This is a genomic window from Nostoc sp., assembly GCF_036916575.1.
In the GTDB taxonomy this organism is placed as follows: domain Bacteria; phylum Cyanobacteriota; class Cyanobacteriia; order Cyanobacteriales; family Nostocaceae; genus Nostoc.
Map to the genome: position 1 here is coordinate 1 of NZ_JBALGC010000087.1, position 57,031 is coordinate 57,031.

The window sequence follows — 57,031 nt, forward strand, 5'->3', positions numbered from 1 at the left end:
GTGCCATCAACATCAACACCACCGGGGATGGATACCGAATGAATATCAGGTTCGCCGTCAAAAGTAAAATAATCGCGGAAATAAGCAAATTGTCTGTCTAACCGGGGTATGTCAAATACAACTCCCCCAGGCACAACACTTACCATTGGTGCAACTTTCAAGTTTAACTCTTCACCAAGCTGCTGCACTAAGTCATTACCGATGTCTTCTACTTTCTTGTAACTAACACCCCGTCCCAGTTTTACCCTAATACGGTTAAAGGTAGGGCCATTTTTGGCATCAACATACTTAGCATTAATACTAAATTCTTCTAAGGTATTAACTAATAGTTTTCCTGCCTGTTCCATAGTTAAGTTCTGTGAAGTAGCAATCTCATTTGCACCACTATTTATATCTAAATATTTAGGATTTTTTAAAAGAATTAAACCATTACCTGTCAGTTTTAAATCTAATGGCTTACCTGTGGCACGCGCAACAAGCACTGCCGTTCGGCAGCAATAGTTTTTAATGAAGTTATCTCTAGATTTATTAGCTAAATCAGTAAAATAACCAGTTTCCTTATTGATCAAAAATAAATTATAAAGATTCTCCTGAACTACTTTATAACCAATCTGCTTGAGATAAATATTTTTGATTGATTCAATGTATTCAAATAAAGATTCAATGGGTGAGCTGCTAAGTATCTCAATCATTTTTTGATATACGTTATTTTGCTCCCACTGTGATGGCATTCGATTGAGATGAATATACTCAAGTGCATAACGTACAAATTCATATTGGTTTAAAGTACAGTGTTCTGCACATATTGATAATATTTCTTCATCGTTTGTACCTGCAATTACTGATTCGTATATTACCTGAAATAAAAATTCTAAATTAAATTCTATAACTTGACGTGATAATTTTGCTCTAAAGTCAATCTGCTTTAAAACAGTTTCAGCATAATAAACCATTACGTCAGGTAAAGCTTCCCGTATATTATCTATAATCTCTTCATTGCCCAAACCATCTTGTTTTGCCTGCACAATTGCAGTCAAAAGCTTTTGTTTTTGAACTTCAATATTACCATTAGTGTTATTGTATGGTAATAACATCACTGATTTTTACCTCCTAGAAATTTCAAATTTTTGTAATTGCTGCTGATAGTAAATTCTCAACTGCGCTAAAGATTTTGGGTTTTGATTGTACGAGTTGCAAATAAGACTGGCCCATACCCTACCTACTTTACATATCGCAGTATCAAACCTTCCTGCTTCAACATCGCTTAAGGCATTATTACGACGAATATATTCAATTGCCATCTTGTCCTGAGAAGCGGGGCTAAAATCCTTTAAGTTTAACTTTGGCTGAATATCATACCAACTTTTATCCAACATTTGATAAGCACCAGCCGCAGTTGAACAAATATTTTTACCATTGATAGGAGCGCACTGTTTCTTTAACGGGTGTGTAGAAAAATTATTAAAAGTTCTGTTAAATACTAACTTTCGATAACTTTCTGTCTCACTAGTTCCTGTTTCTGCCCAACGAATTGTTGCTAAAAAAGCACTCAATCTTGGTGAATAAGGATGTGGTGAGTAAGAACTTGTACTAACTCTGCCTCTGAAACTATTTAATGATGCTGAAAAAACACTAGTACTTTGAGAAATTGAAAAATAAATTCCCAAAGTAATTAAAGAAGCAGTTGACAAATGAATGGGTTGAAACCGGGATATAAATTGACGGTGAGGACTCAAAATCAACCCACCTAAACCACCAATAATAAACCCAAATTTCCAACTATCAAGTGCCTTACCAAAACTACGCACTTGACAGACAGTATCTGCACTCTTTGATACCAATCCACATGGCAGTGAAGCCACTCCATAAGAAAATGCAACAGAGCAAGTTGCACCAACCAAACCTGATATAAAAATCGGTACAATTTGCATTTCTCTTGCCAATAGCTAAATAACTTCAACGGTTAGCTAAATACTCGTGTAAATAAGGACGGGGATTCTGCGCTACACCATGAGAGCGAACTTCAAAATGCAAATGTGGCCCCGTTGAAAAACCAGTACTACCGACTGCTGCAATCATTTGCCCACGCACAACTTGTTGTCCCTGCTGTACATACAGCTGACTAGCATGACCGTAGAGAGTAGATAAACTTCCCTGATGCTGAATAACAACCGCTTTGCCATAACCACCCTTGTCGCCTGCAAAAACCACTCGACCACCATCAACCGCATAAATTAGTGTCCCCTTTGCTGCACCAAAATCAATCCCCGTGTGAAACCTGCGTTCGCCTGTAATGGGGTGTGTTCGCCAACCAAACTCTGAGGTAATAGGTGTACCAGGCGCAGTTGGAAAGGCAATTCGACCGTTATTTAAAACCTGATTACTACCAATAATTTTAGGTAGTATTAGACTTTGGAGAGATTTAACTAAAAACTGAGATTCAACCCACCCAGAAATTTGGGGAATGACCATAGCTGCAATTAAAACTGAGGTTGGGATCGCATATCTCCAATTTCCACTCGAGTTAGTATCGACCGTCTCATCCAAATTAGTTACAGTCGAATTACTAACCTCCTTGCCACCGTCAGTTTCAAAGATTATTCGCATTATCTCAACGCCTTTTTGCATTAGCAGGAGAAACCTGCCAACAACCAATCCTTGCAGTACTCAATACTTCCTCAAAATCATTCCTAGCCACACGGCAATCAGGAGAATTTAGGCCATCCCCAGATGTTGCAGGTTCCCTTACTTGAGGAGAATAGCGTTTAGGAACAGGAGTAGAAGATATATTCACGCCAGGTGCAGCAGTGGGTACAACAGCCGACGATGAAAACTGAAGCTTTTGTACCAATGCCACAGCATTACGCCAGTTATAAAACTGCAAATATCCCGGTTGTAAAATATCTGCAATCCATACCAGCAGTACGAACCCAAAAATTGCCTTTACCGTCATTATTCCAATTGCTTAACCACAGGCAGGGCAAAAGAGGGAACTTCCTTGGGTACAACTTCAATCTTCTTCCCAGACGCATACCCCGGCCCGGTATAACTGCCATTTAGGAAAAAATTCAACAGCATTATTAACAACCACACTCCCACACCAGCTACACCCACAGGAGATTTAATTACATCAGATAAAAAATATACTGGATACCAGCCAAACCTCCAGGGGTTTTGCGGGTGCAACCGATGTGCTTTCCAAGTCTCAATATAGGGAATCTCTATCTGAGGAACCCTCGGCTTATAGGCAGTAGGCGCATTAATATACCTAACTTCTACTGGCTGAGTATCATAACTAGTTATGGGAGAAACGTTAGGTTGCTGATTTACTATTCCTCCTTGTTGCTGTACCTGCTGCAACATGTTTTGCAAGCGGTTTGCAGGCACAATTGCTCCACCTTCAGAATAATCAACATCAAAGTTGCGGCGCTGATTTCTGCTCATAATATGACCTCAAATTAAGTAACTAGCTGGCAGGTTTATCATTTACCTGGGAGTTAGTATCTTCCCAGAAATCTTCATCCTGAAGTTGGGCGTAAAACTCCTCTGGAGATAACATTCCAGGTTGATTTTGCACTCCATCTTCAACAAACTGGGTACTATGTATTCGCCCTAACCCAGAAACACTAGAACGAGGAGAAAATTGGACTACATTCTTGGCAGAGAATTCGCTATTGAATCTCATCCCAGAAGAAGGTGATACCGGGGGCATTAAAGAAGGCTGAATATCAGTATTAGAAACACCAAGATGAAGTTGTTGATTGCCGGGATTAGGCAAGTTATCAGACAATTCATCTATCTCTTCAACTGCATTGTTATAGTTAGAAATTCCCCAGCCCGAAAAACAAGCAAATCCAGCCAGAAATATAACTGCACTCATCCAATGCACTCCTGAATTCGGAGATGGCATCATCTCGACCGTCGTGCGAGTTGAACCTTCAAGGGTAGTACGAATAGGGGTACGTTTGACTGCCGCTACAACATTGAGCGAACACAAAGCTATGCAAATTATCGCAGCAGCAAACTTGACATACATGACATCACCCCCTCGATTTATTAACAGGTTGTTTATTAGGAACTGGCTGAGGTAATTGCTTCTTCATTTGTTGGATATACATCCGCCTTTGCTCCTCCCGTTGGTGTATTCTCTCGCGGATGTCTGCCACCTGTGCCATCTGCTCTACTGGATCTAAATACCCCCGCGCTCGTAACAGCTGCGCCTGTGCAAGAGAATATGGTTCTTGAGCATTCTTAATCTGAATTAGCATTTGATTTAGATCAACCGATGGTTGAGATTCCAAGTTTTGAGCGTAATCAATTGCCTCTAATTTACCCAAAATCAAAACAGCAGCCGCTCCAGTTGGTATCTTCTCCTCAACTTTCGTACCATCGGTTTTGCGGTATCCCCAGTAAAAAGTATTATTTCCAGAAGCCGCTTCTAGTAACACATCCAGCGAGTTGAATTTAACTATCTCCAGTGCCGGCATATAGTGAAGGCGGTAAAACCCAGATTTCTCATTAGCCTGCATTCTGGATATTTCACTCCGCAATTGCTGTCCCCACAATGCCGCCGCCAACTGTCGCCAGCCCGTAAGAGTAGGCGCACCCTCGACTGAGGAGTAACTGGAAAGATGGTCTATATTGTAGTCAGTACGAGAAAGCTTTTCTAAGTACACTTCCCGAATTTGGGAAACTTGCGTCTTTACCTGTTGTACCTCCGATATTTGATTACCTGGAACCTGTTGCTTCCATCCAACCATCAATGCAACCGCCCCGATAACAGACAGCGCACTAACAGTTGAACAAACCGTCCACAGGGTAACATTTACCTTTTTCTTTCTGCGACTTGGTTGTTTATTTCGCACAGGTGTAGGAGTAAACATAATTTACCCCTCATGTATTATCAATAACCAACTGCAACTGAGGGCGCTTGTTTAACTCGCGTGCGATCGCCTCTTGGCGGGCGCTCCGCGCCATCGCAATTCCCGCACCACCCACAACTATCCCAGTAAGTAGCAACAAAGGATGCAAGGCAAGGGTCGCCCCCACTCCCAATAATTGTCCCACCATCCCAGAAACACCCAGGTTCATCAACAAACCACCTGCCGTGTTAACCAAAAAGTCAAATGCTGCACTCATACTTGCTCCCTGGCAATAATGCGATTAAAATGAGTAATTGCCTTGATTTTGAAAGGTTGACTAGGTTTTTTGTTCGTCCCTGGTAAACCAAATTATTACTAGTGCCAAAATTAAACCAACTAATTCACCTATACCCACACCAATCAAAATTGGCTGAATACTCAGAATTTCCTGTCTCTCTTGAGTTGGGGGAACTGCTACCCACGTCCCAATAACAGTACCAGCTACTACCGAAAGTAAATTTATACCAACTGCCTGGGTAGATGTCTTTCTCAAGTTGAGTAAACTCTCATCCCGTATTTGATAGCAGATGGGTAGCATTTGAGCTACTATTTCTTCGGAGATTGCCCGGTTTTCGGCTGCGAGGACTTCAACTGTCTCGGCTGCGGTGTCGATGTACCGACCAACAGTGGATGAGTCTCTTCCCCCCAGTTCACTTTGCCGAAAAAATCGTTATCGATGCGCGAGTTAATTCGCTCTTGCGCTTCATCGTAACCAGGTGGAACGGAAGTATCACCTTCACCAAGTAAACTGCTGCCATGAAAAACAAATTCTTCTAGAGCAAGTGTGGAAGATTCAAGCACCACCTTATGGCGTAATTCCCCTAACTGAATACCCCTATCTGCATCTCGGTAAAGTATTCCTACAAAGCTGTCGGGCAAAGCTTGCTCTGGGTCTACGCCAAATCGCTGTTTGATGTACTCGCGCTTGTCGAACTTATGTTCGCCTACTTCTGATTTGCGATCGCGCATTGCAATCAAGTGCTGGCCAGCTTCTTCAAGGGACATACCTTCACGGGAGGCTGTCTCTTTAAGTTGAACTAATTGCTGTTCAATTGTTTCATCAAGCGTATCATTTGGCTGCAAAGCTAAATCTAACAACCGACAGCAGGTACGTACTACATCAGGCGACACCTGCAAAGTCTCTGCCACTTTGTTGATATGCTTCATTTCGCTCAATTCTCCTAATTACTGCTTGCACAATTGGGTTATTTTTTTCTTCATCAGATATATGCTTAGTCAAAAAATCATAAAGGCTTACGTCATTGACTTTTTGCAAATAAGCATCTAAGCCACCAGCAGGAATCACTTGCTGTAAATATTCCTCACAAGTCAACCGCCGAATCTTGATAGCAACGTAGAAAACATCTGCAATTTCGACTGTTGTTGCATCAAAATATCCTCCCCGCTTTCGGGGTTTAACTATACCAGCATAGGGATACCACCGTTGTAAAGCGGCAATGGAAATCCCGTATCTTTCGGCAAGTGTTTTCTGGGTGTAGATAACGTTCTCACATATCATCAAACTCTATTCCAACTGAAAGACTTCATCAATTGAAAGCGAATTAAACTAGCACCTTACCAAACTGCTTGTAAATTAAAAAATAATTTACAATTTATGTCACTTTAGTACAGGTATAGCTCAACTCAGATACAACTAAACTTCAGTTACTCTCCTACTAAACTGCACACTTGCCAAGTTACATACTGCCTATTGATAATGCAAGCATGTTTGTATATATGAGTAAAAAAATAGAAAAATAACTCTTTTGGTAAGAAACTGCTCTAACAGAAATATATAACGCGATGTGCTACTTAATAGTCTGTGACAAGTTCATTGAACTTTTACCCATTTATCTTGCCATATCGTGTTATGAAAATACTTGCCTTCACAATCTGATAACTACAAAGCTTATTCTTATTGAGAAATAGCCTGTTGCTGTTTCTTTATCGCACGCGCTATCAAAGGAGCTTTTTTTTCTAATCCTTGTAGAGTCAAATCCCCATCCAAATAAAGTTGATACCATTGTTGACGCTGGCGCAAGACTCTTTCATCATCCCGTAACCGCAACCGTTCCAAAGCAAATTCTGCCTTTTGACGTTGTTGTGGAGGAACTTTATCTGTTAATACTAATTGTAGGGAAGGAAGTAAAATTTCAAACCAATCTTCTCCCAAATCCAAAGGGTCAAGTACCTGGTCATCAAGCGTACCTTTACTACTGTTTATCCAGGCAGAAGCAAAGCGTAAATTGCTCCATTCATAAGCTAAATTGCGATAATTTTCACGGCTGCGATAATGATCTACTGTACCAACTGGTTCATACATAACGCTATAGCCACACAGATTACTAAATCCATCAGCTAAATAACTTTTGAAAGGCGACCAATAATCTCTAGTTCCTTTTTTAGGGTTTGGATTTTTTGCCAACCAAGCATTTCCTGGTTGTCGCACTTTTTTATCAAAATCAGGCGGTTCTGGAGGAGGATTAAATGGCATCATCTGTGTTATACCCCTGATAGCCCAGAATTTCTTTTCTCCGTTGTAACTATCCAACGGGGCCAAAATGGGTCATGTCCTGGTAAAACTCTTTGAAGTTCCTGATGAATTTGTGTTGGTATTCTCAGATTTTCTGGAAACGCATTCATATCATCAGCACGCATCCAAGCCTCTGCTGCTTCAATTGCGATTTCTGCTTCTTTGGAACGGGCTTGTTTGAGTCCGAAAATGTCTGAGGTTAACCATCCAACTATGTCCCCTTGTTTTGACCAAGGTACTTCGTCAAGGCTAACCTCTCTATCTTGTAATTTAAATAAAAATAGTTGATCTTCTTGCTCATTAAAATTTGGCTCTAAGAGGATGTTTGAAAAGTGGTTAGCTGTGATTTTAATTACGTTATTACCCCCCTTAGTCCCCCCTTGTAAAGGGGGGAAACAAGATAAATCCGATTCCCTCCCCTTTATAAGGGGAGGGTTAGGGTGGGGTAAAAAAATATTTGATACATCAGCCATGACTTTTCAAACAACCTCTAAGGAAGCAAGAATAAGTGGAGAATGAGTAGTTACTAAAGCCTGTATCTTCATCCTGGGTTGTAATTCTGTCACCACAGATAAAATAGCTGGTAAAATCACCCTCTGCCAACGAGGATGCAAATGAGATTCAATTTCATCAATTAGTAAAATTATCTGATTTACTGGCTTTTGTTGTCGCAGTTCTGAAGCTTTTTTGTGTTCGTACCAAGTCCACACTAGTAAATAAGCTAGTCCCAAAATACGCTTCATTCCGGCTGATGTTTGAGTAACAGGAACATTCCCGTAAGGTAGGTTAACTGTAGGAATATCGCGCACGTCTTCAATAGAAACTCGCGTTGGTTCTCCTACTTCTATCCATTCGGAAGGGTGAGGTGCAAGTTTGTTAATGACATTAGAAAAGAGTTCAAATGGATATTTATTAGGTTGATTCTGCCATGTAACCCAATCTTGAATTAGACCATTACAAATAACTTTACTTTTTGACTTTAATCCATTCCAAAGTGTATTTGGATTAAAATTATAAGCAATATCGCGTTGGCGAGCAGGGTCAAAAACAGAAAAACTACCATCAACCCGCACATAAATAACTACTTCTTTTAATAAAGGCGGCATTTGTAAATTACGCCATTGCTGTTCAGAAAAATCAAACTGGCTCTGATACTCTCTTATATTTTTTTTATTGCTAACTACGGCTGTAATTTGCGGATTTTCACCTCTGACTCGCTGTGGGTACGCTGGTTGCTCTGCCCAATTTGTAGTCATCACCCACCATGCAATATCGAGTAAAAAACTTTTACCTAAACCATTATCACCCGTAAATATATTGAGCCTATCGGCAAATGCGACATCAAAATGGGCAGCAGGACCAACTTGTTGGAGGTGAAGTTCTTTTAAGATTTGGCTCTCATACACAAATTTATATTGATCAACTTACTTCTTGTAAATTAAAATTGGATAGCTCAATAGCAGTTAATCATTTTTAATGAATCCCTACAATATCCTTAATCAGACTGAACTTCAGTGTGTTAGTGATAGCATAATCCAACCCCTACTAGAAAATTGCGAGACTGCCTCACATATCCTGATTTTAGTCTGGCCACAACTTGGGGATTTTGATAGCCTTGAATATGCATGGTGGTTACAGCGCAAAGCTAACAAATTGCCTCCTGAAAAAGTCGCTATTCGTGCAGTGGGAATTGGCTCACGCACCTCTGGAACAAGATTCTGTCAATATACAGGATTTTCACCGGAAAATTTATTTGTTGAACCCAATGCAGAATTACATCACCAACTTAAACTTTATTCAGGTCTGAATCTGACTCTACCTGGACTTTCTGTGTCTCATCAAGCTTGGCTAAATCTAATGTTAATGTGTGCAGGGTTTGGAAGTCCAGGAACGCTAAGAGAAGTTTTTCGGGGATACAGGGGAGATCGTCAAGCCCCTCAACTCATTGAAGATGATGAAATTATTCAAGGTACTCCTCTACCTACTTTTAAAGGCTCGTTTTTCCGATTAGCTGGCGGAAATGGTTTTCAACGTCCCTTTGAATTAGCAACTCTACGGCTAGGTAATATGGTGGAAGTTCTGAGCAATTGGCACACTTATGTACCAAATTCTGCCTACTTAACTCAGCGTGGTGGAACTTTTTTGTTTGATAGTAAAGGCCAGTTACTTTACTCTCATCGAGATCCAGGAATTCTGGGCTTTGCTGCTAATATGAGTCAGCCTTTATCATTTTTATCCTTTATCGAAGCAAATAGCTTTACGATGGGTGATGCGTAAAGGCCCCGAATGCGCTTTGCTAAATTCGGGGGATATAAGCAAACTTTCCTGAATTTATTCATCAGTGTTCAATTGTTTGGCGTGATTCATTAATCTATGCAATGATCCTGTTGATTGCTACTTGGGACTAAATTCAATTGATTTTAATAATCCGTGAGCCTGCTAGTCGTGAAGAAATAGACGAAATGGTGAAAACTTGGGATGTATTCATTAAAATAGCAGTAGACATCGAACGCAAAATTCTTGCAGGTGGTGGCGTTCGCCATTACGAATGTGAACAAGAGTTACTTAAAGACGGTAGCAGACAACGAGATATTTGGGGTGTGGATTGGTCTCCTTTGACTCAGGAAATCGTGTTTGAGTCAATCATCAACATTCGCCCAAGCCAGAATAACCGTAGTATGATAATACAGTCTAACCAAATTCGAGAACAAGTTAGCCAAATTACCAAGCAATTGCTAGGAGGATTGTAATGCCTAACTGGAGTGCAATTGAAGCGAGTTTTTTACGTCAATCCCACGCGCAACAATTAGGAGAATTGGCAGCTAGTTTGGCACGCCTTAACTCTTGGTCACAAAAGAGTGCAATTCGTGAATTAGTTCCAATATTGTTGTCAGAAAGTTTGTTGTACGTGTCTTTAATACAACAAAAAAGTGAAATAAATAATGTTGAATTAAATCAACTCCAAGACTTATTACAAAACTGGATTAATGTTTGGGACAAATCAATGGAAATTACAGATATTGCATCTGTTGCGTCTACTTGGTCACAGCGAGTATTGGAGATGTCGGGTTTGCTCGCTTCTTAAATCGTTGAGTGCATAGTCTCAAGTAATGCACTTGACCACTTGACCACTGCGATCAGCTACGCTGGGCGGTTACGCCATCGCTTCTCGGTAAATACTGCTGTATCAAGAGTTTGCAGTTGCCTCATCATCAGTAGTAAAGTATTTAGAGGTATAGCAATAAAATAATTATTTTTGCTTAGTAATTAATTATATTTTCCTACGGGATTATGAGAATACTACACAGCAATTTGCTCCCAGCTAGAATTCTCCTCAAAAATATCTATTTCATCTTGAGATAGTATTTTAGGTTGCATTTGTTGTAGGTCACGCAGTACCATTTCGGTATCCTCAGCATTAAATTTATAGTACTCAGTTAAACTCCCTATGGGATGATTAAAGCTTTGATAACGGTGTTTGAAATATAATTCAATATTTCCCCTGTGTTCCCAAGTTCCTAATACTTTAATAGCAGCACTCGAATAATGAGCAAGCAAATTAATTTTTACTTCTGCTACTCGCTTGAGAACGGATCTAGTGGTTACTCCTATTTTGTAGATAATTCCAATATTAGTTTCAATCTCTAAAAAATATAGGCTAGAGGATAGAATGCGTTGAAGTTGAGCGCGATACAGCTTCAAATCAGTAAATCGATATACTAAATCTGGAGCATTTTTGTATTCGGCGTGTTTAAAAGCTAGCTGAAGTTTCAGCAGTTTTTTAAGTAATAGTGGCTCCTGTACATCATTGAACCGCGCAAACTCTAGCGCTCCAACGGGAATTTTACCCAAATCACTAAATTTATATTCTGTTGGGGTTAAGTATAGGTTTTTTCTTAACACTCCTGCTTTGAGTAAACCAGAAGTAATTAAGTAGGAACTAATAGGGTAATTTTTGGCTCCGTACTCCTGCCAAAGCAGCTTTAACTGTGCCAAATCCTTGCCAGATAATTGAACGTTGAAATTGTCATAGAGTGGCAGAGTAGGGAATTCTCGGTTAGCTATGGGGCGGCAGGTTTCTTCATTATGAGCAAAATGATGCTCTTTAACCTTGCCTTTTTTAGCAGTTAGACTACTATTACAGTAAGGACACTGAAGTGAAGTCTTCCCCCTATTGATATCTTCAATACATATCAAGATACCTTCTTCATTTACACCATATTTTAGCCACATTGCCACACCATTACTGAATAGTTAAAGTTACTCTTACTAGTGTGCTTTAACTTTTCCAATATGTCTCTATCTTCTGGATTAATATAATGTTGATTTGAAGAATTAATGCACTAACTACCCCCCCAAGGTTAGAGAGTTAAGGTAGCTTTTTAAAGGCTTTACTGAAACTATGCTTTATTCAAAGTTGCCAAGACCCATCATGTGATAAGCAATAACAGCAGTATCAAAGGGTTCCAGGTAAATGATATTTATGGGATTACTGGGTAAAGTAATTGATGTTTCACTCTTGTTAGAAGTAGCTGTTTGATTATTAGCGATTCTAGGTAGTAAAATAGAACCAACAAGATTTGCCAAATTGAGCGGTTTAGCGAGTTTCATAGGTGATTCTGTGTTGGTTATTGAGAGCTAATTTGTAAACTCAAGTAAAGTACTTGTCTAATAAGGGTTTCAGGAATTTAAGTCAATACAGTACTTATTCTCTGAAACTCAGACCTAGCAATGAGTTGAGTACCCTTAAGATTTTCTTTACGAATCAGCTCTGAATATATATATTTAACTGAAATAATCTAACAACTTATGCATCACAGTTAATCATTTGTAGGTGCGATCGCCTGACTACAAAACTAAAGAGATGGGGGCGACACCGAATAGCCCGCCGCAGGCATCGCTTGAAAGCAGACTACTTTTGATGTGCGATGGCGTACCCGCCCGCCGGAGGCATCGCTCTTTTTTCCTCTCTACGAGACGCTGAACGCGAGCGCTTGAATGATATGATGTCTGGCAAATTGTCCATAATTAAGCAGCCAGTTCAGGCCACCAGTGAAAATTGGTTAAGCCATGTACAAAATCAGGCTTGTCAATAATTTGACGACAACGTTGAAATAATATCTCCTCAACCTCGTCAAGACTTTCAAAACTTCGATTAGCAATCGGTTCATTCGTGAGTGGCCACAAACGCTCTGCTGGTTGTAATTCTGGAGAGTGAGAAGGTAAAAACTCTCCTGTATACCTTGTGGAATCTTGACCTTGGTGCTGGAATACCAGCCTGCTTTGTCAACAACCAAAACTACCTGTTTTTTCTCACCAATGCCAAAATGTTGCGCGAAATCTGCAAGTACTTTATTAAATAATTGAATATTTACGTAGGGCAGTATCCACCAATATGTTTGGCCTGAATTACGTGCTGGAAGACGCGATTTTAACAGAATTAGTGGGGCGATGAGCAGGAGCCAGCAGTACATTTATTATCGTTGATTACTTAAGCAAACCGCACCTAAGTGCGATCGCTTCTAGACGCAATCATTGTCTAGCAAAAGTCAAGTCACTTCAACGATATAATCAAAGCTGTCAATCTCCTGAACAGTCTTCTTCATCTACCCAATCTTCATCCCAGAGAAGTTCATTGTAAACCTTAGTTGCTTGAGATATTTTTAGGTTGTGAGCTGCCGTCACACAATTTCTTGGTTGCCAGGCAATGAGGGCATATCTCCTATGTAAATGTCTGACAGCATCCTTGCAGTCATTAATTACTGGAATATCTTCTTTGATGTATTTCCGCAATTGGACTCCTAAACGAATTGCCTCCATTTCATAATTTTGAAAGTAGGGTTCTTCAACATCAGGTGTAGAAATCAGTAATCCTCTCACCCAGGCATAACTTTTATAGATAGCCTTCGCTACAACTAAATTGACTTGTTTTGGTGTCCAGTTGCTCCTTTGTAAAAAGTTATCTATTGCTGATTCATCATCTAAATCTATATCTACGTTAGATTCTGAAAGTATTTCCGAGATATCTGTATTTTCTAGGAACAGTTCGTACCATTCTTGAAATGTTTCGGGACTAAATAGTTTTCTCGCTTCTTCAAATTAAATTTTATCCCATCCAGCATCTGTAACTATTTCGTTACCAGTCTTTGTAATGAACAGATTTTCTTCTTCTACCATCCAAGGGAAGGATGTCTTTTGATGTTTTCTCTTTCGTTTAGCCATTGAGCCATTGCAATGTCTATCGCCTTGCCGCCAAAACGTCTACGCACTCAACTTTAATGCTATCGTCGATTATTTGGTAGGTTTCTTTACCAAATAGCAACTCCTGTTTGTGACAGTACGTACACCATAGAAGCAATGTACTTTTTTTACCTATATTTCTCAGGAGTATCACTCACAAAAATCATCCACCCGGATATCCCGCCAAATGTCAGAAATCTGCCAGCCAGAGTTGCCAACAGACTGTACTGGAGGATTGTCAAAGAATGGAATATAGTCAGGAACTTTAGCCACTGGAATTGCTGCTGGTTGCTCATCAACCACAGGGGCTGAAGAATTGACGGTATCAGCTTGAAGATTTTGGTCTTCAGCGTGTTGGATTTCCATCATTTTCATCAGAGTCAGCTTGTCGGATTTTTTGATGATCTTCATATCTATGTATTGAAAGTTTTCATTCACTGCTCTCCAAAAGCATTGGCTCAAAATTTGGACAACAGCAAAATTGGGAGAAATTGGGTGTTAATAATTGCACGAAACAAACAAGATACAGCAAATCTATGAAAAATACGAGTCCCTTGCTGAAGAATTTATCAATTGGATACAAATTTCTTCTTCGTGCAGATGTCACAATATTTTACACAGATGTTTTGGGCACTCCTTAGTCTCATAGGAACCATTAATTCTCAAAATCAAACTGGCATATATCAGTTCAGTAGGAGCTATTCAGTTTCATATCTATGTTTGTATTACCTAACCTGCACACTTACCAAGTTACAAACGCACTTGTTGAGAATGCAAGCACGTTTGTATATATGAGTAGAAGAAATAGAAAAATAACTCTTTAGGTAAAAAAACTGCTCTAACAGAAATGTATAGCCAAAAAGGAGTCACCTACTGAATACTTATGCCTACAGCGAGTTTAAAGATACGAGAAACTCTTCTTGAATTAAACGGTCGATATGTTCTGCCACTTGATGAGCAATATCTTCACCATGAACTAGTAGTCCCATTTCCATATTTAATGTCAGAGCGTACTCAGTGAGGTTAGCACTGGAAATAAACAGGTGCTTTCTATCGGCGATCGCACATTTAACGTGTAAGGAACCATACCTTCCTTCTGAATCTGTAAGCCGCTTATTTCGTGGCCAAATAAAAATGTGTGCTTGTTGGGCAATTTCCAGTCCCAATGCTGCACTGACTCCAAAAGGTATTTTACCCTTGCTAGATTCGGGGGTTTCAGCAATAATTCGCACAGTGACTTCTCGTTTCATTGCTGTTAATAATGCTTTTGCAATCTCTGGAATCTTATAAACAGCAAAACTGACAAGAATTATTTCCCGTTGCGCTTCGTGAATTAATTGTAGTAACACTTGTTCTGTTCTACGAAGTGGTATTCCCTCACTTGTGGGGCCAGTCCAAACTAACTCAACAGACAACTCATTCTTTGCTGCCACCTCACAGTAAATTGCTGTGGCTAATGCAGACGCGATCGCACTACTGTCCAAATAAATAGCTTCCCGACACCAAGTTTCTAACAATTCCCCTACTAATCGGCGAAAGTTAGCATTGGGCAATTGTTTCAAGATAGATGCTTTCAATTCAAAATTACAATATTTTGCTGGACTGTTTCTCAACAAATCAATCACAGCTTCCAAAACAGGAGATGGAAGTTGTTTGGCACAAGTGCGAATTTGAGCTAATAAAAGCGGCGGCAAGAAACTCACACTTTTACCTCTGGGAAGAATGCCAAATCTGTAGTTAAGACAGTGGAAATCAAGACTGCGCGATCAAGATATTTATTACCGCGTTCACAAGAGGTTTCTGGGCTAAACAGACAAGCATGGCAAGCTGCCCAATGCAGAGATGTAGCTCCTTTAAATGGGGTATGTTCTGCACATAATGGGTCAGAAGCACATAAGCGCATTTGTTCTAAAGCTTGGTCTATATGATATCCAAGTGTTTTAGGCTCTCCCAAACTGACTAAACCACCCAAAGTACCTTCGCTATCAGGTGCGGCAGTATAAATTAGTATGCCTGCCATTGGCCCACCTTCATCCTCTGGACGTTTGGAATAGATTCGCTCTTTTAAACTGGCAGCATTGTAACCACACTCAAGAGCCATTTGCCGCATTAGGGCATGAGCGAAGGAGTGAAGTAAAATGTAGCGTATACCAGGAAAGTGAATTTTGTCTGGATCAAGAGAACGGACTCTACACCAGTTTCTATAAGCATCGACAGCTTGAAGCTTATAATCTTGTAACTTTGGATTTTTTTCCCATTGATGAAGTGTCGTTTCTTGGAACTGGATAAAAATACCTTCGCCTTTGACTTCACTGGCTGGTACCCATTTAGGATTGCTGCGACTTAAAGCTACGCGATGTTCTGTAAGAATTTCGCCAGAGTCAATAAAGTCGCCAGGGGATTGAATACGTGTAAAACCAATTAAGGCACGCACTTCTCGCAATCTTTCTACTAACACTACCTGCGAAAAGTAATTTTCATATCCGGATGGTGGTTTTACAGGGCGTAGCTGAAAATCTGGAGTGTTAAGATTTGGGTCAGCAGATGAAAAAACCTGCCATTCAGGTGTTTTCAAATCTCTGGCACTTTCATCATCAATGTTGCTCTGCTGCTGATGCTGAAGTTGTTTTTGTTGAATGACTGACCAAATTCTATCAGTTTTGTACTTAGATAATTCCTGAAGTTGTCCTATAGCGGAGAACGCTTGTAATAATACTTCTAAGGCGTTTAGGTTATTAGTTTTTCCTAAAACAGTCCAGTTTTGTTCAACCAACTGCTCTAATTGATTTGAAGTTATGGGAATTGATAAAGCTGAGAGTGTAATTGGAAACCAGCTATTGGATGCTCCCAACAAGATAGTTTTCATTTGTTCATCACAGCTTTCATCAAAATTGCGTAAATGCGGATGACGACCGCGACAACGCGGCATATTTTTCTTGGCTAGTTCACCAAACGCATCAGACAATCGACGTTCGCTGTTGCAGCCATTGCATTTAACTACGATATCTGAAGGGGAACCAGATACACCGTATTCCTCTAACCTTATTGACCCCTTGCAGGCTGTATTGCCACGATGAACAAAATATAACCAAGGAAAGTCATCTAAATGTCCGCGATCACAGGAGACGAGGAAACGCGATGGTATTGCTGTTGGGTCTTTTTTTTGACTTTTGGAACAGTTGAGATGAACATAACGGGTTTGGTCTGGACGATAAGGATTTTCCTTAAGTTGGAAATAAGGATATAAGGGTGCTAGTAAACGACATTTTGGGCATACCATCCATCCAGGAAAGGGCGCAACGGGAATTCCTGTTCTGGCATATTCATCAAATGGACTTCCGGAGGAGGCATCCTCAGCAGGTATTGGAGGCGCGAGTAGTTTTTTAACTTGTTGACCCAATTCGCGGCGAATGGCTGCAAGGAGACGTTGTTCCCCCAATTCGACTACTCCCTGTTGAGTGTTCCAGTCTTCCAAACCCATAACCATAACTGAAAGATTGGGCAAGTCGAGTACAGCACCTACACCAAAGGAAAATAAAATTTGGCTGGGTCGCAATTCACCTACTCTATATTTATAGTTAGATTGGCTCATTTTGGTAATGGGTAATTGGTGATTAGTAATTTAATCAGGGATTAGGGTTTGCTGATTAGTGATTGATAATTGGTAATTGAAAGTTTACCCATTACCCATTACCTCTTCTTTCATTGGTTGAGGTAAGCGACTAAAGTCATCATCGGGTACTTGATCTTGAAAAATTAACCCTACTGTCGGTTCGACGTTTCGCAGGGAGTTCAAACAAGTAAATTCTTGCCAAATTCCTTGACCTGCTGATTCTAATAGTTCAATGGTTAAACCATCACGCTTGTCTGTCTGATATTTGAGAGTACCGCCTCCAATCAAGTTTTGTGCTTTACTCAACCAGATATCTAATTTGGCTTCCAGTGCTTGTTTAACGAGTTTTTGAGCTTCTGTACCCGCAACTAAATTAGCGCGATCGCAAATTGTATTAATGGCAGATTGTATATAAGGATGGTTGCGTTCAATTCGTCCTGCTTGGTTGTTACCGTTAAATTCTCTACCCGCCAACCGCACAAGGGATATAAACAACGCGGCTAAACCCCTGTCAATCGCACGGGGCGCAAAGGGAGTTAAAGATAGCGCTTCTACGTGTTGATAAAATGTAGCGTGGTAATGCTCAAATCTTTCGTAGTGGGATAAATCTCTAGGACGCGCCCAATTATAAACTGTAAATACGATACCAGGGAATGTCCGCCCGACACGGCTGGTAGCTTGAATATACTCGGCAGTATTTTTTGGTTGACCTGTAACAGCCATCACACCCAAGCGTTTCACGTCTACACCCACGGAAATCATATTAGTAGCAAGTAAAACATCCAGTGGTTCAAGCTGATCGACTTTTTCCCCAGCTTTGCGTTTGGCTTTGATTTGTGCTTCTCGGACTGGATCGAAGGATGTTTCTAGCCTATCTAAAACTACGGGAATATCTGTAGAATCCTTACGGGATGTAAGTTCCTCCAAGTTAATCCGCAGACGTTTTGCTAGTCCCCGGCTATCCATTTTCGCAAGGCGGATGCGAATATCATCATCCACTAAGCGTCGCATACCCCCTAATTCCCGCATTGAGTTGAAGTAACCGACCAACGTCATCCAGGGGTCAGCACGATTTCCGTATTGTTTGTTTTCATACAGGTCTTGAGAAGCAGCAAGAATAGCAACATAAACTCGAATTAATGCAGCTTTTAGCCGTCGCCCTGTGGCACAAATACCGACATAGCGCCGCCCTGGATTAGTCTCATTTGGTTCTCGCTGGCGTGAGAAGAAATTATCCCCTACATCCAAGCCTTGCGGTGGAAACACTTGTACTTTCCGCAGAAATAGGTTATGCATCTGAGTTTCTGCTTGACGTATTGTTGCAGTAGAAGCTATGACTTTGGGGCGAACCTTTTTACCATCCACTTCCCAAGAGGAGAGTTGGTCTACTGCGGTTTCATAAAGTCCTACTAACGTACCGAGGGGGCCGCTAATCAAGTGCAACTCATCTTGGATGATTAAGTCAGGTGGACGTAAAGGGTTGCTGTGAATTGTTTTAGCACCGGGTAAATACGCAGTTTTTTTATGGGAATTAGTATCTTCAATATCTGATGTCCGAAAACCATGCCGTTCACAGTAACCATCTACTTGCCCAAATAGCATTTGAATTTCCCCTTTCCAAGGCATTTGGGCAAATTTATCTACGGTAGCAATCAACAGCGTGGGTAAACGACGGTAGATTTCTTCATCAACTACAAGGATGGGTAAACCTTCGGTTGAAGATTGTTTTTTACTAAACAGACAACGCCCCAAAGAGTCGCCGCAGTAAATTAGAGTACGGGCACGACCTTTACTAAAAGATTCGACTTCAATGTTTTTACCTGGGTCGATTTTAGAACCACACCACGGGCAATTTGTGAGTTGGTGAGGGGAACCGCTAGCACTTTGCTGGTACTGCCCTCGCGCTTGTTTGCAAAATTCTTCGCTTTGGTCGGTGTGGTTGGGGGTAGTGCGCTGACCTACCCACAACCCAATACGGAATGGTTCGTTTCCCCATTTGGCTGGGTTGTCTCGACGAATAGATTCGCAAGCACAAATTAAGGCAGTGGCGCGTTGAAATTGTTGTAGCGTAAGCAGGCGTAGGGTGTAGCGCATAAGGACTGCAACGCCATATTCTCCAGAACGCCCCGCAATTACCCCTTGTAACCTCCGCAAGCCGATGGTGTAGGCGGTTAATCCCAGGTAAGCTTCGGTTTTACCACCACCAGTGGGGAACCAGAGTAAGTCTGCAATAGCATCGGTTTCGTGACTACGATCGCAATGGTGTAAGTCGGTTATGCTGGGTAAATTCAGCAAAATAAACGCTAATTGAAAGGGAAACCAGGTCGGATTAGGGATTTCGTCTTCTGGTTCAGGCGTTTTACCTTGGCGTACTTGTTCTGAGGAAATAGAATGAACACGCTGCAAGTGCATGGCTTGATTCATAAATCGGAAAGCTTCGGCTGCTTCAGGGTTGGTTTGCAGCAGCGTTAAACCTGACTGAATGCGTTGAAGAGTGCGATCGCAATTTTTAATCGCTTCTTGGGCAACATCTTGATAATCTGCTAATCCTTCATTAGGGTCACAGATGCGTTGTGCTTGTTGTTGAATCCAGACTGTGTAAGCTGTAACCAGGGGATTTAGTTTACTGGTTAAATCTGGGGTTGCAGTCTCCCCCAATTCCTTCATATCCAAAACCAATCCCGCTAATTCAGGGATTTCATCTGCTTGAGGTGGAGAGGTTTTGGGAACTTCGTAGACAGGTACAACGTTGGTAGATAATTTAACAGCACATTCTTTAGTATTTTGTGCTGTTTCGGCGTGGACGCTTACCCCATGACCAATGGCGAACTCTACCTGTTTGCGATAAAGCATTGCCATTGCTTTTTCTTCAGCATAAATTACCGGGTCAAGCTTACCAGCCTGACGCGGTTTGTGTCGCTTGAGAAAAATATCAAGATGTTGGAAATCTGCTGATTGTACGCTTAATTCTGGTTGAAATAACCACGCTTCATCACGTAACTTGGCGGGTTCTTTTTGCCCATTAATTAAAAACAAGCTAACAATCCAATCCCCGTTACTTTGTTGGCGAATTTTGCCTTGTACTTGCACTTGGGGATATTCTGAATGCACCGTCCATTTAGTAATTTCTCCCTCAATTAGAGGAATGGGAGGTGAATTTCCTAGAATTTGTTGGCGCTTCCACACCATTTTTGGTGTATCATCTTTTTTGGTAATAGTTTCGCTTTTAGTGCGTTTATATTGTCCCCAACCTGCATTAATTTGCAATACTTTGGCTGCACCACTAACGCAAAAAGTCATACCAAAAGATGAGGGAAACATCGTTTCAGCCGGTGGTACACTAACCTCAGTAGTGCCTTCCTCGACAGTACCTTTACCAACTACAGCCAATTCATCAAGAAGTTCTGGTTGTTGATAGTCAACTTCTCTAAATAATTCGTCTTGCACTTCGTCAGCCACAACCGATTTATTTACAGTCTCAGCACTGATGCGGCGTTGTTGCGGTGCGAGTAACCCTACAAGATAGCGATCGCTTACACTATCCTCATCTACTTCTTCTTCCTCACCACCCGCAGGCCCAAGTAAATCTGCCAATACTGCTTTTTCTAATTCATCACGGATTTTATAAGGTGTGGGTAACTGCGATTCCAGAATTTTACTAGTTTCATCTGCTTTTACTTCTAGCTTTTCCTCAATAAGCGGATCAATCGCAAGTATAATTTTCTCTTCTAATAATTGACCTTCGTTTGTTGAAGGTATAAATTGCGTTTCTAATAGTTTCCTCTGTTCCCAAAGTTGAGGAGTTACTTTAGCTTCTAGCGGCTTTTTCTTAGAACGCGATTTTTTAGCTTTAGGTTTCTGCTTGTTAAAGAAATTGATGATATCAGTAGCAATCTTCTCTGCAATATCTCCATTTATTAACCAATCAGCATCTTCTACTTGATCAATTCCGTCCAGCAAAACCACAAGCTGAGACTCTGGTGCAGACACAACCGCACTCCAATCAAGCTGAATTTGATGTTCCCGAAGTTGTTTATTGATATTTAGTAAATCTAATTCACCTGGAAGTACAGAAGGAAGCTTAATAATTTCCATATTGCTGATAAAAGTAATAACCCACTAAATATTAATAATCATTCCATTCCCCATCCCCCATTCCCTATTCCCTATTCCCAAGATTCCACAATTGAAAATCAAATTTTTCCAAAAGGAGAGAAGAGTTGCTTGCAGGAACAATAACCAACAATGCCCGCATAGCGCGAGTCATACCAACAAATAGAGTACGGCGATCGCGTGCTAAAATTTCTGTAATTTCATCCTCCGGTGTACCTTTGGGAATTGTTGGATAGGTTGCATCCAAAAATCCTGCGATCGCTACAATGGGAAATTCTAACCCCTTCGCAGCTTTAAGCGTAATAACTTTAACACCTTGTTTATTTAAGTCCAAGTCTTTGCTAGACATGAAATGCGCTTCTAAACCTAAGTATGAAAGTTGACCAGCTATTTTTGTACCAGCACTTTCTGTCGGCACAATTACGGCACAAGCGTTAATACCCAACCGAAATTCACGGGCAGCACTTTTGCAAAATCGTACCAGTAGTTCTGCTTCATCTCCTGGATTATTTACGGTACGGACAGCCGGTGGTGGGCCATTGTGGATATAGTCTCTAGTTGGAGAACGGGAAATTTCTCCGATTCCCAATTCCCCATTCCCAATTCCCAATTCCCAATTCCCCATTCCCTCATCATCTAAAATCGAACTTGCCAAGTAAGATATTGCAGCTTCGTTAATTTCGCGGGTGGTGCGGTGATTAACGCGCAGTACTCCTGTGCGTCCGACAAATTTCAAGTCTTGGCTAACGTCACTCCATCGAAAGCTACTACCATATATGGATTGATTGGCATCGGCGGTAATGAACAGGCGGTTAGGGTGACGGCAGACTTGAGTCAAAATACGTAAAGTATTGGGGTCTAAATCTTGGGCTTCGTCAATTACCACTGCATCATAAATCGGCGGGTTATCCATCTGCCGTAATGTTTCCAAGGCACGGGTACGGACTTGCTGCCAAGTTTCGAGTTCTTGTTTTTCTAGCAGCTGGTAAAATTGTTGACGCAAGTGCCAGATTGCTTGACGTTGCGTTTTGTTAAGGGAAATTGCCCTACCGCTTCGTGGCGTTGCTTGATATGCTTCGAGAGTTTTGATTTCGCGTGCTTCGATAACTGTAGCAATTTCATCAATGAGATAATCAATACTCAGACGTTTTAACGTTTGTTCTTGCGCTTGACGTTGTAGTAGGTTGCCTTCTAGAGAATCAATTACGTAGATTAGCGCTTGCTTGATGGTTTTTCGCAGGACATCACCAGAAGCAATATTGGGTTTTCCGGTACTTTGGGAAATGACTGACGCAATTATTGCATCGGCAGTTTTGACATTAACATACTGTATATCTTCGCCCAAGAGACTTGCTAAAAGTTGTTGAGAAAACGCAACCAGTGCATTTGTATAGGTTGTAAATAGGATTTTAGGTTTTTCGATTCCGTTGGCTTGGAGGATTTCTACCAACGCACGAACACGGTAAAGTGCAACAGTACTTTTTCCCGTTCCGGGGCCACCTTTTAGCAGTGTAGGGCCAGAAGCGTTGATTGCCCAACTGACGAACTTTTCTTGTTCGGGATTGAGTTTGAGTAAAAATCCCAGCAACTCACCTTCAGTGAAGCGCAATAAATCATCAGTGCTACCCGTAACAAAGCTGGGTTGGTTCAGAACTTGGTCAAAATTGGGTTCAGCGATACAATCAAAAATGCGATCGCACCACTTACCTGGTAAGTTGACTGCCATTAAATCATCTAATGTCCGACACGCAGTTAATGTTGTCCAATATTCTTCCGGTAGTCGCAACCTGTGAAGTAAATCTTCGGTAATTTCCACGGGTAGCGGGCTTTCTGTGTTGGAGGTATCAGGCAAAACCAAGCTTGGGGTATAAGTTGGTTTTACAGCCAGCAATGCTTCTACATCTGGGAGAGTGCTGATATCGATATCAGTTGTTTCAGCAACTAGCTTATCGCCTTTGTATACATCTTTACGGGCATCTACACCCAGCAAGATTACCCATTGATCACCAAAAGTATAAATTATGCGATAGTCCCCTGAACGCAAGCGATACACATCACCCTTGTAGCCATGTAATTTCTTCTTTAAATTACCGTGGGGTTTGGGATCATCGCGCAATACTTCGATTTTTTCTAAAATTTGCACTACGTACTCTTTAGGAATAGCCAAGAGTTGGTTAGTGAAGGTAGGTTTATGGATAATCTCGAAGGTCATTATGGATAAGTATCTATACGTAGAAAATATAAGTGTGTTTAAATACTATTAAAAATTATACTCAATCTTCAACGAGGAATGGGAAATTGGTAATGGGTAATGGGATAAAAAACCTTTTATCTGCTTTCTGCAAATGATTTAAATGCCAGCAAGTTAAACTTTTACTCATTTTTTAAATGTAATATTTAGTTGATAACTATAGTAATTTATTATTATAAAACTTTTATTTATTAGCCAGAAAATTATAAAATTGTATTGGATTAAATTTGGGTGTGATTAGTGTCTTTTGATAATGTTTGTAAAATATTAGCAGAGAAATATCCAACGGATTTTGCCCGGTGGTTGCTCCCTCATGAACCGCGACAAATCAAAGTATTAAAAACTGAATTAAGCATCGAACCAATTCGAGCCGATTCTGTCACTTTTTTACAAACAGAGAATCGTATTTTGCATTTGGAATTTCAAACAAGAGCAAAATCTGAAACTCCCATTCCTTTACGAATGTTGGATTACTTTGTCAGGTTAGTGCGACAGTATGATGTTCCAATAACGCAAGTAGTAATTTTCTTACAAGAGACAAGTAACGAAATTGCTTTTACTGAAGAATATGTAAATGAAATGACACATCACCGCTATCGTGTTGTGAGAATGTGGGAACAAGATTCGGCATTATTTCTAGATAATCCTGCATTATTACCGTTAGCACCTTTAACACAGACAGATTCACCCCAAAGGTTATTATCGCAAGTTGCCCAGAGTGTTGCTAGAATCTCAGATAGGGAAACTCGGCAAAATATCGCAGCTTACACAGAAATATTAGCAGGTTTGAAGTTTAAGAAGGATTTAATTCAGCAATTTTTAGGAGAGGAAATTATGCAAGAATCTGTAATTTATCAGGATATTTTGCAGAAAGGAGATAAGCAAGGTGAAGAACGTACAATTATACGCCAGCTTAATAGACGGTTTGGTGAAATAGATTCATCATTGATTGATAGAATTAGAGTGCTATCTGTTGAAAAGCTAGATGATTTAGCAGAAGCATTACTAGACTTTTCAGAAGTATCTGATTTAGTAGCTTGGTTAAATGAACAAGAAAGAAATTAATTTCAGGTGTTGATAAACTATAAAGTCGGAGTTAAAAACTCCGACTTTTTATATAATCCGTATTCATATAAATTAAAGTAAATCTAAATTACTTAATATTTTTACAACAATAGGCTATTTATTTTATAGTAGAAATGTACTATATTAATATCCGATCAATTATGGAGTGAGGATTTTATGCAAGAGTCAGTAAATGATAAAGATATTTTATATCCAGGTGCGTACCATTTGTTTAATTGTTTAGTTCGTAGTCGTTTTTGTGATATTAGTGAACTTGAGGAAGAAGCGCCTGGAATTTCTGAACGCATTCGCAGATTGAATCTTCAACAGTTAGAAGGATTTGCAATAGCTTTTATTGAATTTACAGACGCAATTGATTTAGAGGTTTGGTTAGACGAATATGAACATGAAAAAGATTGGGAAAATCGCTTTATAAAAAAGGTAGTAAATAATTATTAACCCAAGTTGCGGGTTATCAAAATCCGGGTGTTTTTCATCCGGAAATTAGTGCGATCGCTAATGACAAATTCGCGGTGGCGCGTAGCACTACCGCGATTTCGACCCAATGATCACGAGCAGTGTACTAGATCGGGTTAAGGTATTAATAATTTCTTGCTAGAGAAATGCTTGTTTTAGGGTAAATGCAAAAATAAATGCTTCTAGCTTCAGTAGAAACCCCTCATACGTGACTGCATGAATCGATTTGGGAAATAGACTTGTAATCGCGCTAAACACAGTCTCAACGTAATGACGAGTTGATTGTTTCACGTATTGATTCCAAGGCTCGTCTTGACGCTTAGAGTTCTTTTTCCTCATCACTTTCAACGCGATTTGACTCGTCTCGAAGAGATCATCTTCCGCAGTGTAATCAGTGTATGCGGAATCACCATAAACTTCACTCCCTGGGAATAAATTTAACGGCAATGCATTTAGCGCCCGGACATCATTCGCATTACCAGGCAAGAATATAAACTCAACAGGGATGCCACTTTTAGTCGTTAATAACTGAACTCTAACTCCATAAAAATAGCGTTTTTTTGAGGCAATATAACCCCTGTAATCAGCTGAAGTGATTAACTTGATATTGAAAATACGGATGTTGTCGCACATTGCTACAGGGAATGAATCTAATAGATCCTCAGTACAATTACTACTCTCTTTTAGTATCATCCCTATTTGATGAAATAAATCATTCATCAGCATCGAGATACCGTGTAATCGCCGATTAAAACGTGATTTTTCCAACATTTTAGGAATCAGATTATGGTCTTTCATATAGTTGCAAGCCTCGCTCTGATTACCACTGAAAAACATTGCCGCAATCAGAGCCGTTGTCATAATTTCTGCATCACTCATCTCTCTGCGAGCATCTTCATAATGTCCAATCGCTTTCAATAAGTCATCAGTGATAGCATAAACAGTAATTATTTCGTTTAACATCTTCCCCTCCGTTTTTGTTCCTGGAGGGGATTTTATGATGGATACTGACCCCATATACCAGCCCGAAGCCCTGGCGATCGCATAACTAGCAACTTGGGTTATTAGTTTATCCTCTGATTCCCAATTCCCAATTCCCAATTCCCAATTCCCTAAAATAAACTCATCTGCCCATTATCATTATCTTGCTTTTTAGATTCCGCTTGCGCCTTTTTCTTACCTCCAGATTTACTTTTTTTGTTACCTTTATCATGTAAACCCTGTGCTACCTCTTCAGCATAGCGTTGGTGATTTAATTCTAATAATCTATCTAGCACTTCTCGCCGTGCAGTTTCGCTGATGGTGAAGCGTAAGCCTTGTTTAGTTTGGTGGAAACCATGAGATAATTCTAAATCTTGCCAACCGTAAGCAGCAGCTACAGCATTATCCATCTCTATGTGCAATTCGCGCAATTGTTGAATATCGGCGGCGGTTTCGTCGGGATTGTGGAAGCGGTTGTAGGTTTTGGTTAATCCTTCTTGGCGTGTTTGCATGATATTTTGACGATGGTTGTAGTAGCGATCGCCTATTTCTTCTAGGTTTGCGGTTGATATGGGGAAGGAGAAGGTTTCAAAGCAGTCTGAAGGGGTATACTGCATATCAGTTCTCAGACTCGAACTATATTCACGCGCCCAACATTCATGAATATTTGATTGAAGAATTGTTAAAGAGCAACCTGAAAACACTACTACCTTTTCGTTGTAAACCCATCCATTAGATACATAAGTTACTGAATGCATATTAGCAATTCTTGCTCTGATTAACACTTGTCTTATATTTGCGATCGCATTATAAAGTGCAGGACATCTTTCAGCATATTGCCACCATCTTTCACGTCTTTCTTTGCGATTGTTTTTATCTCTTTCCGGCTTAACCTTCTCTTCAAGAATGACTAAACAATCTGGATAGTTACTAGCATAAGGTTTACCTTTAGGATTTTCTTTATCATCATGTTCAGCACCCAAAGGATAATCCTTAAAATTTATCACCCAACGACTCGGTGATTGGTCAGGACGAGAATTCAAATCTTCACCATTTAAATAAGGAAATAGAACATCTTTATTTTTTTTGTCTTTTTCAATTAGTACTTGCGCTTCCTCTGGAGTCAACACAAAACCCATACCAAGCACAATCGAACCTTGAAAAGATTTACCTCGATTAGCTGCTAACTGGTAAAGTTTACCTACTGCTTTACCTGGCGTTTTCAGAAAATTCGTAATTCTTTCAACAGACTTTTCATCTAAAATAAAAGTACCTAACCAATTACCTTGTCGTAACCAAACATAAGCAACTTCTAAACTTGCAATACCTGGCCATTTTCTACTAGGTACTGCACGAGTAATTACACCACCATCAGCAACTAATTGGTCTAATCCTACTTCTCGCGTATCACCTTGTGCTATCGTATTCGTAGCAATTAATCCAAACCCACCATTTACATTTAATAACTGCTTGGCGCGTAAGAAAAAATAAGCACAAAGATCAGCACTACCGCGTTTATCATGAGCAATCCATTGAACTAAAAAATCTCGATAAGCTGTACCCAATGCACCTGTAATTTTTTGTCCACCCATAAACGGCGGATTTCCGACAATCGCATTAAATCCTAACTTTTGATTTTCGTTTGTAGTAAACATTTTACTGCTTTTCTTGCTACCCTTATCATTATTAAGCGATAAATCGCTCACTACAAACACCTCTGGAAATTCTAACTCCCAATGAAACGGACGCAACTTTTCAAAATCAGGTAAAGCCTTACCCATCCCATCAGGAATATCTGCACCATCCCGAAAAGTAGTTAACAAAGTCTTCCTTAAACCTTCCCTTTCCTTCTCCGACCAATCATTAAAATAACTCCCAACCAATAAATCGCAACCTCTGCGTAAATCAAAACTTCTCGCATTCGCTTGCGCTAACAAATACACCTTGCGATTTTGGTCTTCCCTTGTCAACACCGGAAGCGATGCAATCTCTCGCCGTAACTCAATCACCTTATCAACTTCCCGCCGAATCTCCTCAGCAAATAACTCCGGTGTGCCAGTTGTGTCTAAATTCCAATAACGCAACTGTTCCAAACTCACCCCAATCAGCGAATCCCCACACTTCAGGGCATGATCCACAAAGGTAAACGGACGATTCTTTTGCAACGTTATCAACCACAGCGATAACTTTGCCATTTCCACCGCCAAGCGGTTTTTATCCACCCCATACAAACACCTGTCCGCAATTATCCGCCGCGCCACCATCAACCGTTCATCCGCATCCTTGGGAATTACACACTCCTCTGGACGCGACTTAGATAAAGTTCCCTCCGGTGCTGTCACCACCTTCCCCGGATTCGCCTTTTCCGCATTTTCCCACGCTTCCACCAACCGTTCCGCCAAATAGCGACAAGTCTGCACCAAAAACGCCCCCGAACCCATCGCCATATCGCAGATTTTCAACTTTAATAATTCTGCTGCTGACTTGAGTTTCCACTGTTCCTTCGGCTTCCCCTCAGCCACACCCTCATACACCAACGGTTCCAAAGTGTACTGCACAATTTCTTCCGTCAAACTGCGCGGCGTGTAGTGTGTCCCCGTCTCCCGGCGATCGCTTCCCTGCGTCACATACACGCTTCCGGTGGGAATCACCACCGGATAACCTAAAGTATCTAATCTTACTAACCCAGCAAAAGGCAAGACGCGGTTAAATAATTCCCGGTCATTATTACACGCCGTCAACAAACGTTGTTCCTCATACGCCGTCAACTCTTGCTTTAAAGCCTTCTGCAAAGCAGACTGCGATCGCCCCGTTTCCCCTTTCAAAAACCTAACCAATCCCCCATTCCCCATTCCCAATTCCCCATCCCCAATTCCCTCCAACCTCTCCAAAGAAACTTCCGGTTCCTGATACCGCGTTCCTATCAACCCCAAAACAGGCGCAGTTGCCCTTACTGCTGTATGGTCGAGTAAACCTTCATAAACATGACCAATTTGTTCAATATCCAACGCCCGAAAGGATAGCCTACGTGGTTCTACAGTACCAGCCACCTTTACTTGTAATATTTGTAAAGCTTCTAGTAGGTGCAGCACAATCCGGTTATTCACTGGAATCGGGTCAGCAGAAATTTCTTCCCAGCGTGTCCCCGACATTCGACCTTCTAAAAATGGGAACCTGTCAGGGTCAAATAAACTACCACCATAGGCGGGAAGCTGCAAAGTATCATGCTGAACACCGCCATAAACTGCCCGAAATGTCGCCAACAGCCGACACCAAGCATCATAACGCCGTTCTAATACTTCCTCACCTTCTTTATCAGCCCGTTGCTGCAACTGTTCTCGCAGAGTGGAAACAGCATAATACTGGTCGTAAAGGGGATCGCCCAGTAGCAACAAACCCCGTTCTTCCGCCGAAAACAAAAACACCAGCCGCATCATCACCGTCAACGCAGCTTCGTAAAGGTCTGTTTCAGAAATACCTTGAAGGAGAGTGCGGTTTCTATCTTGGTCGATGTGGTCTAACGCCTCTACCAACACCTCCACCGCCTTGCGGACTTGATAGCCAAGTTGGTCGGTAACTTCTTGCTGTTCGGTAACACTTGCTTGCAGCAAAGCCTCCAAGCTTTCCGAGTCATCTACCCCAAAAAAGCGCTGTACACCCAGCAAACTCCGAAATGCCCGCAGTGTGATGTGTTCTTCCAGCCACAGCGCCCCATACCAGGAAATAAAACCAGTCGTTTCCCCGCGTGGGGCGTTTACCAGCAGCCAATGTTCTCCATTCGTCACCAATCCCAACCGCACATTACAAGCGTGCAGCAACTCCATCATCCGCGTCGCTGGACTTGCTTTCCAACGGCGGTCTTTGAGGGGTTTTTCTAAATTCTGCTCAGGCGATACAATTTGCACTAATAAGCGAGGTTTGTTCCCATCCGGTTCAACTACCACCCAGTCGGGACGCAAAGTTTCACCCTGTTCAGCAATTGTGGCAGCCAGCCCCGTGGGGATGCGCTGACCTGTTAATAAAACTTCATCCGGCAATTCTAAAGTCTGCCGCAGCACAAAATCTACCCACGCCCGATGAATTGCTGGTTCAGGTTTTGCCCCTAATTGATTATCTTGCCATTCTTCGTATGCTAATCTTAACAGCTTTAAGTGTTCTGGATCGTGGGCATCTAAGCCATTAGGAAATACTTTGAGGAGTACAGGTAGACTGAGAAAGGGGCCAGAAGCTTCAACTAGCGATAACCATTCGGCGTGGTGACGGGCTGTAGACATGGGAATTGGGAATGGGGAATGGGGGATTGGGGATTGGGGATTGGGGATTGGGAATTGGGTTAAGTTTTGAAAGTTAAAATTTAGCTAATAGAGATTTATTGTTTAGGTAAGAAAATAAAATAATTCAAAAAATTAACACACCAATCATTGAAACTTTCCCATAAGTCATCATCATCTTCTAAATACACAAGAATATAATTTGCTTTTGATATTTTTAATCTTTTTATCATTTCTTCTGGTGTGATAACTTCGTAGTCTTCCATACTAGCGCAACAAAAACAATCTCCCGGTTCAGGGATTTCAAAAGCTTCATTGCTAGCAGGTAAATCCACTCCCGGTTTTTCTACATTTCCTGGATAACCTCTATCTTCCCATTCTTGTGCTGTTGCAATTGATGATGAGAAAGTTACGTATCTGTATTGACAAGCTTCGTAAGCAACAGCCATTAAAGCTAAATCCCGATCTTCTGTTTCAACATAAACAGGAAGATAAGCTAAATTCTCATCTTCATCTGCTTTTAAAAAATCTTCATCGTCTTTATTCGTTTCTAAAAAATCTTCATTTTCAGGACTTACGCAGTTGGTGGAAGAGTTAGCCAAGGATCTGCTAAGTAGGAGCGCACAGCCTGACGAACAATGCTGACTGTAGACTCATACCAACTGATACCAGTATTAAACCAATGCATCTCCAAGCGCAAAAACGCTCGAAGAGCCAAGCCAATGTGATTGCGTTGAGCGCGAGCAGAACGCACTTGAGCTTTTTCAACCCCACAGCACTGCTTTAGACCTCGGTGGTATTCCTCGAGCGACCACTCAAACTCCGACCATTGCTGACGTTGCAGGGGACTCATCGTCAAATCATTGGTTGCCCAGTAGTCAATGTCACCGTCTGGGGCAACAATCTTGAATACTCGGATGAACCCATAACCTTTGAGATGAACCACTGTTCCAGAGTCAGCGATTGCTACCTCACCAATCGGTCGATTTCCTGTTCGGTCGGAATTTACCAACCGATTGCGTTTAAGTCGAGTCAGCCAGATCCAGCCATAGCTGGCAATCAACTTCAAATTGGTTAAGGCACTAAACCAACTATCAAAGGCCACGCACCTGGGGTTGAAGCCTCTCTCCTTTGCCGTTGTAAGCATTGCTCGAAAATGGTCATTTTTGGTCGCCCCGTCCACCACCTTCTCATAAAGTCGATAGTCGCAGGGGATGTGTTTATCCCCATCCGACCACAGTAGGCTTGTGAGATTGATGCCTTGAATGATCCGCTTATGCTTACCTGACCATTGCCGACTGACTAACTCCATCTGCTTGGCATACCACTTGTCGAGCATCGTATCGTCGATGACTAGAATTCCTTGCTCTAAACTGACATAGCTCTTTGCCTCAAGCCAAAGCTCATTCGGGTCTGGGTCAAGTCGATGGAGCAAACGGTTGATGGCATCGTGCGCCGCCCCCGCTCCTGTTGTTGGTTGAACACGTTCTGCTTCGCTACAGCTATATGCTTTTTGCGTCGCAATCAAGAAGTTGATGTATTCAATAGCGGTATATTTCGGTGGATTCATTCCCTCTTTCTACTACATTTGAAGTTCAACTGCGTAACTCCTGATTTTCTTCATCGTCTCCATTTTCATAATCATATTCATATTCGGAGTAAAATTCTTGTCCTGTCTTGTAAGGTACTAAAACAATAAGTCCATTTTTGCTCATGTTTTTATTCTTTTTAAGATTATGTCTTAGGAATTTGAGATGAACTATTAATAAATATTTATCTAGTTAAAAAAATCTCAGGGATATTCAATTAACAATGGCCCTTCAGGAATAAAGCGAGAATTATAACAAGACTTTTTACCTAAACCTTTCAAAAAGCCAATTTTTCTAGGAGAAGTTAATGGTTTCAAATCTTGCACTTCCCAAAAACTAGCCCAAGTCGGCTTATCAGTAGCAGTAGATGGCGGACGAAATTGAGCTTTACCTGGATATCTGCCATTGCGAGAATTGACATGACCAATGTATAAACCATGCCAAGATGCTTCTGAGTCTAAAGGTTGATCTGCATCTGAATGGGAAGCATAAATTAATACTTCCACACTTTTATCTCCCCGCAACTCATCAACTTTACGAAATAGCTCAAAATCCATACTTCCGAAAGCTGTTTTAACCGTTTCATCACTTAATTCATGCTCTAAGTTGGCTATTGTCTCCATCGCTGAAAGCAAGTGCATTTCTGGAACAGGTGCAAGAATTGCAAACGAATGTGTTTTAACCATATTTCCGCAAGTTAACTTTGTAATTATATTTACAGTTATACTCACCGTGCTAGCTTTTGGGGAATTAAGTAAGTAACCGCTAAGGGAAACAGTCGCGGTGTCGGATTTGCAAACCTAGCTTGAATTGCAGCCACTTCGCGCTCAATTTCTGCGGGAATTTGCTCTACTCTCACCTTAAGACTGTTGACATTGCGCTCGAATTGTTCCTTCTCTGCGGTATTAAACAATTCCAACTGCTTAAACTCAGGTTCATCCAGTTCATTGAGAATGCTTTGGCGCAATTCCGTTAAAACTGCTGTAATATCAGCCGCTTCTTTTTGAGCGCGATCGCCTAAGTCTCGTTGTAAACTTTTACTACGGTCTTGAAGCCGTGCCTCCAAAGCTTGCATCAAAGCTGATGCGTGACTATCCCATAACTGGGCTAATTTCTCTGTGAGATTTTCTGGTGCTAATTCTGGTAAAGCCACTGAAACAGCTTCTTGAATTTTCATCACACCCAAACGGCTAAATTTTCCTTCTTTAAGTAACCCACCCGCCATGATTACTTCCTCATGTAACCGTTGTTGGTCGCTTCCTAAAATCACCAATCGACCGTAAGCTATAACCGCAGGTGTATCCAAAACCGAATTAGGAACCAAACGCGCCGTCACCCGATGCAAAGCTTTTCTACCTTCCTTTGACCAAACTTCAGCGCGTAACAACCGCAAGCACATCTGCACTAAACGATGATTCAAGTGGGCTAAGACTACATCATCTCTACCATGCGCCAATTCCGGGTCAAAAACAATCGGACGAATTTCTTTGGTGTGGGGATGGGCTAAACCTTCGCTGCAAACTGCCCAACTGCTTTTTAATGGTGGTAGGTAAAACACCTTCTCAGCAACTCCCTCTACTTTCCCTGCAATCAAAAGTGGTTGTTGGGCTAATTCCAAACCAATTTTGACCACCGCCTCAATATTATCCGGTGTCAATCGCAAATGCTGGCGCGTCTCATTCAGCTGTTCTCGCAGCTTTTCAATTTGCTCCCGCACCTGGCGCTCAAATTTCAACATTCGCCGCACAACTTCAGACTCCCTCTCTGCGACTGAAGTATCCAAAACGCTGCGATACCCCATCATCGCTTCTTCCACCTGCGCCGCAATCACTGGCCCCACCTTACCCAAATCTTCGCGGATGTTGTTGATTTTCAACGCCGCCCGCATGAGAAATTCTAAATCGCCTTCTAACTCACCGGGACGTAGCCCAGTTGTATTATGTTGATAATCTTTGCCAACAAAGTGGTAAATCCTCACTAGGGAGGCTTTTTGCCCATGACGGTCAATTCTACCGTTACGCTGTTCCATCCGGTTCGGGTTCCAGGGAATTTCATAGTGGATAAGGCGCGAACAAAAATTCTGCAAATCCAAACCCTCACTCGCCGCATCCGTCGCCAGCAAAATCCGCACTGGGGATATATCAGGAGATGCTTGAAACGCCGCTTTTACCTGTTCTCGGTCTTCTGACTTCATCCCGCCGTAAAGTGTCATTAGGCGATCGCCTTCTACTAACCCCTCTGTGGCAAATAAGTTATATAACCATTTCTGGGTAGCTCGATACTCTGTAAAAATTATCACCCTTTCATTTGACCATTTACCATCCGGTTTAATGTGAGTATGAATCCAGTTAAGTAGTTCTTTGGCTTTGGCATCAGATACTCTCGATGTCGTCTCTGCCCATTCCCGCATCTGTCGCAGCAAAGCCTGTTCTTTTGTACTCAGTTCTCGAAATAACCTAGTTGTATTAGTAATTGCCTCATCTGTCGATTCTTCATAAACTTCATCATCTGCAAAATCTTCTTCAATTTGTGCCAATTGGCGGCGCAAAATACCTTCTGTCGGTCGAGATAAACTGCTATAAGTGCGGCGACGGGCATTTTTTAGCGATTCTTCATGCTGTGCCAAAGTAGTTGCAAACGCTTGAGGAGACGAAAATAACCGTTTTTTTAACAACTTGAGGACAAATTCAGTCGCATATTTTTCTGTATTATCTGCCACCCCTTTGCAGCGCAATTCAGTATATCTTTTTAGGTTGGTGTGTGCTTGTCGTTCTGCTTCAGGATAGTCTACAGGTATAGCTTCTAACTGGCGCTGTGGAAATAAGTCAGAACCATCCCAACCTTTCATTTCCGATTTGAGACGGCGAACCATGATTACTTGTAACTGCTTGCGATCGGGTGATACCCCCCGTGCAAACCGTTGGCTATCAAGTAATTCCAACAGGGCTGTAAAACTTTCGGGGTAACCGTTGTGTGGTGTCGCTGTCAAGAATAGTTTGTGTTCAAAATGCGGTACTAAAAGCCGAATAGCAGCAGTCCTCAAAGAATCAACAGCATAGTTTCCACCGCCAGAGGGAGCAACATTGTGTGCTTCATCCACAATCAGCAAATCAAACCGCCGGGGATACATCGGTTCCCCTTCACCTGGTAACATTTCTCGCAGAAGACGAAGAGGGCGATCGCGTTTGAGAAAATCTATTGAAGTAATCAACCTGGGGAAATGCTGCCAAGGGTTGACATGGATTCCCCGCTTCCGTCGTAGTTCCTTCATTAAGGTACTGTCCACGACGCGGAAATCTAAACCAAACTTATCGCGCATTTGGTCTCGCCACTGAATTTGCAGTGAAGATGGACAAACTATCAAGATGCGTCGGCAGCGATGACGGATAATTAATTCTTGGGCAACTAACCCCGCCTCAATGGTTTTACCTAATCCGACATCATCTGCAATCAGCAAATTAACGCGAGGCATTTGAATTGCTCGCACTACTGGATCAAGCTGATAATCTTCAATATCGATGCCACTGCGAAAGGGGGATTGTAAAGTGCGAATATCAGCTGTTGATGCTGCTCCCCAACGCACAGCATTGAGAAATGCATCTAACCTCGCGGGTGCGTCAAAGCCTGTAGGTTTGGGCAACTCCATCTTTTCATAAACTAATGCCCCAGGCTCTAATTCCCAAATTACTTGTAGTTCTTCACCCAAACCATCATCTTCAACAGAGGATAGACTGACCAAATGCTGTGTTTTCTCCACTGCACTCAACATTGGGTTGGTGGGTAAAGTCGTATTACGCACATCCGTGACGACGAATTGCCGGGAGCGAACGTTAACCAGTTGACCTTGTTCTGGGATAGCTCTGACTATAGCCATGATTTGGGGAATGGGGAATTATCAAAAACAGGTTTGTGTTGTTATTATTGTTACTTCTCTTTTCCTATACAGTCAAAATTCTCAGTGATGTGTTCTCAAGATAGTGGTGCAAAGCATCTGTCGTGAGAACACACTCAGTAACTCAAACTGTGAAATGTATGATAAATTCTTTATTTCATTGGAATTTTTGTAGTTTGCGTAGGCGCAGCGCCTACGCAAATGTTTTGCTTGAAAAATCAAGAATCAGGTAGTAAATTCCACCTTTGATTACGGTTATCACTACCAATCTAAGTATTTGAGGATAATTGACAATACACTATACTACATCAGCAATTGGCTGTAACATCTTCAGCAGTAAATTTTGACTGGGTTCTTGCGAACTCAGTATAGGTATAGTATCTAGCAATTATTTATTTCAAAAGTAAATAGCGGTAAATAGCGGCGATCGCGTAACTCAAGTACGGCTTATGGACACCGAAAAACTTAGAAAAATAGTTAGTCAACCACGCGAAACTGCCAAGCTTGATTTCAAAATTGAACTGTACAAAATTTATGAGCCAAAACCGACAGTTCCATCTGAAGTTCAGAAGTGGACTGATGCTAAAGAGCAGCAATGGGGAGAACTAGTTAAAGATGTACTATCATTAACTAACGGAAACGTTGGAACCGCAGGACAATATGGTTATCTGATAATCGGTGCTGATGATAAGTTAAAAGCAGATAACACTCCCAATCTTAAAGATGTTGCGGGTGAAACACCTACTCAAAAGCAGGTATTAGAAAAAGTCAACTCCTATTGTAATCCACCTCTCCCTGACTTGCACTGTGACACAATTGAGTTAGAGGGTAAGCAGCTCTTAGTTATATCAATTCCTCCTAGCCCCTATTTACATAGATTATCCAAACAACTAAAAACTCCAAAAAAAGAATTTTCACCGCATACTGCTTTGATTCGTTTAGGGAATGGAGAGCGAATTTATGAAGCTTCTCGTGAGGAACAAGATGCAATTGAAAAAGAGAAACAAGCCTTCAATCTTACCCAACCAGAAACAAAGCTTGATAAAAACATTCATTCCGGTATTAGTGTGACTGAGTTTGGAGGTTTTGGACGTAATCCAGAACTCGAACAATTGAGGCAATCACTTCAGCAATATCAGAGAAGTATTGACTGTGAGCTAGCTTATTGTTGCCCTTACAGACCAGAGGATTTGGACAGAGGGGCGCTAGAAGCTTTTCGTCAATTTGACACAGATGATGCCATTTCTGAACTAAGTGACGAAGAATTACTGTACAATGCAGGTGCTTTGGATAAAGATGATTCAGGTAGGTACTACTTTACCAAAGTAGGTTATCTTTTTTTTGTGACTAATCCGCAAAGAATCCTTTCTTTCTCATACATTAGACTGCTACGTTTCGCAACCAATTTTGGTGATGAGCGAGGATTACCAACATTTGAGCGTAACTTTACTGGTTCAATTACTAAACAGATTCGAGATATTCGTACCTTTTTTCAAGAGTCTGGTTTTTTCAAAACTTATTCTAGACGTAATCCATCTGGTGGATTTATAGACGAGCCAGAATATCCACAAATTGCGGTTGATGAGGCGATTGTTAATGCTGTTGCCCATCGAGATTATGAAATTACTGTACCAATTGAATGTGAATACTATAAAGATGCGTTTGTTGTTCGTAATGGGGGCAGAATTATTCAGAGAGATGGTGATGTCCCCGAACATTTTTCGCTTGATAATACTGTCTTAGTTTCAACACCACGTAATCCTAAATTAATTGAATGGCTCAAACAAATGAAAGACCAGCGTGGTAAGGCTTTTGTTCGAGCATTAAGTGAAGGGACTAAGCGAATGTACAAGGAGATGGTTCAGTTAGAACTACCAGCTCCAGATTACAGGGTGACTGCTATACAAACTCAAGTGACACTGTTTAGCAGAGCAGTCGAACGAGAGGCCGCTCTCCAGGCAGATGCAGTCGTGAAGGTGACAGAATTTGCCAATTTATTTTTGTTAAACTTTGAGCTTACAGAGCAGAAAAAGTCTAATAACGAATATTTAAGACAGTTGGAACGAAGCATAATGTCCTCATTTAAAGATGCTTTAGTTGGTCATGGATGGTACATAGATAGTTTTAAATTTGGTAGATTAACGATTCATCGCCAAAAATCTCATCTCCCCTTACCTAATGAAGTAAATAAATTTGTAAGATTCTACCCTGCCTATGAATTTCAATTGCGACGCTACTGGGGTAAATATTATTTATGTATTGATTACACGTTACAAGTTAAGAATATCAGTTCAGTTGCAGCTTTATTAAATTTATTAAAACCAAGTGATTTAGTTGATAAGGTTGCGATAGCCCAGTGGAATGGATGGCATATGGGGCGGATTACCTCTGTAGATTCCGAATGGAGCCGCGTGTATCTTTTTGATTTCGATAAAGAAGAGCAAATTGCTAGTACAAAAATTATTCCTAACCTTCCTAGAAACTTAATTCAGCAAATTCTGCGTGTTCGTAAAATTTATTTTGACTTGCCTCAAGCTATTAAGAAATATAGCCTATCACTTGAACCGAATGCTGCACGCATTCGGGCTGAAAAAACTCAAGCTGTAGCTGAAGAACTTCTACAAACTGTCTTTCCACTGTTGGTGGATGGAGTAAAAGTAGGATTTCAAGCAATTCCAACTCCTTTGTCTGATCAGGGTAAATTTGGAACGGGACTTATATTTAGAACATTACCAGAACCTAGTGTGGAGTTTAATCAGGGACGAGCATCTACGGATATTCGTGATGGTATCACCAGATTTGGAGCATTTGACTACTCACCAAAAACTATTGAATTGGTACCTGTTTGCATATCTGATTTGCGTGCAAATATGGTCAGCTTGATTGATCGCTTAAAGATTGGTAAATATAAATATCGCGGTTCTGAGCGTACATTTAGTACTCGTTTTACTTATAACTCAATTATTACTATACCAACAATTGAACTGGCACTTGGTGAGTGTCAGCGATTGCTAAAAGAACATCCAGACTGGGTTGGTAACGAACAGCTTAATCGACTGTTTTTAGTCCATACTCCAGAGGATGGTTACGCATCCGATGATGAAACGTCGCCATATTACCAAATTAAACGGTTTTTACTAGAAAATGGCATTCCTTGCCAAATGGTTGATACACCTACCTTAAAGAATCCAGATTGGAAAGACTTAAACTTAGCCTTAAATATCATAGCTAAATGTGGCGTTACGCCTTGGGTTTTGCCTGATGCCCTTCCCGATGCCGATTTTTTTGTTGGTCTTTCTTATACACAAAGTAAACGGCAAGGATCGCAACGTTTAATGGGTTATGCTAATGTCTTTAATAATTACGGCAGATGGGAATTTTATTCTGGAAATACAGAAACATTTACTTACGATGAACGGACTAAATACTTTGAAACTTTAATTAAGCGCACTTTGGAGCGTCTTAATCTTCAAGAAACTCCGCATATTTATTTTCATTACTCAGCTAAGTTTTCACGAGAAGACCGTAAAGCGATTTTAAAAGCAGCACGTAGCATTCGTCCCAAAGGAACCTATTCGTTTATCTGGATTAATACGCATCACAATGTTCGTCTTTATGACAGCCGTGTAGAAACTGATGGCAGTTTAAGTCGTGGTAGCTATTTAATTACGTCTCCTAATCAAATCTATCTTTCGACAACAGGGTATAACTTGTACCGTAAAGTACTAGGTACACCGCAGGTACTTGAAATTAATGCTTGGATAGAACATCCAGACAAGGCCCCAAATTCACCACCCGATCTGAAAGCACTAGCGGTGCAAATTCTCAGTTTAACTAAACTTAATTTAGCATCAACCGACTCATTATGTGGAGAACCAATCACAATTAAATATGCAGGTAATATTGCTTACTTAACAGATGCTTTTCTCCGCCATAATTCTGTATTTAGACTGCATCAAATCTTAGAAACAACACCCTGGTTTTTGTAAAATAGTGAGCATGGCTAACTCGATCTAACACTTACAAAAGTAAATTTATAACAGCAAGAAACTAACTACTTCCAAAACTACTATTACGGCATCTATTACATCTTAATAACGTTTCACCCTGCCCAGTACAAGCTCCACAGTGAGGGCAAATTATACGAATCCTCCCCGACTCTGGTGTTTCATCAGAACTGCACAATGCCGAAAGTAAGTCACGTCCTAGCAGTTGCTCTCTAGCCATCGCTTTCACAGCATAGGAACCTTTAGTTTCTATTTTAGTTTGTCGCTTTATCTTAATAGGTTCCAGCTTTGCTGTCTTACCACCACAATTCTTACAGGTTCGCCAACTCCATTTGGCTTGACAGTTAGGACAATCGCCCTCATTTTCCTTAAACTGCAAACACACTTCACTCAGGCCATAACTGCACACTGGACAATATGAAGGATGAATGCCATAAACCAAATCGACTCCTAAGGTATGAAAGCGAAATAATCTCTGGAAACGTTCAAGAGTGCTTAAATCAAGTGGACTAGCTGGCATCATACCAACGCTACGAACAAAAGCATTACCATCAAAAGTGGAAACAAAGCGTTTATAATCATCCGGACTCATAAAGTTTTCGCCGATATTCAGCATTTTTTGAATTAAGTCTGGCGTAACATCTTCACTTATTTCTCTATCTCGTGGATCTGTAGGATGTACTAAGACGACAAAAGTCTGCACTTGGTTGTTGCGATTTTGACGTTTGGAAGCATTTCCAATTGAAGAACCTTGGGACAAACCTGCATCATAGAGAGTGTCCAAAGTCTTCTTAATTTCATCTCGATCGCCAAAAAACGCTCGCGCTAATGGAATCAGTACCAGTCTAATGCGGGTTGGATGAGAACATTTATGAGTATTAGTGTTCAGATCCTCCCAGATCAACTCAATATTTATCTTGAAATTACCTGATTCGGGAGGCTGCACAACTGCTGTCCATGCTTCCCACTGGAGTGCTTGTTGAAAATTTAATTCTTCTGGAAAATTCTCTGGCTTCACTTTTGCAGTTTCAAACCCAAGCCAGTGCAAAGCCAAAAGTACGCAGCCATGAATGTAATTAGCGTAATCTGATAACAAATCTCGCTCTTTTTCTATATTCTGTTGATCGGGATTGCTAAAAAATTTGTCCAGCATTTCCCACAACTGGCGCAAACGCCGATAGTCTGCATCCATTTGCAAAATGTTAGTTGGTTTTAAAGGAGATATCACATCTGGTTTGCTAGATAAACTCTTATAAAGTACTGAGTCTAAACAACTACTGGTGTCAGAATATAGGCGGCTAATTTTATCTTTTAGTGCTTGTGCTTGCTCGTATTGCTGCAAATAGTCTTGTACGGCATCTAGATTTTGCCAAAGTGCTTTCAATCGATCTTCTCGGAAGCGATTATATCGGTATTCTGTAAATAAGTTTTCATGTAGCGTTTGTGTTTGGTAGTAGGCGCGGTCTATTTCCCGGAGTCTTTGTTCCATCCACCGCAGCAACCTTCGCACTAGAGTAGCAACCACGCGATTTTCATAGAGGTCAAGAGTTTCTTCTGGCACTTCGCTTCTAATTTGTGCCGGAGTAATGCGCGTTGCAGTGCGAGATTGCCATAATTCCGGTCGAGATGCTAAATGCTCAATTGCATCAGGCGGAATACGTCTTGCTCTGTCTATGGGCATAACTCGACGCTCTACTATTAAAGTGCGTCGGGGTTTGCTACATACTCTCAGTAAAGATGGTAAAACTTCTGCGATCGCCTCATCTAGTTCCAGGGCATTTTTGTTGGTAAGGGAATCACGAATAGTACCAGGAGAGAAAAACGGCAATTTGAGTAATTGCTCTGTTGATATAGTTGCTTCTAGCCCTTTTGCTTGGTCGGCGAAAAGTGCCAAAGCCACTCGCATTGTCTCATCCAATTGTGTTCGCAATGGCACTTCAAATTTATACCGCCCAATACTTCCAGAATCTCTACAGGCGATACGTAACGAACAGCACCCAAAAGTATCAACTGTTATGGGGAAATTACAGCTTGTTTCATTTGTGCGGATGTAAGTATTATCGTTATTATCATTGAGCATAATTTCAGTTTCGCCATCAGCAGGGGTGAAGTTAATCTGAATACGGTAGTCATCTATACTCTCTAAACGACGGCGTTCTCCCGATTGCAATGGTTCTAGGTTGCCTGTCCAACGATTGAGTAAAAAAAGATGTGCCATAATCTACCGTTTAAATTTGTTAATCTCACGTTCCAAAAGTTTTAAGGAAATCGCAGCACTTCCCAATCGCGGGTTATCAGTAAAACTTACCTCAATAATGTCTCGTACTTCCTGTAAACCAGAACGAACATTTGGATCAGTACGGTTTTGTACCTGCCAAAGTAGCTTTCTGGCGATAAAGTGGTCTAAACCTTCCCCAAGTTTTCCACCCGTCGCAGTGTATGTGGGAAGGAAGATAGAAAGTTGGTCTAGCAGGCGTTGTCCGTACCCTACTTGAAAGTACTCGTGCAATGCCGAACTAATGAGTTTAAGACAACCCTCTACAATTTCTCGATCTGTATCTCTAAAATTAGCGATCGCCTTTTGTACAGCTTGGCGAAAATCTGGGATTTTTAGATTTGCTGGTTGTGTGGTATCAAAACTTTCTTGCGGGAAAGGTTCATCTATTTGCAAAACTTGAGCGCGATCATAAACTTTACGGGTAATCTCATATGTAGATTCGTCTGTATTTGCAGTGCCAATAAACCAGACATTATCAGGGATTGGTAGCTGGACTGCACCGTTTTTCAATCTAATCCCTTTGGGAAGTTGACCTCCAGTAGGGTCGTGGTTTAGTAGTTCAATTTCTCTATCCTCTGGGCGACCTTCCATAATTGAAAGTAAATCGGCAAAATAGTATTCTACCCGTGACAGGTTCATTTCATCCAAAACTATGAAATAAGGATGATTACAGTAACGAGTTGTGCCTGCCTCATAGATTGCCCTAGAAAACTGAGACTCATTAAAAACGCGGAAGAAAGAGTTATAAGAACCAAGCAAATCAAGTTTATCTCGCCAGCTAGATTGAACTTCAATTCGGGCAAATTTACCACCAATTGCATAAGCAAAATATTCTGGCAGACTGGTTTTACCCGTACCACTCTGACCTTGAATAATAATTAGTCTGGAAGCTGCCATTGAGGCAATAAAAGCGCGAATCGTATGTTTATCATAATAATGAGCAAAATGTGAGGTTTCAGCTTCTCCCATTTCTAACTCTTGGCGGCTTGGTAAACTACCCATCCAAGCACGACTTATAGTAGCTAATTCATTTAGATTATTAACAGCAACACCATGAGGTCTGTCAGAAATATTTTCATTTTTTCTATCCATAGAAGCAAAATTACTAAACGCTTGTATTTGACTGGTTTGCAATTGACCAAGCATCCGTTTAAGTTCTTCTATTTGTTCACTCAAATACTGATTTAGTAACTTGAGAGTATCTCTCTCTTTGCGAAGTTGTTCTGTCTCCATCCTCTCTGAATGCTGCTGGCGACGGATACGTTCTAAGTCATCAACCCTCGCTTGCAAATCTCGATACTTAGCTTCAAAATCAATTGCTGCTTCGGCACGCCTCCGAAGTTCGGCTAACTCTATTTCTGATGGATATTGCTCAAATATTTTCTCATATTCTCTAAGCTTATTCTCTAGAATATTGTTATCTTCTAAAATTTTCGCTGGCGAACCTGATACAGCTTGAAGCCTATTTTTATTGCTCTCCAATTCTACCCTCAGCCGATTATTTTCATCTTGAATCACTTGAAGTTGCCGTTCAATATCTCCCTTTTCTCTTATCAACTTACTAATTGCCTCTTCTGAACAAGCATTTTCACGTTGAGTTAGTTCTTGTTCCTTATGTTGTAGTTTTTTCTTTTGCAATGCTAACCAATTGTTTTCCTCTTCTAAGTCTTCTTCTCGGCGTTCAATTTGCTTAATTTGTCTTGACAGCTTTTTATCTTCTTCTTCAAGATACCTGTCTTTATCGTCAAGTACCTTACGGAAATTTACTAATTCTTCTTCCTTCGTCTGAATTTCCTTAATTATTTGCTCTCTTGCTCGTTGTCTATGTTCATTGGCTAGAGTTTCTGCCTGTTCAATAATACTATCTGCTTGATTTTGGACATCAAGCTTTAACTTTTGAGCTTCCTTGATAATTTTTTGTGCTTCCGTTTGTGCTGCTTCTATAATTTGTTGCCGTTCTACTATAATTTCCTGTTTCTTTTCTGTTAGCCATTCCTGACGAGCCATAGCTTCTAATTCTTTAAAGCCATTAATAGCTTGCACTTTCTGTTGGGCTAATTCCTGTTCTCTTGTGGCAATCTCAGCTTCTTTTGCTGCGGTTATTTCTTTTTCTTCCTCTAACTTAAATTCCAGTTCATTGATTTTATTTTGGAGTTTATGAATATCCTGGGGCTGTGCATTAACTGTTGACACATTTTGAGGAGTCACTGCAACAGCAGCAATATTTTGAGTATTATTATTTTGAGGAGTATTTGGTTGTTGACGGTTCTGATTTGTATTTGAATTTCTAGTTCTTTTACTCATTTATACCTCCTTTGATAATTTGCTATTTATTAATCGCCATGCTTGAATAACTAACCGGACAATTTGATATGTTTTTGTTACTAAATCCTCAACTAAAATGATTGGTTCGTTGTGGCTGCCACCAGCATGAGCGCCAATTGTGTTGCGGATATGGGCAATTTTTTCTATGTCTGCTAAAAAATCTAAATGTTTTTTAAGTAAATATTCCAAAATAGTGCGATGTAAGCTGTTACGCCGACTTGCTGATAGTAAAAATGTCACGAGATATGGTCGTAAAGAGTCTTTACCACCATCAAGAACATTACGGATTGCTCCTAACTTTATAAATAAAATCCGCTCTGGTATTTCGCTTCCACCGCAGGCAACAACTGTATCTTTTAAACATTGTTGCAATGTATCCCTACTTTTATATGGTTCCCAGATATTTGTAGGAATTGTATCTAGTTGCAGTAAAGTAAACATTAACTGCTCTAAAACCCTTTGCGATCGCGTAATACTTGTGTCTGTCTCATCGAAACCACGTCCTAGAAGGGTACGCGATTGTTCTAAGCGTTCCAATTCTTTCCAAACTTGCTGCCAAACTTTGTCCGGCACAGAGCCGACTTCAAATATTATTTTGTCGTAGGCTTCCCTTGCTAAACCGATCGGCTCAATTTCTCCAGGTTGCTTGCGTTTCCACGCTTCACGGCTCTCGGACTGCAAATGCTCTACAATTTTCTTGCCTTCTTCACACTGGGATGTGGCAAAGTTCAATAGACGTACCCAACGAAAACCATCTGGAAGCCCAAAAGGACAGCGTAGAGAAAATTGACCATCGGATGTTCCCTCAACAATGCAAGAAACTAGCAAATAAAACTGTTGCGGTCGTTTACTTAACAGACGCACACCAAAATTTTCTGTTTGCTCTACCTTTGTGTTATTGCTTTGCGTCAGAGTATCTGCTTTACTGATTTCAGTAAAACCATAGGCATCAGAAACAGCATTATTTGCTTCTGTATTCAAGCCATCAGCCTGAATTCGTTTTAACAGCCGACGCTGAGTTTTGATTGCCGATGTCACATCAGCAGCGTTGGGTGTAGGTAGTGTTTGCCGTATCCACGGAAGTTGAAAAGCTTGGGAGACATCTGAACGACTAGAGTCAGCATAGCGTAAGCTTTTAGTGTAAAACCAACTTAGAAGTTCACCGGCTGTTGCGTCCTGAAAAATCCAGCCATATTCTGTTTTCTCTTCATCCTCTTTTCCATCTTGCTGAAGAATTTTCTCTCCTTTATCAGTCAAGCGAGCTTTTCTGTCAATATAGCCCTGATTTTCTAGCTGTAACATCACATTAAAAAGAGAATCTTTGTGCTGTCCCAACATTTGTGCTTGATCCTGGTGGCGCGTTACCCCAGCATGGGTTAGCCGTAGTGAAGTTAGCTGCAAAAAGTCTAATTTGCGCTCTGTTACTTGTGGGGCAGCGATTCTCCAACCATAAACAGGCCATAATATGTTTTGCTGTTGATCAGTGTGCGCCTGCTGCTGGGCAAACAAAAGAATATTTATAGGTTTTGCATCTGATACTTGATTGCTTGGTAACAGTATCAGTTCGTCAGGTAAAGATTCATCATCATCAAACAGCAATTCATCATCAAAATCAGACATCTGCATAGCCCTGCTCACTTCGACACAAATCAACAAAAGCTTTTAAGCTGTTAGAGTAAGGTGTGCCATCAGGACGCAAAGACGCAACACAAGCAGAGTCTCCTACTCCAATTAGTACGCAACGGGCGCGGCTAAATGCAACACATAGCCGATTTGGAAGTGCTGTGAAACCAAGACGCTTTTCAATAGATACCTCCTGATTGCTGCGAACGGTGGAAAGATAAACTACATCATATTCCCGTCCTTGGAAAGCATCGACCGTTCCCACCCGCACCCGACGCTGTAAATGTTCTGGCAACCCGTGGCGAAGGTCTGCGATCGCGTCTTTGATTGCTTCTTCCTGGGCTGAGTAAAATGCAATCACCCCAACCATTCCCGTTGGTTTACTTGGGTCGAAATTAGGGTATTTTTCCGCTATGGGGGAAAGTACACGACGCAGTTCGCACATAATCCGGTCAACTTCCGCAGCACGCTGCCAGCTACGATTGCCAGCACGAGTTTCACTCCCAATACTTTTAGGCACATCTAACCAAGCAATGGGTTTTAGATTATACTCACCTGTATAATTCGGTCGTGATTCTGGCTTGACAAAACTAGAGTTAAGGGGGCTTTCAGGATAAAAGCGATCGCTGACAAATTGCCCAATCGTCGGATGCATTCGGAACTGATCCGTTAGTTGGGCAGTCCGCTCAATACCATCGATAGCTGTTTGTTTGGGCAGTGATTCCCAAAGTCTTTCAAATAGACTTTTACCATATATATCCTTTAGCTTTTCATCCCCCTCCTTAGCCAAACTCTGCTCAATTTCCCTTTCTAAAACGTGAGGAAGTTGTTTGTGGTCGCCAACGAGGATAACCCGCCGTCCCTTTACCATTGGTATTAATAAATCAAGGGGATTTGCCCTTGCGGCTTCATCGACCACAACTAAGTTAAAAGTCCGGTTAGCCATTCCCAAATATTTTGAGTCTGCTTGTCCGCAACTGGTAGCTTGAATTGGTGAATATTTTCCAATCACTTCTCTGACATGGGCTGGATCTTCTTCTAAATAGCGCACAAATAACTCCAGCGCTTCTTGCTGTCCTTCTACACTTTGGTCGCGGGCCACTTCAACTTCCTCAATCGCAGCTAGCAGGCATTGCTCAATTTCTCGATCAGACACATCTTGTTCGGCGATCGGGGCGGTAAAGGGAATCTCCAGTAGTTGTTGGCGAATACTAATACAAGCATTCTGCAAGGATATCCAGGGTTCCCGATAAGCTGTATTTTCTTCTGTCCAAGCAGCAGTAACTTCCACAGCTTCAATAATATCGGGTGAAAGATTATCAAGATAAGGCTCCAAAAAGCGTCTCAATCTCCGAGCCTGTCGATTGCCATCATCTTTAAAATTTTCTTCTGCTGTACACTGCTGATTTAATCTGCGTTCTAGTTCCTCCCTATCTTCGGCATCTTCAATCACTGGCTTGGGCTGAGTCTGCACTGTTGGAACAGTAGCCGCAAGACGGTCTAATTCGGCTATTCGCTGGACAGATAAAAACTGTTCTGCCGCATTGCGAAAAGCTAAAATAATTTCACGGGTTCCTTCCCTTCCTCCTGCTGAAGTGCGCCAATGGGAGAGGCTACCTTTGAGTTGGTCGATGAGGGTGCGAGTTGCAGAAAGTTCGTTCTTTAAGTGCGATCGCACAACCTTAATAACTTGATCGCCCCACGCCTGAATTACCTCGGCTCCTCGATCTTCACCTTTTTTGCCTCCAAGTCGGTCAACAGGAAGTCCTGAAAGGCTCATGCCTGCGATCGCATTATCCACTGCCTCATGCTGCAAACTCGTGACCAAAACTGTTTCTAACCCATCATTAGTATTACGCCCTTCATTAAGCATGGTCAGTAATGCCTGAATCACCCTTGTCTTCCCTGTTCCTGGCGGCCCCTGAATAACGGCAATATCTGGTGTAGACAGTGCAATGCGTAACGCCTTTTCCTGATCTGGCGTTGGCCCGGTTTCCCCAAACATCTTGCGGGCTGGTTTTGTAATTATCTTTTTTTGGCGAGGAATTGCCCGTTCAAAGGTTTTTCCCTCAAAAATTAAGCCTAAATAAGGCAAGCCAGCGCGTGCAGATTCCAAGGTCTTGAGCGCATGATCACGTTTTTTGAGTTTCGACTCCTCCAAAGCCATAGAAGGAGAAATTATTCCATTACTGGGTGGCTCGTTATCGCTTTCCCAAACAACTGTGAGGCGCTTATTTTTCTGGTCACAATCCACTGCTAATCCTTCTGGTTTACCTCCATCACTTTGCATTATTACTGGCAGTCCATCACCAGAAATATGCTCAACCCAAGGCTTAAGGTTGGCTGATGCTTCTAAGTTAAAAATTAGTAAAGTTTTACTACTGTCATCAGATTTAAGTTTTGGTCTGCCTTGATAGCGTAAAGGTGGCAAAGATCCAAAACGCTCTTCTAAAATTCTTCCTTCTTCTGAGTTGTAATGCTTCCAACTGGCAATCCAACTATTATTTTCTCTAACAGCTTTGTCAAGGGCTGCAATTGCTGCCGAATATATAGTACTAGCGGCTGTTTTGTCGCAGAACTCTAACGATTGGCGCATTAAAAATATAGGGCTGCGATCAAGATTTTGCCCGCGATGTTTAACAATTCGTTTTGCTAGCAGTTGTTGCTTATCATCAGTAAAAGTCAAATCAAGAGCGAGATCAGCCCCAACCACAGTAAATCCCCGTTCCAAATCTGGATCGCTAGCACCGGAATTAACAAACCAATAGCCAAATTTATCAAGCAAAAACTCCCGTTCCAAACAGCGTTTCGCATCTTTAAACGTCTTTACTTTAGACCACTGGCGCATCACAACTGTCTCGATAAATTCGTCAGTCAGCGCCACTTGCAACTGTACGGGAATTTCAGCTTCTGGGAGAGTAAAAGCTTGTCCTTTAATTTCAACTTCCTGGGCTGCTGCTTTCATAATGCAACCAAGTATACTAACCTGCCCTGATTGCAATTCCCACATTAATACCTTGGCATCAGCAGAGTTTGGCTCAACTTCGATTACCAAATCGGAATCATTACTGTTGGGAGCTTCAAAGCCAAGAATACCTTCATCAATTCGTTGTAATTCAACTATTTTATCTTCCCACTCTGACTGTGCCGCACTTCTTTGCAGCAAAAAACGTCCGCTTACCTCTTTGCCAAATTTCAAGTCAAATAATTTCATCCTTGACCTCCCATGTGTGGGTAAGGATTACGCACCTTTGCTCTAATACCAGATGGAAAGAGAATTACCGTTTGATTGGATAGCCACACATAATTACCAGGAGGACAGGTATGTTTGTTTCCGGCAGCATCTTTAGTTTCCCAAGTATTTTGACTCCAATTTTTAATCCCAAAAATTGACTCATTATTACTATTCCGTTTTGCCCCAAATTGTCCGGCATCGCCAGTTGCTTCTGGGTCGCCATTCACCAAGCGGTTAGGAAGTATCCTCTGTTCTTTATCTAAAACTAGCCGATGGGCTTTTTTATTTCTGATCAATTCCTTGCGCTCGTCTCCGTCTAAGTTATCAATAGCTGGATCGACATCAAAGAAACCAAGTTCAATTGGGCGATCGCTTGTTTGTCCGCACCAGTCACAAACGAAGGGAGTACCTCGCATTTCTGGTAAATAGGTAGTAGCACCACATTTGGGGCAAAGTGTGGTTTGATCCGCAGCTTCCAACAAAGCAATTAGCCATTCTTCTGGCGATGGTCGCGCCCAAGGGTCTGCTACACCGTTTTCAAAAGCTCGGCGGCTTAAGTCTCTGAGTTTCCTAGTTAACACGCGACCTAATGGTAAACCTACAGATGAGCGATTTTGTTCGTTGTCTCTGGAGTCTATAAAAGGCAGTTCTCCCCGGTAAGCCATTTCCTCTAATTCCGGCTCACCTTCGAGGACTTCATCTCCAAAAAAGGGATGATTTAGCACTAACAGATGAAAAATTGCCACCGCCAAAGACCAGCGATCGCACATGTGATCAGGAAAACGAGACTCTTTCAAAATTTCTGGGGCAATAAACCCAGGACTGCCCATAACTTCAGCAAACGATGTGCCTGGAACAATCAAGTTGTCCGCATCGATAAGTTTAATAAAAGTTTGCTTGGGGTCTGATGATACTAGGACGTTTTGCCAAGATAAATCCACGTAACAAAGACCATTGAGATGGATTTGCTGTATGGTTCTGGCTAATTGAGCAGCAATCCTTAAGCGACGGCGCAATCCTCCTGTAGCAACGTGCCAATTAGTAGTAAGTATTTTGGGATAAACTAATTCCACCAATGGAATGCTGTCATTAACCCGATCCATCACATAGCCTAAGTAAGGCTCATCTAAAACAGCACGAGGCAACACCAAGGCATCAACCTCTAAATTGCGGCGGATCAAAATACGCAGATGTTTATGAAAATCTGCTGAACTAAAGTCAGGCGGTTTGCGGACTTTTACAAGGATACTTTCATTCTCACTCGTATATATTGCTCCTTGCATTCCTTGATTTAGTTGTGCAACTAATTTATAGCGTCGTCCTTCTGTGTCTCGAACAACTGCACCTGGTTTTGGAAAAGAGAATTTAGGCACTTTGATCCTTTCGGTTTAATCAAACGGCAAATCATCGTCATCATCATTCAACAAATGTAGTGGTGAATTGCTGGTAGAGTTTGGATTTTGAGCTACCGAACGCGCCATAACCGACATACTGACAACCCGGAAAAAGTCCATCAGCTTGCTAACCGCTGTTGCACGCACGACCGGAATTTCTGGATGATTTACGAAACGCTTGAGGACATCAAAGTCACAATCATCACCAATACCCACAGCTAAACGCACTGCACGTTTACCTCTATCGGAATCCAAAAGCTTTTGTAATGGTTCTTTCCAATCATCATTTGGTTGACCATCGCTAACTAACACGAGAGTGGGAAGATAAGAGCGTTCTGGCATTTGTTGCTTATCCTGCAACAGTTGTAAAGCAATATTGAAAGCGGCTCCCATCGCAGTTGTCCCACCAGCAGCCAAAGTAGGTATTTTAACGTTCTCTACAGGGGTTAAGCTGAGAATTTGTTGAGCATTGCTGGCGAATGTAATTATGCCAGTATGGATCTGAGAACGGGTATCATGCACAGTCTGAAACTTTTGGTGCATTTCTACCAGTGCAGCATTCAAGGTAATAATTTTTTCGCCTTCCATACTGGTACTGACATCAGCAAGCACAATTACTGGTAGTGGTCGCCTCGGTGGTAGAAATTGATTAGGGTTGATTTGCATTTTGTGCTGATGGCAATAAGAATCTGTGACACTTTGTTTTAGTATTCCCATGCCTTGTCACAAAATTAATATTATGTTAATTACATATAAAAACTGGTAGAAGGTCTAACTTCACTAATCGTTATCGATAAGAATACCAACGTAACAGCAAAATAACTGCGATCCTTCCTACCCAGACTTTTGTATTCCGAAAAATTCACCTGATCTCAATTGTTTCAATATCACTCAAAGAAGCAACCATAACTCGTTGGGTGAGAAAGTATAAAGATGAAGGAACAAGGGGCTTGCTTGAGGTCAAACAAGCGCCCGGAAACATTCCTCTCATCAGTGGTTCAGACTTAGAAAGTTTGAAAAAGCGGTTGTAGGAATCCTCCGGGTTTCAAAGCTATTGTCAAATTCAACAATGGATTAAGAGCGAATTAGGGCTTTTAGTTGCCTAGAAAACAGTTATTTTATTTTTTTAATTAACTCATTTACTTGGTTGCTTAAAACCGCACTTTCCTGTGTCGTTAATACTTTGTCAAATACTCCAAGCTCTTTGTAAAGTTTCTTTTTTTTCTGCCAATTTTCGTTGTATTGCTCGTTACCTAAAAGCCCAAGGTGTTCCCAATACCAAACATTGCCATTATGTCTTATTGTGAAGTCAGGTTCTTTCCATTGATGTTCATTATAAAAAAGTTTTTCTTCATATTGAAAATTAATATTTGAACGATAAAGAATATTTGCAATTATCACTTCTGATTTTGAACGAACCAAAATACCATTTTCAGTCTGATGTATTTTATTCAGTGAATGTTTACTTACACCTAAATATCTTCCAATCTCTTGGTGCATTGAGATTGAACTGTCAAAATTGTCAAGGAGATAAACGAGATAGTCTAAAAGATTGTGTTTATACTCTCTTTTGCTTGCAGTTTCATTACTAATTGTTTCAAGTTGTTCATCAGTAAGATATTCTTCTGTTGCTTCAATGATTAAGCATTTGTCAAGATTTTTGGCTAATTTTGCTTCATCGTCAACTAATGCTTTATATGTGATGTTGAAAAAATCTCTACAAGTAAGTTTTGAGAAGTCGGGTTTTAACAATACAGGAATAACCATTCCCGTTCTTGAAGAATCAATTATTGACTTCAATATAGAGTTTGAGTTAGTTTTTAAAACCTTTAAACCTGTAAAGCCTTTGCCTTCTATCGTAATTGCACCGCAATTCAAAAAGTAAGATAGAGCCGATTGTAACTCTTCTTCTGCAAAATATTGCAAAGTCTTTTTACCAACTTCATTGTTAGTTGCCTTTTTGAACAATTCTTTTATTTGATCACCTTGATGAAATGATTTGTCAACAAAGTGTGTTTTTTTTACTTGAACGTTTTTGTTAGAATAAAGCATATAAGAAGTAGCACCATTTTGGTCTCTTCCTGAACGCCCAATTTCTTGATAATACTGCTCAATAGATTCGGGTATCATAAAATGAATTACCACTCGAATATTGGGAATGTCAATACCCATTCCAAAGGCATTTGTTGCAAAAACTAAATTGGTTGAACCGTCTCTAAATGCGCTGATAACACTTTGCCGTTCGGAGCCACTCATATCTCCATGAAAAGACAGTGCCTTTAGCCCCTTTTGATTTGCAGCTTCACACAAATCTTCCACACCACCTTTGTGGTATTTACGATATAAATAAACCAATACTTTCTCGTTGGAGTGGTTATCTATTATTTCCCAAAGACGTTCCTTATTTTCTTCTTCGTTTGATAGCTTCTCAACTTTAAAATCAATATCGAATCTTAACAATACATCATCTTTGAGAATGGAATCTTTCTTAATTTTAAAATCAGTAGTAATATCAATAAGCTCTTTTGGATTGATTGTGCCTGTTAAACCTAAAATTGTCGGCCATTGGTCTAAAAAGACTGAATTAAGAAAAGCTGGTATATGCTTGTAAAATGGTCGGAAATCAAATCCCCATTGGCTTATACAATGGACTTCATCAATAACGACTAATTTAATTTGATTTTTCTGCAATAAAATACAGTATTCAAAAAAACCGTCTGTCGCCATTCTTTCTGGACTGGCAAAAATGAAATCAGGATTAGATTCTCCTTTAGCAAATTTTTTTAACTGCTTCATTTGTTCTGAAGCTCCCATACCACTATGAATAGCTAAGACTTCAAAACCTTCTTTTCTGAGTTTTTTTGCCTGTTCGTCAATAAGTGCTATCAATGGTGAAACAACTAAACAAGTTCCTTTTAGTGCTTTTGCAGTAACCCAATAAATGAGGGATTTCCCACCACCTGTTGGCATGACTGCTAATGTTGAACCATTGTCTATAAGATGGTTAATTACTTTCTCTTGAAATGGCTTTAAAAAAAATACACCTGCCAAAGCAGGAAACTCTTTCTCAAAAACTTCTTTTGCTTTATTATTCATAATGATAGCTTTTTGCTTTCTCCTTTAAATCGTCAATTTCAGGTTGATGACTTCTTGCAATAAATGAGAGAAAGCTATCTAGTGGAACAAATCTATATTCAATGGGTAGGCTTACTCCATGCTTTGCATAAAGCTCTTTTAAATGCTTAAAAATTCTTATAGCGTAAAATGAAAACAAGGCATAAGGATAAAAATAATTTTGCTGGGTTGTTCCTTCACTCGCATTTATCATAAGAAACTGAGAGTCTTCTTTACAACCAAACCTTTTCTTACTGCTTAAATAATATAATGCCCAAACAGCTTCTCTGCTTCTATTTGGATACATTTCAGGAAAAAGCTTGTAAATGAAATGACTTTTAATTCCCCCGCCAATTACTCCGTAAGCTGTGTAGGCTTCTCCATCCAACTCATAATATCCCAAATCATAACATGTCTCAATTTCTTCAAATTCATTTTCTTCATACCACTCATTACGCCATTGATTTGCTAATTGAACAAGGTTAGATACTACTTCAAATAATTGTCCTGCTTGCGCGGTGTTGAATGCTGCACGGAACTTATCAAGTTCCTTAGCTTGTTTGTTTTGCAGTGTTTTCCTGATAATAGGAATGTTATTTCTTAAAACTGTATTTTTAAAGGAGTTAACATCTTTTTTATATTCTTTTTCTAGTGATTCTAAGTGAAGGATATCTTGATAATCTAGGCGTTCTTTTTCATAATGCTTGATTGATTCTTTCAAAAGCCTTTCTAGAATTTTTTTTGTGTCTTTTGGCTTGCTTTTTGGTTTGCAGGTAGAACCAAATTTTACAGCGAGCTTTTCAATTTCGCTTTCTTGTATTGAATTTCCGCCTTCTGTATCAATATATTGTTGGAAGTAAGTCGGGATAACTTGTTTCATTTCATCCCATACCTTTTCAATATGGTCTTGCTCATAACAAATTTCTTCAATGTTGTTCGGATAATACATATTCTAGATTTTGCCTTTTAGTTAGCGGGACTTGAACAAAAAAGACCCGTTAGTTGTTTTATGGTTACACGGGTCATTGTCTACACTTGTCTGTAACGTTTGTGTATAATCATTATGTTTATATTTTTCTAGTGGAATCAAAACCCGTATTCTTAGTGTTCCCACAAACTGAGCAAATATAACACCCGCTGCAAACGTTAAGTTGATAAGCAAAAGTATTGGGTTACTTCTTTGAACAAAAAATACTATAATTGCAGGATTTTTTATTTTTTGATTCAGTTCGTAACCACATTATCTGCAATGGTAATGCGGTTAAATTATTTTATTTCAAGGAATATAGCTTTTTCGCAATAATATTATTCCATTAACTGTTCACAATGACAGTTTTACCTTCATTGATTAACTCGATTAAAATAAATATTTTCTTTATTGAAAAATAACAACATTCCATGTGGATTATTTAAAGATACATCTTTATTACTATTGTGATTATGCAACTCATTCCCTTGTAAATCCTGACTTGAATGTGAGTACACATCAGTTCCAACAAGCTGATACCCTTGATTATTTAAATAACCAACTAATTTATCAGGCATGACATGAGACGCGCCGTAACTTGGTAACAAATTATGTTCAATTTTATCCTGATCTAAAATATTTAATTGCACAACACCTGTACGACAAAATATATCAAAATCAATCGGCTCGACTAAGCCACTTGTAGTAATTTCTATTGAATTTAATTCCGTCGCCAGTTGCTCTATACTCGCAAAATTCTGCGACCACGGGTTGCCCATTAAAAATAGCCGTATCGATATTGCCTCTGGCTGCACCTTCACGATATCAAGTAATGTTGTTGTAACCGCATGTGGTTGTAAGTAATCTAATACTCCATGAACCGAAACTAGCCGCAGGCTATTTGGAGCGTAAAGTTTTGTCAGTTCTAGTTCTGCTAGATTGCGATCGCAAAAATAATTTAACTGTATGTCTGGGTATGGGCTGCGTAAAGTTAAAAACTTTTCTGGCGGATTAGTAGCAATGTCGTAACAGTCGATTGTCGGAAGTTGGTAGCGCGTCAAGTCAACTCCCTCAAAACCAAAAAAAACTTCACGTTCGGCAAAACCTGCACCCAAGATAGCTGCACTATCACCATTACCTGAAAGAATCGCTTCCCAAGTCAGGGGATAAACATTGGGGGTAAGTTCTAAAAGCCTAGCTCGACTAATTTCTAAGATATTGCCACTGCCCTTATTTTCTAGGAATCTTACTGCCATAAAACCTCGCTATATTATGAAATAACCTTGGGACGACTGATTAGGGTGATATCTTTACCTTCGCCCAAACGGTACACTTCTGTGCGATCGCCAACATCAATTTCAAAAAACCGATAGCTTGTAGTAAACCGCGCCCACGGTGCCAAAGGATTAATTTTTGGGAGATTGGTTGTTGCTTGGTAAGTAATTTCAAACCCCACTCCCCCATCTTGCTTGAACATCCGCAAAAAACATTCGTAGTCTCTAGCGTGCCAAAAATCAGTCGTTCGACGACGCACCACATCTTGCGAGTCAGAACTCATTGCCCGTGCTGCTGATGCGGACACGATTAATTGCAAATTGTCAGACATTCGCGTTAAGGCAAGTTTCTTGTCTGGGTTTGAGAATATTTCATCAACAATTGGTATAAGCTCAGGGTGCAAACAAGTTTCGGCAATGTAAAACCCTGAATACTTGCTGATATCATTCTCAAATTCCCGATCAACTAGTCTTTCTGAATCACAACTAACCGACTTTCGTAGGCTTGCAAAAATCAAGTCTTCGTATAACTTCTGCTGCGATGCTGGCGTTGCTGCAAGAATTTTGAATGCAGACCCACGCATCCCCTGAATTCCAATCAAAGCACAGGTACAATTGAGGGATGCCGCCCACATTGCTAAAAATTTTCGATAGTTGGTATAAAGCATTAATGCTTCCTGGTAGTCAGGAGCTTTAATTTTGAGTAGATGCTTTACTGGATTGGGTTTAATTTCCCATCCAGGCTTGCATAGTAAAGCCCATAACGCAGAAGAATCTTCAATGGCATCCATGCATTTATGCCCCAAGCTTATTAATGACAATTATTTGTCTGTCCGTTCTTGTCAAACCTCATGCGGGATATCAAAT

Annotated in this window: 44 protein-coding genes and 2 pseudogenes; 6 read left to right on the plus strand and 40 right to left on the minus strand. The window is 40.8% G+C overall.

Features of this window, described 5'->3' with window-relative positions:
- The 14 genes and pseudogenes from V7L29_RS18125 to V7L29_RS18190 all read right to left on the minus strand — a co-directional run.
- Positions 1-1,094 (minus strand): DNA translocase FtsK (locus V7L29_RS18125; RefSeq protein WP_334736358.1); only part of this gene is annotated, 1,094 nt, incomplete at its 3' end.
- Positions 1,095-1,103: 9 nt separating this feature from the next.
- On the minus strand, positions 1,104-1,931 hold the full coding sequence (locus V7L29_RS18130) for a glycoside hydrolase family 24 protein (RefSeq protein WP_334736359.1): 828 nt from the start codon (positions 1,929-1,931) through the stop codon (positions 1,104-1,106).
- A gap of 25 nt (positions 1,932-1,956) precedes the next feature.
- Positions 1,957-2,607 carry a M23 family metallopeptidase gene (locus V7L29_RS18135; RefSeq protein WP_334736360.1) on the minus strand — a complete coding sequence of 217 codons (651 nt, stop codon included), beginning with the start codon at positions 2,605-2,607 and terminating at the stop codon, positions 1,957-1,959.
- 4 nt (positions 2,608-2,611) lie between these two features.
- A complete protein-coding gene (locus V7L29_RS18140) occupies positions 2,612-2,953 on the minus strand; it encodes a hypothetical protein (protein WP_334736361.1) in 342 nt (113 codons plus the stop codon).
- Positions 2,953-3,444, minus strand: coding sequence for a hypothetical protein (locus tag V7L29_RS18145; protein WP_334736362.1), 492 nt, complete (start codon positions 3,442-3,444; stop codon positions 2,953-2,955). The genes V7L29_RS18140 and V7L29_RS18145 overlap by 1 nt, the downstream gene beginning before the upstream one ends.
- A gap of 22 nt (positions 3,445-3,466) precedes the next feature.
- A complete protein-coding gene (locus V7L29_RS18150) occupies positions 3,467-4,036 on the minus strand; it encodes a hypothetical protein (protein WP_334736363.1) in 570 nt (189 codons plus the stop codon).
- 4 nt (positions 4,037-4,040) lie between these two features.
- Positions 4,041-4,883, minus strand: a complete 843-nt coding sequence (locus V7L29_RS18155) for a phage terminase large subunit family protein (RefSeq protein ID WP_334736364.1) — start codon at positions 4,881-4,883, stop codon at positions 4,041-4,043.
- Positions 4,884-4,893: 10 nt separating this feature from the next.
- Positions 4,894-5,139, minus strand: a complete 246-nt coding sequence (locus V7L29_RS18160; protein WP_334736365.1) for a hypothetical protein — start codon at positions 5,137-5,139, stop codon at positions 4,894-4,896.
- Positions 5,140-5,199: 60 nt separating this feature from the next.
- Complete coding sequence (locus V7L29_RS18165) at positions 5,200-5,460, minus strand: hypothetical protein (protein ID WP_334736366.1); 261 nt, start codon at positions 5,458-5,460, stop codon at positions 5,200-5,202.
- Between the two features lie 8 nt (positions 5,461-5,468).
- The gene (locus V7L29_RS18170; RefSeq protein WP_334736396.1) at positions 5,469-6,020 is read right to left on the minus strand and encodes a hypothetical protein; all 552 of its coding nucleotides are present in this window, start codon (positions 6,018-6,020) and stop codon (positions 5,469-5,471) included.
- A gap of 22 nt (positions 6,021-6,042) precedes the next feature.
- Positions 6,043-6,441, minus strand: coding sequence for a hypothetical protein (locus V7L29_RS18175; RefSeq protein WP_029631351.1), 399 nt, complete (start codon positions 6,439-6,441; stop codon positions 6,043-6,045).
- 396 nt (positions 6,442-6,837) lie between these two features.
- Positions 6,838-7,419 (minus strand): hypothetical protein, encoded by a 582-nt coding sequence (locus V7L29_RS18180; protein ID WP_334736367.1) that lies wholly within the window; start codon positions 7,417-7,419, stop codon positions 6,838-6,840.
- A 5-nt stretch (positions 7,420-7,424) separates the two neighbouring features.
- Positions 7,425-7,928, minus strand: a complete 504-nt coding sequence (locus tag V7L29_RS18185; RefSeq protein ID WP_334736368.1) for a hypothetical protein — start codon at positions 7,926-7,928, stop codon at positions 7,425-7,427.
- A gap of 21 nt (positions 7,929-7,949) precedes the next feature.
- Positions 7,950-8,846 (minus strand): annotated as a pseudogene (locus V7L29_RS18190) (AAA family ATPase); the annotation flags it as partial.
- Between the two features lie 85 nt (positions 8,847-8,931).
- Between V7L29_RS18190 and V7L29_RS18195 the strand changes: the two are divergent.
- The 3 genes from V7L29_RS18195 (at position 8,932) to V7L29_RS18205 (ending at position 10,540) form a co-directional block, all read left to right on the plus strand.
- Positions 8,932-9,732 (plus strand): peroxiredoxin-like family protein, encoded by an 801-nt coding sequence (locus V7L29_RS18195; RefSeq protein WP_334736369.1) that lies wholly within the window; start codon positions 8,932-8,934, stop codon positions 9,730-9,732.
- Between the two features lie 137 nt (positions 9,733-9,869).
- Positions 9,870-10,205, plus strand: a complete 336-nt coding sequence (locus V7L29_RS18200; protein WP_289794363.1) for a DUF5674 family protein — start codon at positions 9,870-9,872, stop codon at positions 10,203-10,205.
- On the plus strand, positions 10,205-10,540 hold the full coding sequence (locus V7L29_RS18205; RefSeq protein WP_104906680.1) for a hypothetical protein: 336 nt from the start codon (positions 10,205-10,207) through the stop codon (positions 10,538-10,540). Before V7L29_RS18200 ends, V7L29_RS18205 begins: the two co-directional genes overlap by 1 nt.
- A gap of 215 nt (positions 10,541-10,755) precedes the next feature.
- Here the strand turns inward: V7L29_RS18205 and V7L29_RS18210 are convergent, their stop codons facing one another.
- The 10 genes and pseudogenes from V7L29_RS18210 to V7L29_RS18255 all read right to left on the minus strand — a co-directional run bounded on the left by V7L29_RS18210 (position 10,756) and on the right by V7L29_RS18255 (position 23,633).
- Positions 10,756-11,688 (minus strand): GIY-YIG nuclease family protein, encoded by a 933-nt coding sequence (locus V7L29_RS18210; RefSeq protein WP_334736370.1) that lies wholly within the window; start codon positions 11,686-11,688, stop codon positions 10,756-10,758.
- Positions 11,689-11,862: 174 nt separating this feature from the next.
- On the minus strand, positions 11,863-12,066 hold the full coding sequence (locus V7L29_RS18215; RefSeq protein ID WP_229485746.1) for a hypothetical protein: 204 nt from the start codon (positions 12,064-12,066) through the stop codon (positions 11,863-11,865).
- A 417-nt stretch (positions 12,067-12,483) separates the two neighbouring features.
- Positions 12,484-12,863: pseudogene (locus V7L29_RS18220) on the minus strand (transposase); the annotation flags it as partial.
- 172 nt (positions 12,864-13,035) lie between these two features.
- Positions 13,036-13,335 carry a hypothetical protein gene (locus V7L29_RS18225; protein WP_334736371.1) on the minus strand — a complete coding sequence of 100 codons (300 nt, stop codon included), beginning with the start codon at positions 13,333-13,335 and terminating at the stop codon, positions 13,036-13,038.
- 219 nt (positions 13,336-13,554) lie between these two features.
- Positions 13,555-13,677, minus strand: a complete 123-nt coding sequence (locus V7L29_RS18230) for a hypothetical protein (protein WP_334736372.1) — start codon at positions 13,675-13,677, stop codon at positions 13,555-13,557.
- A gap of 168 nt (positions 13,678-13,845) precedes the next feature.
- Positions 13,846-14,106 carry a hypothetical protein gene (locus V7L29_RS18235; protein ID WP_334736373.1) on the minus strand — a complete coding sequence of 87 codons (261 nt, stop codon included), beginning with the start codon at positions 14,104-14,106 and terminating at the stop codon, positions 13,846-13,848.
- Between the two features lie 476 nt (positions 14,107-14,582).
- Entirely contained in the window at positions 14,583-15,398 is an 816-nt protein-coding gene (gene drmC / locus V7L29_RS18240) for a DISARM system phospholipase D-like protein DrmC (RefSeq protein ID WP_322650587.1), read from the minus strand.
- Positions 15,395-17,287 carry a DUF1998 domain-containing protein gene (locus tag V7L29_RS18245; RefSeq protein ID WP_334736374.1) on the minus strand — a complete coding sequence of 631 codons (1,893 nt, stop codon included), beginning with the start codon at positions 17,285-17,287 and terminating at the stop codon, positions 15,395-15,397. The genes drmC and V7L29_RS18245 overlap by 4 nt, the downstream gene beginning before the upstream one ends.
- Positions 17,288-17,371: 84 nt before the next feature.
- On the minus strand, positions 17,372-21,403 hold the full coding sequence (gene drmA / locus V7L29_RS18250; protein WP_334736375.1) for a DISARM system helicase DrmA: 4,032 nt from the start codon (positions 21,401-21,403) through the stop codon (positions 17,372-17,374).
- Between the two features lie 64 nt (positions 21,404-21,467).
- Positions 21,468-23,633 (minus strand): UvrD-helicase domain-containing protein, encoded by a 2,166-nt coding sequence (locus V7L29_RS18255; RefSeq protein ID WP_334736376.1) that lies wholly within the window; start codon positions 23,631-23,633, stop codon positions 21,468-21,470.
- A gap of 279 nt (positions 23,634-23,912) precedes the next feature.
- Here V7L29_RS18255 and V7L29_RS18260 point away from each other — a divergent pair, with 279 nt between their 5' ends.
- On the plus strand, positions 23,913-24,737 hold the full coding sequence (locus V7L29_RS18260) for an Rpn family recombination-promoting nuclease/putative transposase (RefSeq protein WP_334736377.1): 825 nt from the start codon (positions 23,913-23,915) through the stop codon (positions 24,735-24,737).
- 177 nt (positions 24,738-24,914) lie between these two features.
- Complete coding sequence (locus tag V7L29_RS18265; RefSeq protein WP_334736378.1) at positions 24,915-25,196, plus strand: DUF4351 domain-containing protein; 282 nt, start codon at positions 24,915-24,917, stop codon at positions 25,194-25,196.
- A gap of 156 nt (positions 25,197-25,352) precedes the next feature.
- On the opposite strand, the gene V7L29_RS18270 is transcribed toward V7L29_RS18265, so the two are convergent.
- From V7L29_RS18270 to drmD, 6 genes are all read right to left on the minus strand, one after another.
- Complete coding sequence (locus tag V7L29_RS18270) at positions 25,353-26,177, minus strand: IS982 family transposase (RefSeq protein ID WP_442944213.1); 825 nt, start codon at positions 26,175-26,177, stop codon at positions 25,353-25,355.
- A gap of 149 nt (positions 26,178-26,326) precedes the next feature.
- The gene (locus V7L29_RS18275) at positions 26,327-30,469 is read right to left on the minus strand and encodes an Eco57I restriction-modification methylase domain-containing protein (protein ID WP_334736380.1); all 4,143 of its coding nucleotides are present in this window, start codon (positions 30,467-30,469) and stop codon (positions 26,327-26,329) included.
- A gap of 95 nt (positions 30,470-30,564) precedes the next feature.
- The gene (locus V7L29_RS18280) at positions 30,565-31,068 is read right to left on the minus strand and encodes a hypothetical protein (protein ID WP_334736381.1); all 504 of its coding nucleotides are present in this window, start codon (positions 31,066-31,068) and stop codon (positions 30,565-30,567) included.
- Complete coding sequence (locus tag V7L29_RS18285; RefSeq protein WP_334736382.1) at positions 31,041-32,036, minus strand: IS701 family transposase; 996 nt, start codon at positions 32,034-32,036, stop codon at positions 31,041-31,043. The genes V7L29_RS18280 and V7L29_RS18285 overlap by 28 nt, the downstream gene beginning before the upstream one ends.
- Positions 32,037-32,258: 222 nt before the next feature.
- Positions 32,259-32,741, minus strand: a complete 483-nt coding sequence (locus V7L29_RS18290; RefSeq protein WP_334736383.1) for a hypothetical protein — start codon at positions 32,739-32,741, stop codon at positions 32,259-32,261.
- Positions 32,742-32,782: 41 nt separating this feature from the next.
- Entirely contained in the window at positions 32,783-35,929 is a 3,147-nt protein-coding gene (gene drmD / locus V7L29_RS18295; protein ID WP_334736384.1) for a DISARM system SNF2-like helicase DrmD, read from the minus strand.
- A gap of 467 nt (positions 35,930-36,396) precedes the next feature.
- Between drmD and V7L29_RS18300 the strand changes: the two genes are divergently transcribed.
- Positions 36,397-39,936: an RNA-binding domain-containing protein gene (locus V7L29_RS18300; protein WP_334736385.1), complete on the plus strand. Its 3,540-nt coding sequence runs from the start codon at positions 36,397-36,399 to the stop codon at positions 39,934-39,936.
- Between the two features lie 61 nt (positions 39,937-39,997).
- Here V7L29_RS18300 and V7L29_RS18305 read toward each other — a convergent pair whose 3' ends face one another.
- The 10 genes from V7L29_RS18305 to V7L29_RS18350 form a co-directional block, all read right to left on the minus strand.
- On the minus strand, positions 39,998-42,172 hold the full coding sequence (locus V7L29_RS18305) for a DUF2357 domain-containing protein (RefSeq protein WP_334736386.1): 2,175 nt from the start codon (positions 42,170-42,172) through the stop codon (positions 39,998-40,000).
- Positions 42,173-42,175: 3 nt separating this feature from the next.
- Positions 42,176-44,536, minus strand: a complete 2,361-nt coding sequence (locus V7L29_RS18310) for an AAA family ATPase (protein ID WP_334736387.1) — start codon at positions 44,534-44,536, stop codon at positions 42,176-42,178.
- A complete protein-coding gene (locus V7L29_RS18315; RefSeq protein ID WP_334736388.1) occupies positions 44,537-46,177 on the minus strand; it encodes a hypothetical protein in 1,641 nt (546 codons plus the stop codon).
- Entirely contained in the window at positions 46,170-49,394 is a 3,225-nt protein-coding gene (locus V7L29_RS18320; RefSeq protein WP_334736389.1) for a DEAD/DEAH box helicase, read from the minus strand. The genes V7L29_RS18315 and V7L29_RS18320 overlap by 8 nt, the downstream gene beginning before the upstream one ends.
- Complete coding sequence (locus V7L29_RS18325; RefSeq protein ID WP_334736390.1) at positions 49,391-50,788, minus strand: protein kinase domain-containing protein; 1,398 nt, start codon at positions 50,786-50,788, stop codon at positions 49,391-49,393. Before V7L29_RS18325 ends, V7L29_RS18320 begins: the two co-directional genes overlap by 4 nt.
- A gap of 15 nt (positions 50,789-50,803) precedes the next feature.
- Entirely contained in the window at positions 50,804-51,526 is a 723-nt protein-coding gene (locus tag V7L29_RS18330) for a vWA domain-containing protein (RefSeq protein WP_334736391.1), read from the minus strand.
- 396 nt (positions 51,527-51,922) lie between these two features.
- Entirely contained in the window at positions 51,923-53,905 is a 1,983-nt protein-coding gene (locus V7L29_RS18335; protein WP_334736392.1) for a RecQ family ATP-dependent DNA helicase, read from the minus strand.
- Positions 53,898-54,872, minus strand: coding sequence for a hypothetical protein (locus V7L29_RS18340; RefSeq protein WP_334736393.1), 975 nt, complete (start codon positions 54,870-54,872; stop codon positions 53,898-53,900). Before V7L29_RS18340 ends, V7L29_RS18335 begins: the two co-directional genes overlap by 8 nt.
- Before the next feature lie 392 nt (positions 54,873-55,264).
- A complete protein-coding gene (locus tag V7L29_RS18345; protein ID WP_334736394.1) occupies positions 55,265-56,146 on the minus strand; it encodes a hypothetical protein in 882 nt (293 codons plus the stop codon).
- A 14-nt stretch (positions 56,147-56,160) separates the two neighbouring features.
- Positions 56,161-56,955, minus strand: coding sequence for a hypothetical protein (locus tag V7L29_RS18350; RefSeq protein WP_334736395.1), 795 nt, complete (start codon positions 56,953-56,955; stop codon positions 56,161-56,163).
- Positions 56,956-57,031 lie beyond the last annotated feature (76 nt).

Bases quoted from the DNA above. Each gene is read 5' to 3' on its own strand.
- drmA (WP_334736375.1), bottom strand. From the start codon at position 21,403: ATGGAAATTATTAAGCTTCCTTCTGTACTTCCAGGTGAATTAGATTTA.
- V7L29_RS18305 (WP_334736386.1), bottom strand. From the start codon at position 42,172: ATGGCACATCTTTTTTTACTCAATCGTTGGACAGGCAACCTAGAACCA.
- V7L29_RS18180 (WP_334736367.1), bottom strand. From the start codon at position 7,419: ATGATGCCATTTAATCCTCCTCCAGAACCGCCTGATTTTGATAAAAAA.
- V7L29_RS18185 (WP_334736368.1), bottom strand. From the start codon at position 7,928: ATGGCTGATGTATCAAATATTTTTTTACCCCACCCTAACCCTCCCCTT.
- V7L29_RS18140 (WP_334736361.1), bottom strand. From the start codon at position 2,953: ATGACGGTAAAGGCAATTTTTGGGTTCGTACTGCTGGTATGGATTGCA.
- V7L29_RS18350 (WP_334736395.1), bottom strand. From the start codon at position 56,955: ATGGATGCCATTGAAGATTCTTCTGCGTTATGGGCTTTACTATGCAAG.
- V7L29_RS18150 (WP_334736363.1), bottom strand. From the start codon at position 4,036: ATGTATGTCAAGTTTGCTGCTGCGATAATTTGCATAGCTTTGTGTTCG.
- V7L29_RS18155 (WP_334736364.1), bottom strand. From the start codon at position 4,883: ATGTTTACTCCTACACCTGTGCGAAATAAACAACCAAGTCGCAGAAAG.
- V7L29_RS18245 (WP_334736374.1), bottom strand. From the start codon at position 17,287: ATGAGCCAATCTAACTATAAATATAGAGTAGGTGAATTGCGACCCAGC.
- V7L29_RS18235 (WP_334736373.1), bottom strand. From the start codon at position 14,106: ATGAAGATCATCAAAAAATCCGACAAGCTGACTCTGATGAAAATGATG.
- V7L29_RS18255 (WP_334736376.1), bottom strand. From the start codon at position 23,633: ATGACCTTCGAGATTATCCATAAACCTACCTTCACTAACCAACTCTTG.
- V7L29_RS18300 (WP_334736385.1), top strand. From the start codon at position 36,397: ATGGACACCGAAAAACTTAGAAAAATAGTTAGTCAACCACGCGAAACT.
- V7L29_RS18340 (WP_334736393.1), bottom strand. From the start codon at position 54,872: ATGTATTATCCGAACAACATTGAAGAAATTTGTTATGAGCAAGACCAT.
- V7L29_RS18165 (WP_334736366.1), bottom strand. From the start codon at position 5,460: ATGCTACCCATCTGCTATCAAATACGGGATGAGAGTTTACTCAACTTG.
- V7L29_RS18265 (WP_334736378.1), top strand. From the start codon at position 24,915: ATGCAAGAGTCAGTAAATGATAAAGATATTTTATATCCAGGTGCGTAC.
- V7L29_RS18135 (WP_334736360.1), bottom strand. From the start codon at position 2,607: ATGCGAATAATCTTTGAAACTGACGGTGGCAAGGAGGTTAGTAATTCG.
- V7L29_RS18270 (WP_442944213.1), bottom strand. From the start codon at position 26,177: ATGTTAAACGAAATAATTACTGTTTATGCTATCACTGATGACTTATTG.
- V7L29_RS18345 (WP_334736394.1), bottom strand. From the start codon at position 56,146: ATGGCAGTAAGATTCCTAGAAAATAAGGGCAGTGGCAATATCTTAGAA.
- V7L29_RS18130 (WP_334736359.1), bottom strand. From the start codon at position 1,931: ATGCAAATTGTACCGATTTTTATATCAGGTTTGGTTGGTGCAACTTGC.
- V7L29_RS18195 (WP_334736369.1), top strand. From the start codon at position 8,932: ATGAATCCCTACAATATCCTTAATCAGACTGAACTTCAGTGTGTTAGT.
- V7L29_RS18205 (WP_104906680.1), top strand. From the start codon at position 10,205: ATGCCTAACTGGAGTGCAATTGAAGCGAGTTTTTTACGTCAATCCCAC.
- V7L29_RS18145 (WP_334736362.1), bottom strand. From the start codon at position 3,444: ATGAGCAGAAATCAGCGCCGCAACTTTGATGTTGATTATTCTGAAGGT.
- V7L29_RS18175 (WP_029631351.1), bottom strand. From the start codon at position 6,441: ATGATATGTGAGAACGTTATCTACACCCAGAAAACACTTGCCGAAAGA.
- V7L29_RS18335 (WP_334736392.1), bottom strand. From the start codon at position 53,905: ATGAATAATAAAGCAAAAGAAGTTTTTGAGAAAGAGTTTCCTGCTTTG.
- V7L29_RS18215 (WP_229485746.1), bottom strand. From the start codon at position 12,066: ATGAAACTCGCTAAACCGCTCAATTTGGCAAATCTTGTTGGTTCTATT.
- drmD (WP_334736384.1), bottom strand. From the start codon at position 35,929: ATGGCTATAGTCAGAGCTATCCCAGAACAAGGTCAACTGGTTAACGTT.
- V7L29_RS18315 (WP_334736388.1), bottom strand. From the start codon at position 46,177: ATGTCTGATTTTGATGATGAATTGCTGTTTGATGATGATGAATCTTTA.
- V7L29_RS18310 (WP_334736387.1), bottom strand. From the start codon at position 44,536: ATGAGTAAAAGAACTAGAAATTCAAATACAAATCAGAACCGTCAACAA.
- V7L29_RS18290 (WP_334736383.1), bottom strand. From the start codon at position 32,741: ATGGTTAAAACACATTCGTTTGCAATTCTTGCACCTGTTCCAGAAATG.
- V7L29_RS18330 (WP_334736391.1), bottom strand. From the start codon at position 51,526: ATGGGAATACTAAAACAAAGTGTCACAGATTCTTATTGCCATCAGCAC.
- V7L29_RS18285 (WP_334736382.1), bottom strand. From the start codon at position 32,036: ATGAATCCACCGAAATATACCGCTATTGAATACATCAACTTCTTGATT.
- V7L29_RS18160 (WP_334736365.1), bottom strand. From the start codon at position 5,139: ATGAGTGCAGCATTTGACTTTTTGGTTAACACGGCAGGTGGTTTGTTG.
- V7L29_RS18210 (WP_334736370.1), bottom strand. From the start codon at position 11,688: ATGTGGCTAAAATATGGTGTAAATGAAGAAGGTATCTTGATATGTATT.
- V7L29_RS18320 (WP_334736389.1), bottom strand. From the start codon at position 49,394: ATGAAATTATTTGACTTGAAATTTGGCAAAGAGGTAAGCGGACGTTTT.
- V7L29_RS18230 (WP_334736372.1), bottom strand. From the start codon at position 13,677: ATGGCTAAACGAAAGAGAAAACATCAAAAGACATCCTTCCCTTGGATG.
- V7L29_RS18275 (WP_334736380.1), bottom strand. From the start codon at position 30,469: ATGTCTACAGCCCGTCACCACGCCGAATGGTTATCGCTAGTTGAAGCT.